Origin of the sequence: Catellatospora sp. KI3 (assembly GCF_029948125.1) — a bacterium.
GTDB lineage: Bacteria > Actinomycetota > Actinomycetes > Mycobacteriales > Micromonosporaceae > Catellatospora.
In genome coordinates this window covers 452,260-509,185 of sequence record NZ_JASAMB010000002.1, presented here as the reverse complement: position 1 = coordinate 509,185, position 56,926 = coordinate 452,260, and the positions used below count along the sequence as shown (strand labels likewise).

Annotated in this window: 50 protein-coding genes and 1 other RNA gene (2 of these 51 running past the window's edge); 19 read left to right on the top strand and 32 right to left on the bottom strand. The window is 72.2% G+C overall.

Features of this window, described 5'->3' with window-relative positions; genetic code table 11:
• On the top strand, positions 1-358 hold the 3' portion of the coding sequence (locus QEZ54_RS06165) for a nucleosidase (RefSeq protein WP_281303468.1). 227 nt of this gene lie to the left of the window's left edge; 358 of the gene's 585 nt are visible here — the last part of the coding sequence; its start codon lies beyond the left edge, outside the window; the stop codon is at positions 356-358.
• Here QEZ54_RS06165 and QEZ54_RS06160 read toward each other — a convergent pair.
• From QEZ54_RS06160 to QEZ54_RS06150, 3 genes are all read right to left on the bottom strand, one after another.
• A complete protein-coding gene (locus QEZ54_RS06160) occupies positions 355-621 on the bottom strand; it encodes a hypothetical protein (RefSeq protein WP_281303467.1) in 267 nt (88 codons plus the stop codon). The two genes, QEZ54_RS06165 and QEZ54_RS06160, sit on opposite strands and share 4 nt — an antisense overlap.
• A 176-nt stretch (positions 622-797) precedes the next feature.
• Positions 798-1,526, bottom strand: a complete 729-nt coding sequence (locus QEZ54_RS06155) for an ABC transporter permease (RefSeq protein ID WP_281303466.1) — start codon at positions 1,524-1,526, stop codon at positions 798-800.
• Positions 1,523-2,428 carry an ABC transporter ATP-binding protein gene (locus QEZ54_RS06150; RefSeq protein ID WP_281303465.1) on the bottom strand — a complete coding sequence of 302 codons (906 nt, stop codon included), beginning with the start codon at positions 2,426-2,428 and terminating at the stop codon, positions 1,523-1,525. Before QEZ54_RS06150 ends, QEZ54_RS06155 begins: the two co-directional genes overlap by 4 nt.
• Before the next feature lie 136 nt (positions 2,429-2,564).
• Between QEZ54_RS06150 and QEZ54_RS06145 the strand changes: the two genes are divergently transcribed.
• Both QEZ54_RS06145 and QEZ54_RS06140 read left to right on the top strand, forming a co-directional pair.
• Positions 2,565-4,538 carry a sensor histidine kinase gene (locus QEZ54_RS06145; protein ID WP_281303561.1) on the top strand — a complete coding sequence of 658 codons (1,974 nt, stop codon included), beginning with the start codon at positions 2,565-2,567 and terminating at the stop codon, positions 4,536-4,538.
• Positions 4,490-5,146 carry a response regulator transcription factor gene (locus tag QEZ54_RS06140; protein WP_281303464.1) on the top strand — a complete coding sequence of 219 codons (657 nt, stop codon included), beginning with the start codon at positions 4,490-4,492 and terminating at the stop codon, positions 5,144-5,146. Before QEZ54_RS06145 ends, QEZ54_RS06140 begins: the two co-directional genes overlap by 49 nt.
• 57 nt (positions 5,147-5,203) lie before the next feature.
• Here the strand turns inward: QEZ54_RS06140 and ssrA are convergent.
• From ssrA to prfB, 8 genes are all read right to left on the bottom strand, one after another.
• Positions 5,204-5,576, bottom strand: a transfer-messenger RNA (tmRNA) gene (gene ssrA / locus QEZ54_RS06135).
• A gap of 83 nt (positions 5,577-5,659) precedes the next feature.
• Positions 5,660-6,829 carry an SRPBCC domain-containing protein gene (locus QEZ54_RS06130; protein ID WP_281303463.1) on the bottom strand — a complete coding sequence of 390 codons (1,170 nt, stop codon included), beginning with the start codon at positions 6,827-6,829 and terminating at the stop codon, positions 5,660-5,662.
• 135 nt (positions 6,830-6,964) lie between these two features.
• A complete protein-coding gene (locus tag QEZ54_RS06125; RefSeq protein ID WP_281303462.1) occupies positions 6,965-7,750 on the bottom strand; it encodes a cellulose binding domain-containing protein in 786 nt (261 codons plus the stop codon).
• A gap of 96 nt (positions 7,751-7,846) precedes the next feature.
• Complete coding sequence (gene smpB, locus QEZ54_RS06120) at positions 7,847-8,323, bottom strand: SsrA-binding protein SmpB (RefSeq protein ID WP_281303461.1); 477 nt, start codon at positions 8,321-8,323, stop codon at positions 7,847-7,849.
• A gap of 195 nt (positions 8,324-8,518) precedes the next feature.
• Entirely contained in the window at positions 8,519-9,763 is a 1,245-nt protein-coding gene (locus QEZ54_RS06115; RefSeq protein WP_281303460.1) for a M23 family metallopeptidase, read from the bottom strand.
• A 152-nt stretch (positions 9,764-9,915) separates the two neighbouring features.
• Positions 9,916-10,797, bottom strand: a complete 882-nt coding sequence (gene ftsX, locus QEZ54_RS06110; protein WP_281303459.1) for a permease-like cell division protein FtsX — start codon at positions 10,795-10,797, stop codon at positions 9,916-9,918.
• Between the two features lie 77 nt (positions 10,798-10,874).
• Positions 10,875-11,555, bottom strand: coding sequence for a cell division ATP-binding protein FtsE (gene ftsE / locus QEZ54_RS06105; protein WP_203689272.1), 681 nt, complete (start codon positions 11,553-11,555; stop codon positions 10,875-10,877).
• Positions 11,556-11,839: 284 nt separating this feature from the next.
• Entirely contained in the window at positions 11,840-12,952 is a 1,113-nt protein-coding gene (gene prfB, locus QEZ54_RS06100; protein WP_281303458.1) for a peptide chain release factor 2, read from the bottom strand.
• A gap of 189 nt (positions 12,953-13,141) precedes the next feature.
• Between prfB and QEZ54_RS06095 the strand changes: the two genes are divergently transcribed.
• The 3 genes from QEZ54_RS06095 to QEZ54_RS06085 are packed head-to-tail and all read left to right on the top strand — an operon-like array spanning position 13,142 to position 16,578.
• Positions 13,142-14,296, top strand: a complete 1,155-nt coding sequence (locus tag QEZ54_RS06095) for an ROK family transcriptional regulator (protein ID WP_281303457.1) — start codon at positions 13,142-13,144, stop codon at positions 14,294-14,296.
• A 27-nt stretch (positions 14,297-14,323) separates the two neighbouring features.
• Positions 14,324-15,583, top strand: a complete 1,260-nt coding sequence (locus QEZ54_RS06090; RefSeq protein ID WP_281303456.1) for a 6-phospho-beta-glucosidase — start codon at positions 14,324-14,326, stop codon at positions 15,581-15,583.
• Positions 15,580-16,578 carry a BadF/BadG/BcrA/BcrD ATPase family protein gene (locus QEZ54_RS06085; protein ID WP_281303455.1) on the top strand — a complete coding sequence of 333 codons (999 nt, stop codon included), beginning with the start codon at positions 15,580-15,582 and terminating at the stop codon, positions 16,576-16,578. The genes QEZ54_RS06090 and QEZ54_RS06085 overlap by 4 nt, the downstream gene beginning before the upstream one ends.
• Here the strand turns inward: QEZ54_RS06085 and QEZ54_RS06080 are convergent.
• From QEZ54_RS06080 to pruA, 3 genes are all read right to left on the bottom strand, one after another.
• Entirely contained in the window at positions 16,571-17,086 is a 516-nt protein-coding gene (locus tag QEZ54_RS06080; RefSeq protein WP_217394897.1) for a PadR family transcriptional regulator, read from the bottom strand. The genes QEZ54_RS06085 and QEZ54_RS06080 overlap by 8 nt on opposite strands.
• 301 nt (positions 17,087-17,387) lie before the next feature.
• A complete protein-coding gene (locus tag QEZ54_RS06075; protein ID WP_281303454.1) occupies positions 17,388-18,179 on the bottom strand; it encodes a tryptophan 2,3-dioxygenase family protein in 792 nt (263 codons plus the stop codon).
• Between the two features lie 85 nt (positions 18,180-18,264).
• On the bottom strand, positions 18,265-19,911 hold the full coding sequence (pruA, locus tag QEZ54_RS06070; protein WP_281303453.1) for an L-glutamate gamma-semialdehyde dehydrogenase: 1,647 nt from the start codon (positions 19,909-19,911) through the stop codon (positions 18,265-18,267).
• Positions 19,912-20,189: 278 nt separating this feature from the next.
• On the opposite strand from pruA, the gene QEZ54_RS06065 reads away from it, so the two are divergent.
• A complete protein-coding gene (locus QEZ54_RS06065; RefSeq protein ID WP_281303452.1) occupies positions 20,190-21,158 on the top strand; it encodes a hypothetical protein in 969 nt (322 codons plus the stop codon).
• A 188-nt stretch (positions 21,159-21,346) separates the two neighbouring features.
• Here QEZ54_RS06065 and QEZ54_RS06060 read toward each other — a convergent pair whose 3' ends face one another.
• Positions 21,347-21,859, bottom strand: a complete 513-nt coding sequence (locus QEZ54_RS06060; RefSeq protein WP_281303451.1) for a hypothetical protein — start codon at positions 21,857-21,859, stop codon at positions 21,347-21,349.
• Positions 21,860-22,002: 143 nt separating this feature from the next.
• Here QEZ54_RS06060 and QEZ54_RS06055 point away from each other — a divergent pair, with 143 nt between their 5' ends.
• Positions 22,003-22,236 carry a helix-turn-helix domain-containing protein gene (locus tag QEZ54_RS06055; protein WP_281303450.1) on the top strand — a complete coding sequence of 78 codons (234 nt, stop codon included), beginning with the start codon at positions 22,003-22,005 and terminating at the stop codon, positions 22,234-22,236.
• Positions 22,237-22,331: 95 nt separating this feature from the next.
• Positions 22,332-22,850 carry an Rv3235 family protein gene (locus QEZ54_RS06050; RefSeq protein WP_281303449.1) on the top strand — a complete coding sequence of 173 codons (519 nt, stop codon included), beginning with the start codon at positions 22,332-22,334 and terminating at the stop codon, positions 22,848-22,850.
• Positions 22,851-23,047: 197 nt separating this feature from the next.
• Here the strand turns inward: QEZ54_RS06050 and secA are convergent, their stop codons facing one another.
• Entirely contained in the window at positions 23,048-25,888 is a 2,841-nt protein-coding gene (gene secA / locus QEZ54_RS06045) for a preprotein translocase subunit SecA (protein WP_281303448.1), read from the bottom strand.
• 188 nt (positions 25,889-26,076) lie between these two features.
• Here secA and QEZ54_RS06040 point away from each other — a divergent pair, with 188 nt between their 5' ends.
• Together QEZ54_RS06040 and QEZ54_RS06035 are read left to right on the top strand one after the other, a co-directional pair.
• Positions 26,077-26,646, top strand: coding sequence for a GNAT family protein (locus QEZ54_RS06040; protein WP_281303447.1), 570 nt, complete (start codon positions 26,077-26,079; stop codon positions 26,644-26,646).
• The gene (locus QEZ54_RS06035) at positions 26,643-27,752 is read left to right on the top strand and encodes a GNAT family N-acetyltransferase (RefSeq protein WP_281303446.1); all 1,110 of its coding nucleotides are present in this window, start codon (positions 26,643-26,645) and stop codon (positions 27,750-27,752) included. Before QEZ54_RS06040 ends, QEZ54_RS06035 begins: the two co-directional genes overlap by 4 nt.
• Positions 27,753-27,856: 104 nt before the next feature.
• On the opposite strand, the gene raiA is transcribed toward QEZ54_RS06035, so the two are convergent.
• From raiA to mtrA, 5 genes are all read right to left on the bottom strand, one after another.
• The gene (gene raiA / locus QEZ54_RS06030; protein ID WP_281303445.1) at positions 27,857-28,471 is read right to left on the bottom strand and encodes a ribosome-associated translation inhibitor RaiA; all 615 of its coding nucleotides are present in this window, start codon (positions 28,469-28,471) and stop codon (positions 27,857-27,859) included.
• A 271-nt stretch (positions 28,472-28,742) separates the two neighbouring features.
• Positions 28,743-29,483: a phosphoribosyltransferase family protein gene (locus tag QEZ54_RS06025; protein ID WP_281303444.1), complete on the bottom strand. Its 741-nt coding sequence runs from the start codon at positions 29,481-29,483 to the stop codon at positions 28,743-28,745.
• A gap of 3 nt (positions 29,484-29,486) precedes the next feature.
• Positions 29,487-31,310 carry an LpqB family beta-propeller domain-containing protein gene (locus tag QEZ54_RS06020; RefSeq protein ID WP_281303443.1) on the bottom strand — a complete coding sequence of 608 codons (1,824 nt, stop codon included), beginning with the start codon at positions 31,308-31,310 and terminating at the stop codon, positions 29,487-29,489.
• Entirely contained in the window at positions 31,307-33,100 is a 1,794-nt protein-coding gene (gene mtrB / locus QEZ54_RS06015) for an MtrAB system histidine kinase MtrB (RefSeq protein WP_281303442.1), read from the bottom strand. Before mtrB ends, QEZ54_RS06020 begins: the two co-directional genes overlap by 4 nt.
• Before the next feature lie 13 nt (positions 33,101-33,113).
• The gene (mtrA, locus tag QEZ54_RS06010) at positions 33,114-33,803 is read right to left on the bottom strand and encodes an MtrAB system response regulator MtrA (protein WP_217394908.1); all 690 of its coding nucleotides are present in this window, start codon (positions 33,801-33,803) and stop codon (positions 33,114-33,116) included.
• Positions 33,804-34,067: 264 nt separating this feature from the next.
• Here mtrA and QEZ54_RS06005 point away from each other — a divergent pair, with 264 nt between their 5' ends.
• From QEZ54_RS06005 to QEZ54_RS05985, 5 genes are read left to right on the top strand one after another with little or no spacing between them, the layout of a single operon-like run.
• Complete coding sequence (locus QEZ54_RS06005; RefSeq protein WP_281303441.1) at positions 34,068-34,871, top strand: hypothetical protein; 804 nt, start codon at positions 34,068-34,070, stop codon at positions 34,869-34,871.
• Positions 34,868-35,443, top strand: coding sequence for a DUF4129 domain-containing protein (locus QEZ54_RS06000; protein ID WP_281303440.1), 576 nt, complete (start codon positions 34,868-34,870; stop codon positions 35,441-35,443). The genes QEZ54_RS06005 and QEZ54_RS06000 overlap by 4 nt, the downstream gene beginning before the upstream one ends.
• Entirely contained in the window at positions 35,440-36,741 is a 1,302-nt protein-coding gene (locus QEZ54_RS05995; RefSeq protein WP_281303439.1) for a DUF4350 domain-containing protein, read from the top strand. Before QEZ54_RS06000 ends, QEZ54_RS05995 begins: the two co-directional genes overlap by 4 nt.
• The gene (locus tag QEZ54_RS05990) at positions 36,738-37,715 is read left to right on the top strand and encodes a MoxR family ATPase (protein WP_281303438.1); all 978 of its coding nucleotides are present in this window, start codon (positions 36,738-36,740) and stop codon (positions 37,713-37,715) included. Before QEZ54_RS05995 ends, QEZ54_RS05990 begins: the two co-directional genes overlap by 4 nt.
• Entirely contained in the window at positions 37,715-39,022 is a 1,308-nt protein-coding gene (locus QEZ54_RS05985; protein ID WP_281303437.1) for a DUF58 domain-containing protein, read from the top strand. The genes QEZ54_RS05990 and QEZ54_RS05985 overlap by 1 nt, the downstream gene beginning before the upstream one ends.
• Here QEZ54_RS05985 and QEZ54_RS05980 read toward each other — a convergent pair.
• A complete protein-coding gene (locus tag QEZ54_RS05980; RefSeq protein WP_281303436.1) occupies positions 39,008-39,988 on the bottom strand; it encodes a stage II sporulation protein M in 981 nt (326 codons plus the stop codon). The genes QEZ54_RS05985 and QEZ54_RS05980 overlap by 15 nt on opposite strands.
• 92 nt (positions 39,989-40,080) lie before the next feature.
• Between QEZ54_RS05980 and QEZ54_RS05975 the strand changes: the two genes are divergently transcribed.
• Complete coding sequence (locus QEZ54_RS05975; RefSeq protein WP_281303435.1) at positions 40,081-41,007, top strand: RDD family protein; 927 nt, start codon at positions 40,081-40,083, stop codon at positions 41,005-41,007.
• An 80-nt stretch (positions 41,008-41,087) separates the two neighbouring features.
• On the opposite strand, the gene efeB is transcribed toward QEZ54_RS05975, so the two are convergent.
• From efeB to QEZ54_RS05930, 9 genes are all read right to left on the bottom strand, one after another.
• Complete coding sequence (gene efeB / locus QEZ54_RS05970) at positions 41,088-42,347, bottom strand: iron uptake transporter deferrochelatase/peroxidase subunit (RefSeq protein ID WP_281303434.1); 1,260 nt, start codon at positions 42,345-42,347, stop codon at positions 41,088-41,090.
• Between the two features lie 64 nt (positions 42,348-42,411).
• On the bottom strand, positions 42,412-43,539 hold the full coding sequence (gene efeO, locus QEZ54_RS05965; protein ID WP_281303433.1) for an iron uptake system protein EfeO: 1,128 nt from the start codon (positions 43,537-43,539) through the stop codon (positions 42,412-42,414).
• Between the two features lie 87 nt (positions 43,540-43,626).
• Positions 43,627-44,508 carry an iron uptake transporter permease EfeU gene (gene efeU, locus QEZ54_RS05960; protein WP_281303432.1) on the bottom strand — a complete coding sequence of 294 codons (882 nt, stop codon included), beginning with the start codon at positions 44,506-44,508 and terminating at the stop codon, positions 43,627-43,629.
• A gap of 149 nt (positions 44,509-44,657) precedes the next feature.
• Positions 44,658-46,109: an adenosylhomocysteinase gene (ahcY, locus tag QEZ54_RS05955; RefSeq protein ID WP_281303431.1), complete on the bottom strand. Its 1,452-nt coding sequence runs from the start codon at positions 46,107-46,109 to the stop codon at positions 44,658-44,660.
• A 423-nt stretch (positions 46,110-46,532) separates the two neighbouring features.
• Entirely contained in the window at positions 46,533-47,708 is a 1,176-nt protein-coding gene (gene manA / locus QEZ54_RS05950) for a mannose-6-phosphate isomerase, class I (protein WP_281303430.1), read from the bottom strand.
• A 5-nt stretch (positions 47,709-47,713) separates the two neighbouring features.
• Entirely contained in the window at positions 47,714-48,634 is a 921-nt protein-coding gene (locus QEZ54_RS05945) for a cation diffusion facilitator family transporter (RefSeq protein WP_281303429.1), read from the bottom strand.
• Between the two features lie 40 nt (positions 48,635-48,674).
• Complete coding sequence (locus QEZ54_RS05940) at positions 48,675-49,880, bottom strand: SIS domain-containing protein (RefSeq protein ID WP_281303428.1); 1,206 nt, start codon at positions 49,878-49,880, stop codon at positions 48,675-48,677.
• Positions 49,880-50,062 carry a Trm112 family protein gene (locus QEZ54_RS05935; protein WP_212827172.1) on the bottom strand — a complete coding sequence of 61 codons (183 nt, stop codon included), beginning with the start codon at positions 50,060-50,062 and terminating at the stop codon, positions 49,880-49,882. Before QEZ54_RS05935 ends, QEZ54_RS05940 begins: the two co-directional genes overlap by 1 nt.
• A 55-nt stretch (positions 50,063-50,117) precedes the next feature.
• Positions 50,118-51,497 carry a phosphomannomutase/phosphoglucomutase gene (locus QEZ54_RS05930; protein ID WP_281303427.1) on the bottom strand — a complete coding sequence of 460 codons (1,380 nt, stop codon included), beginning with the start codon at positions 51,495-51,497 and terminating at the stop codon, positions 50,118-50,120.
• 373 nt (positions 51,498-51,870) lie between these two features.
• Here QEZ54_RS05930 and QEZ54_RS05925 point away from each other — a divergent pair, with 373 nt between their 5' ends.
• Positions 51,871-54,048, top strand: a complete 2,178-nt coding sequence (locus QEZ54_RS05925) for a bifunctional glycosyltransferase family 2 protein/CDP-glycerol:glycerophosphate glycerophosphotransferase (protein ID WP_281303426.1) — start codon at positions 51,871-51,873, stop codon at positions 54,046-54,048.
• A 47-nt stretch (positions 54,049-54,095) separates the two neighbouring features.
• Here QEZ54_RS05925 and QEZ54_RS05920 read toward each other — a convergent pair whose 3' ends face one another.
• The gene (locus QEZ54_RS05920) at positions 54,096-55,529 is read right to left on the bottom strand and encodes an aldehyde dehydrogenase family protein (RefSeq protein WP_281303425.1); all 1,434 of its coding nucleotides are present in this window, start codon (positions 55,527-55,529) and stop codon (positions 54,096-54,098) included.
• Between the two features lie 74 nt (positions 55,530-55,603).
• Between QEZ54_RS05920 and QEZ54_RS05915 the strand changes: the two genes are divergently transcribed.
• A protein-coding gene (locus QEZ54_RS05915) for a gamma-aminobutyraldehyde dehydrogenase (protein WP_281303424.1) crosses the window boundary here: on the top strand, positions 55,604-56,926 show its 5' portion. It continues 117 nt past the right edge of the window; the window shows 1,323 of its 1,440 coding nt (coding positions 1-1,323); it begins with the start codon at positions 55,604-55,606; its stop codon lies beyond the right edge, outside the window.

Genomic DNA, 56,926 nt, shown 5'->3' with positions numbered 1-56,926 from the left:
GATCAGCCGAGTCGTGCAGCACGACTTCGACTCCGCCACCATCGCGGCGCTGACCGGCCAGACCTTCGGCGCCCCCATCGACCTGTCCGACCAGGGCCCCGTGCTGGCCACCGGCGACGTGTTCGTGGCCGACCCGGGCCTGCGCGCGCAGCTGTCCCGCACCGCAGCGCTGGTGGACATGGAGGGCTACGCGGTGGTGTCGGCCGCGGCCGCGTTCGGGGTGCCGGTCCGCATCGTCAAGCACGTCAGCGACGACGCCGACGGCCAGGCCGAGCTGAGCTGGACCTCGGCCGTGTCCGAGTGCTCCAAGGCCCTGGGCGCCTGGCTGGCCCAGCACGGCACCGCCCAGGCCCGCTAGGTCTCCCCGCCCAGATCTATCCCGTAGGCCTGGTACAGCACGTCGGCGCTGTGCTGCCGGTACGCGGTGAGCCGCTGGGCGAGCTGCTCCTCGCTGCGGTGGTCCAGCGGACGGGCGGACACCGCGTCGAGCAGGTCGCGCCGGTCGTCCTCCAGCGCCCGCACCCGGTGGACCAGGCGCGGGGCGTCCTTGACGACCTCGCCGAGGCCCTGTGCCGGCCCCAGCACAGCGGCTCTCATCTCGTCCAGTGGATCGGTGGCCATGGCTCACCCCCGCCGAGGCGCGAAACGTCCTTACGTTCGATGGTCACGCCGCTCAGCGCCCCTGTCCACCCTTTCCCCGTCTTGGGTTTCGTGTAGTTTCGGGGAAACTGCACGAAAAGGCGCCAAGATTCGTGCACTTTCCCCGAAACAGCACCAACCCCCGGCCCGCGACGGGGCTACCAGCGGAAGAGGCGGACCGCCAGCACCCAGGTGAGCAGCACGTACGCGGCGAGCACGGCCAGGTGCAGTGGCTGCGGCCAGTGGCCGGCGGCGGCGTCGGACATCGCCTGCACCCCGGCGCCCAGCGGGGTCGCGTCGCTGACGTGGCGCAGGCCGGACGGCATCACCTCGCGCGGCACCCACAGGCCGCCGAAGAACAGGATCGGGAAGAACAGCACCGACCCGATCCCCTGGGCCGTCTTCACGCCCGGTACGGCGGCGGCGACCAGCAGCCCGATGCCGAACAGCGCGGCGGCCGACAGCACCAGCGCCACCGTGAACGCGACCAGGTCGGCCGGCAGCGCCACCCCGAACGCCAGGCGCCCGAGCGCCAGCAGCACGACCGTGCCCAGCGCCATCAGCACCAGGTGCACCAGCAGCTGGGCGGCGAGCAGGTCGCGCGGTCGGGCCGGGGTGACCGACAGCCGCCGCAGGACCCCGCGCTCGCGGTAGGTGACCAGCTGCGCGGGCAGCATGTTCAGGGCGATCATGCCCAGCGCCATGGCGATGAGGATCGGCACGTACAGGTCGATGACGCGGTTGCCGCCCAGGGCCGGGTCGGCCTGCCGGAAGCCGGGGATGCTGCCCAGGATGACCAGGATCAGCGGGGTCAGCAGGATGCCGAAGATCACCGCGGCGGGGTCGCGCAGGAACAGGCGCGCCTCCATCCGTACCAGCTTGTTCATGCCGTCGCTCCCGTCAGTGCGATGAACGCGTCTTCCAGCCCGGCCTGCTCGACCCGCAGCTCGGTGGGGGTGATGCCCTGGCGGGCCAGTTCGGTCACGACGGCCAGCAGCACGTCGCGCCCGGCGACGGCCAGCTCGCCGCCCTCGTGGGCGACCGCGTCGACCCCGGGCAGGGCGGCCAGCGCCGCCTCGTCCACGGCCGCCGGGGTGCGGAAGTAGACCCGCTGGCCGGCCGCGACCCGCGCGACCAGGCCGTCGGGGGTGTCCACGGCGGCCACCCGGCCGTCGTGGATGACGGCGATGCGGTCGCACAGCCGCCGGGCCTCGTCCATGAAGTGGGTGACCAGCACGATGGTCACGCCCCGGGCGCGTACCTGCTCGATCAGCGCCCAGGTGTCGCGCCGGGCCTGCGGGTCCAGGCCGGTGGTGAGCTCGTCCAGGATCGCGATGCGGGGCGAGCCGACCAGGGCCAGCGCGATCGACAGCCGCTGCTTCTGGCCGCCGGACAGCTTGCCGTACGCGGTGTCGCGCACCTCCGCCAGGCCGAGGTCGGCCAGCAGTGCCCGGGGGTCGGCCGGGTTCGGGTAGAACGAGGCGAACAGGTCCAGCGCCTCGGCGACGCGCAGCCGCTCGGGCAGCGCCGCCTCCTGTAGCTGCACACCGAGCACCCGGCGCAGGCCGTCGCGGTCGGCGTCGCGGTGCGGGTCGAGGCCGAGCACGCGCACCGTGCCGCCGTCGGGGCGGCGCAGGCCGCTGACGCACTCCACGGTGGTGGTCTTGCCGGCGCCGTTGCGGCCGAGGATGCCGAAGATCTCGCCCTCGGCGACGGTGAAGCTCACCCCGTCCACGACGGTACGGTCGCCGTACCGCTTGGTCAGGTCGGTTACTTCGATGACGGTCATGGCGACGACGGTAGGTCCGCGCGCAAGCGCCGGTAATGCGTCCGGCACCACGATGGGGGTGGGGCCAGCACCACCCCTGAGACGGGTCGCACGGGCACTGTGCGCGGGGCGCGGCGGCGGCCAGACTGGCCGGGTGATGAGACAGCGTGCGGCCGTACACGGGATGGCGGTGCTGCGCGGCCTGCAGCTGGCGGGCCTGGCCGCGGCCGGGCTGGTCGTGCTGATCGGACAGCTGGCCGCGTTCGTGCCCGGGTTCGGACTGGGCATGATCTTCCTGCTGCCCGGCCCGATCCTGCTGGCACGCCGCTTCACCGGGTACGCCCGCACCCGCCTGGACCGCTGGACCGGCGTGGCCGCCCCCGCCGACTACGTACCCGAGCCGCCGCCCCCGCAGCGGCAGCCCGACGGCTACTACCGGCACGACCGGCAGCTCTTCCGGGGGCCGCGACTGCCCCGGTTCCTGGGGCGGCTGGAGTGGGTCCTGGGCGACATGGCCACCTTCCGCGACCTGCGCTGGCAGCTGCTGAACCCGGTCACCGGCGGGCTGCTCGCGCTGCTGCCGGCGGGGCTGGTCGCGGCGGGCCCGGTGCTGCTGTGGCGCGGGCTGCCCAGCTGGGCCGCGGTGCCGGGCGTGGAGCGCGGCGTCGCCGCGGGCATGCTCGGCTGCCTGGCGCTGCTCCTCGGCCCGGTGCTCGCCCCGACCGCGGTGCGCGCCTCCGGGTACGTCAGCCGTGCGCTGCTCACCCGGGGCGGGCGGGTGCGGCAGCTGCTGGGCGATCGGGCCAAGGGCTGGTTCCAGCGGCAGGGGCTGTCCGGGACGCGGGTGCTGGCGCTACTCGGGTTGAGCCTGCTCGGGCTGCCGATGCTGGCGCTGACCGCGCTCGGCCTGCTGCTCGGCTACGGGCTGGGCCTGATCTTCTTGATCTCCCCCGCGCTGAGTTGCATGCGCTGGCTGGCGAACTGGCGGCGGCACCTGGCCGGGGCCTGGTCGGACGTGCCCGTCCCGGTGCCCTACCTGCCCCGCCCGCAGCTGGCACGGCAGGCCGACGGCATGTACCAGGTCGGCAAGCACCTGTACCGGACCGAGCAGGTGGCCTGGTTCCACCAGCGGCTGCTGTGGCTCACCCACGACCGCGCCACCTGGCGTGACATCCTCTGGCTGCAGACCGACCCGCTCGTCGCGCTGCTGCTGCTCGTCCCGCCGACGCTGATGGTGGTGTACGGCATCTGGGGCCTGGCCATGCCGCGCCTGTGGATGACACTGCTGCCCATCCCCGAGTACGGGAACGCCTGGTACGGCAGCCTCGGCGGCTCAGCCGCCGCGGCGATCCCGGTGGGCCTGCTGCTGGCGTGGCTCGGCGGGCGGCTGTCCCCGCTGGTGCTGCGCCTGCACGGCCGCTGGACCGCGCTGCTGCTCGCCCCGACCAGGGGCGCCGTACTGGCCCAGCGGGTGGCCCGGCTCACCGAGAGCCGCGCCGACGCGGTCGACGCGCAGGCGGCCGAGCTGCGCCGGATCGAGCGCGACCTGCACGACGGGGCCCAGGCCCGCCTGGTCGCCCTGGGCATGACGCTCGGCGCGGTCGAGCAGCTCGTCGACACCGATCCGGCCGCCGCCAAGGCGCTGCTCGCCCGGGGCCGCGAGTCGGCCCAGACGGCCCTGCGCGAGCTGCGCGAACTCGTCCGCGGCATCTACCCGCCGGTGCTCGCCGAGCGCGGCCTGGCCGACGCGGTACGCGCGCTGGCGCTAGACACCCCGCTGCCGGTGACCGTCACCGCCGACCTGCCGGGGCGGCTCAGCGCACCGCTGGAGTCCGCCGCGTACTTCGCCGTCGCCGAGGCGCTGACCAACGCGGTCCGCCACGCCGGGGCGAGCACGGTCGCCGTCGACCTGGCCGCCGGCACCGTGCTGCGGATCACGGTCGCCGACGACGGCGCGGGCGGTGCCGAGCCCGGCCTCGGCAGCGGGCTGCGCGGCATCGAACGCCGCCTCGGTATGTTCGACGGCGTCCTCACCGTCGACAGCCCGCCCGGCGGCCCCACCCGGCTCACCATGGAGATCCCATGCGCGTCGTCCTCGCCGAGGACCTCTACCTCCTCCGAGAGGGTCTGATCCAGCTGCTGCAGGCGCACGGGGCGACCGTGGTCGCCGCCGTCGAGACCGGCCCCGAGCTGCTGGCCGCGCTGACCACGCACCGGCCTGACGTGGCCGTGGTCGACGTCCGGCTGCCGCCCACGCACACCGACGAGGGGCTGCGCGCCGCGCTGGCGGCCCGCCGCGAGATCCCCGGGCTGCCGGTGCTGGTGCTGTCGCAGCACGTCGAGCAGCTGTACGCGCGGGAGCTGCTGGCCGACGGCTCCGGCGGCATCGGGTACCTGCTCAAGGACCGGGTGCTCAACGCCGAGCAGTTCCTGGACGCGGTACGCCGGGTCGCCGCCGGCGGCACCGCGATGGACCCGGACGTGATCGCGCGGCTGATGTCGGGCGGCCGCGCGAAGGCGCCGGTGGCGGCGCTGACCGCCCGCGAGCGCGAGGTGCTCGGGCTGATGGCCGAGGGCCGCTCCAACACCGCCATCGCCCGGGCCCTGTTCGTCTCCGAGGGGGCGGTCGGCAAGCACATCGCGAGCATCTTCACCAAGCTCGACCTGGCCCAGTCCGACGACGACAACCGCCGTGTCCTGGCGGTCCTGGCCTACCTCGACGACGCCCGGCCGCAGTGACGCGGCGGACGGGCAACGGCAGAGGCCGGTGCCACCTTGCGGTGGCACCGGCCTCTTCGGTGGAGGTGCCGGGAATCGAACCCGGGTCCATCGCCGCATTGCCAGGGCTTCTCCGAGCGCAGCTCACTATGTCTCTACTCGGCCCCACCGATCACATGAGCAAGACGGTGTGACGGGCCCAGTCGCGATTGATCTCGCCTTGGCAGCCCCGCGACGGGGCCATCTCGGCCAGCCCATTAGCTGATGCCGGTGACCAGGCCATGGGCACTCCTGGACCGACAGACTAGCTACTTATCTCAGGCGACAAGTGCGTAGTCAGCGCGCTTAGCGTTGGCGCTTATACGTTTCCGACGACGATTTTCGAGACGACGTCGGCTTCCTCGGCTCGCTTCTCCTGCCTCAACGTACGATGTCGAAACCTGTCACCCCCGCGTGGTGGTGCGCACGGCGACGTCCGCCGCGTGCCCCAAGCCTAACGCGCACCGCAGGCCCTGTCATTCCGGTATCCCCGTGTCAGTACCTGGTGCACGCGAATCCGTTGATCGTGCAGCCCTTCGCCGCCTGACCGACCGCCAGCAGCGCCGGGAACCGGATCGAGAAGGTGAGGTCGGCCCCGGGGGCGAGGCTGCGCACGGCGGCCACCGGCACGATCGTCACCTGCGTGCCCGACTGCGTCGACTGCACCTTTCCCGTGCTGCGGTTCTCGACCGCGCGGTCGGCGGGCATGGTGAGCACCACGGTCCACCCGTCCGCCGCCAGCGTGCCGGGGTTGTGCACGGTCACCTCGGTGTCGAAGCCGCCCAGCCCGAGCAGCGCGACCGTCTTGTACGCGGCCGTCACCTGCGCGTTCGGACCGGCGGTGACGGTCGCCTCGGGCACGGGGGTGCCGCTGGCCGGGAGCGCGGACGGTGAGGCGGAGGCGCCGGCCGCGGGGCTGCCCGGGGCCGGGGCGGCGGTGGGGCCGGCGGTGGCCGCGGGGGTCGAGCCCGGCTGGACGCCGACGCCCAGGCCGTACCGCTCGTCGCCGACCGCGACCGGCTCGCCGCCACCGCCGCTGTTGCCGATCAGCACGGCCACCGCCGTGCTGGCCAGCACCACCAGGACCGCGGCGCCGACCAGCGAGAGCAGGCGCAGGCGCCGGTTGGACGCGGGCGGCTCGACCGGCAGGCCCGCCGGGCTGACCGGCGGGCGCGCCGGGGCGACCGGGTCGCGGCGGCGCGGGATGGCGGTGTGCAGATCGGCTACGACGCCGCCGAGGTCGACCTCGCCGGAGGCCAGCCGGTCCAGCGCGGCGGGCAGCCGCTCGCCGAACAGCAGCTGGTATGTCCGGCGCAGCTCGCGGCGGCGCCGCGTCCCGTCGACCCCGAAGAAGCCGGTCTGCACCACGGTCAGCCGGCAGCCGCCGTCGGTGTCGGCCAGCGTCCAGATCATCTCGGTATGGGTGTGGTCGTCGCGCCAGTGCATCGCCAGCCGTTCGGCCTCCACCGCCGCCTCCACGTCGGCGTCGAAGGCCGACGCCAGCCCGAGCAGCCCCGGCGGCGGGAACGCGCGGTAGGTGTGGCCCGGCACGGCGGCCAGGTCGGTGGGCATGAACCACTCGCTGAGCAGGCGCGCGTCGGTGAGCGCCCGCCACACCCGAGACCGCGGGTGGGCCAGGTCCACATCGATGCTCAGCTCAGTCACGCTCCGACTATAGGGTCGTCACGATGGTCGCCACAGCCCCCGATCGGCGGCCCTCGGACACCTGTAGGCCATCCGCACGGCACCCCCGCACGCTGCGGGAATCGGGGCGGCCGAGACAGCCCTCGTCAGCTCTCGTCAGGGCGCGCTCACGCAGGTGCCGCCCTCGACCGCGCACGAGACCAGCGCGAAGTCGTCGCCGGTGCCGCTGCGCAGCCCGGTCATGCCGAACGTGGTGTACCCGCCGGGGGCGAGCTTGCCGTACGACGCCAGCGGCGCGAAGACCCATACGTTCTCCGGCGCCGTGCTCGCCGCCGTCGACCACACCGCCCAGTTCTGGTTGTCGGTGCCGGCCGGGAACTGCACCCGGACCCGCCAGTCGACCGGCGCGCTGCCGTTGTTCCGGACCGTCACCTCGAGCTTGAACCCCTTCCACCACGGGTCCAGCCGGTACGTCACCGCCAGGGCCGCGGTCTGGCCGGGCCCGCCGGGACTGCCCGCGCCCGGGGCCTCCACCGGCGCCGCACCGGACGGCGACACGCTGACCACCGGCGCCGCCGAGGCGCTGGCGCCGACCGACGGACCGGCCCCGCTCGACGGTGAAGCGGACGGCGCACCCGGCGCCTGGGTCCGGAGTGTGGGCAGCGGGCTGGGTGTGACCACCCCGAACCCGTCGACGAAGCCGGCGCCGCCCGAGGCGGACGGACCGGTCATCGGGAACTCCGCCACGGGGTCGCCGGACGGCCGGACCAGCGCCCAGGCGGCCGCGCCGGAGACCAGCAGCGCCGCGGTTGCCAGGCCGATGATGACCGGTTGGCGGCCGGACCGGGGGCGGGCGCCGCGCCGCTGGCCGCGGCCCGACTCCTCGACGGTCGGCGGCAGCAGCGTGGTGTCGTCGTCCTCGCGAAGCCGATGCTTGCTCACGTCCGGCGACGCTACCGCCCCACCGCCAGTGCCACGATCAGCTATCCGACCCAATCCGATCGGTCACCACGCCACCGGCCGGTGACCGGGCGACAGTCAGGCGCGGCCCTTGATCCGGCGGCCGAGTTCCCGGCTGATCTCGCGGTTGGCATCGCGCTTGGCGATGTCCTGGCGCTTGTCGTACTCCTTCTTGCCCTTGGCCAGGCCCAGCTCGACCTTGGCCCAGCCGTCCTTGAAGTACATGGACAGGGGCACCAGGGTCAGGCCGCCCACGCGCGTCTTGGTGATCAGACGCACGATCTCCTTGTGGTTGAGCAGGAGCTTGCGGGTGCGCCGGGGGGCGTGGTTGGTCCAGGTGCCCATCACGTACTCGGGGATGTGCAGCTGGTGCAGGTAAAGCTCGCCGTCGCGCTCCTGGCCGAACGCGTCGACCAGCGAGGCGCGGCCCAGCCGCAGCGACTTCACCTCGGTGCCCATCAGCTGGAGGCCGGCCTCGACGGTCTCGAGGATGGTGTAGTCGTGGTACGCCTTGCGGTTGGACGCGATGACCTTGCGTCCCTGCTCCCGCGGCATGACGACCCCTCTCCTCGATCACCAGTGGCCCGACAAGGATACCGAGCGCCCTCGCGGACAGCGATCGAGATACCGGCTTCCGTCCGCCGACGGTTGCCGTGAAGGAGCGTGACATCGCGCGGCGATGTAGCGACGCGCGGCTGCCACCGGCTTTCGGGACGGAAGCCCGCGCCCGCGGAGGCGGGCGCCGACAGCTCAGCACAGGCAGCCTGGGAGCCAGTTCAAGGGTTGGATCGGCTCGCCGTCGCGGCGTACCTCGAAGTGCAGGTGGTTGCCGGTGGAGGCGCCGGTGGTGCCGACGCGGCCGATGAGCTGGCCGCCGCGCACCTTCTGCCCCACCGAGACCAGGATCTTGGACTGGTGCCCGTAGCAGGTGGAGATCACCTGCCCGTCCCTGCGGCCGTGGGTGATGCAGGTGTAGTTGCCGTAGCCGCCGTTCCAGCCCGCCGCCGCCACCGTGCCGCCCGCCGCCGCGTAGATCGCCTGGCCGCCGTCGGCGGCGATGTCGACCCCGGCGTGCAGCTGCCAGGTGTGGTAGTACGGGTCGAAGCGCATGCCGTAGTCGCTGGACTTCCAGCCCCGGGTGGGCATGAGCAGCCTGGCGCCGGCCCGCAGCACCGGCACGAACTGGCCGTACTGCTCCTGCCAGGCCCGCAGCTGCGCGGCGATCTCCTCGCTCTGCTGCTTGACCTCCTCGTACCGGCGCTGCACGTCCGCCTTCTCCGCCTCGGCCGCCGCGAGCGCCTTCTCCCGGCGCCCGGACAGGTCGCGCAGGTCGCGCTCGGCCCGCTCGGCCTCGGCGCGGGCGTCCTGCGCCTCCTGCAGCGTCGCCTGCGCGACCCGGTTGGCCTCCTCGGCGGTACGGCGCCGCAGCTCCGCCTCGTTGGTGACCTGCTTGGCGTCGCGGCGGGCCAGCATGTAGCCGTCGATCGCGTCCTTGCGCATCTCGCCGAGCTGGCGGATCAGGCCGCCCCGGATCAGGAACTCCTGCGGCCGGGTGGCGGCCAGCAGCAGGTTGAACTCGGCCAGGTTGGCGCCGTGCATGGTGGCGACGGCGAACCGCGCCATCCGGTCACGACCGTCGCGCACCTGCCGCACGGACTCCTGGTACCGCTGGTCGGTGAGCTGCCAGGCGGCGGTGGCCGCGTCGGCCCGGCGCTGGGCGGTGGCGGCCTTCGTCTCGGCGACGACCACCGCCGTCCTCGCCTTGGCGATGCGCTCCTGGGCGGCGGGCAGCGCCGCGTTGGTCTCGGCGAGCTGCCGGGCCGCGGTGCGTGCCTGCTCGGACACCGACTCCAGCAGCGCGCCGGTCCTGGCCAGCTCCTTGTCGACGCGCTTCATGTCGTCGCTGGGATCCTCGGGCGCGGCGAAGGCGGGCAGCCCGGTCAGCACCAGTGCCACGGCGCACAGCAGCACCGGTACGAGTCGACGCCAACCCACGGCACCCCCTGCGTCTCGACTGAAAAACACCCTACTGCGCAGGTAAAGGGCGTATAGCCATAAAAACGCATGATTAGTACGCGGAGTGATAAAAAACCGGCCCGCCCGGGAGCTGACTCCCGTGGCGGGCCGGTTCTCGGCGCGGTCCGCGACTAGACGCGGATGTAGAAGCGCAGGGTGACCCAGGCGGTGACGGCGCTGACGATCGAGCCGATGCCGGCCAGGATCGGCAGCATCAGGTTGACGTTGCCCCAGCTCACCGGGAGCAGCAGGTCGGTCAGGGCGGCCAGCTTGTTGTCGATCAGCACGATCTTGCCGATCACCAGCATGCCGTAGGCCAGGATCGAGCCGAGCACGGCGGCGAAGACCGCCTCCAGCACGAACGGCGCCTGGATGAACCAGTTCGACGCGCCGACCAGCTTCATCACGGCGACCTCGCGGCGCTTGCTGTACGCGGCGACCTGGATGGTGTTGGCGACGAGCAGCAGCGCGGCGATGCCCATGGCACCCGCGACGACCAGCGACATGGTCTGGATCGAGCCCAGGATGTCGAAGATCTTCTGCAGCAGCTTCTGCTGGTCCACCACGTTGTCGACACCGTCGAGGCCGGCGTACTTCGTGTTGATCTGCTCGAACTGCTGCGGGTCGTTCAGGCTGACCCGGAACGAGGCGGGCAGCTCGGTCGGGCCGATCGCGGCGACCAGGTCGGGGGTGTCGCGGAACTGCTCCTTGAAGTTCTCGTACGCCTTCGCCTGGTCCTCGTAGATGACGCCGTCGCGCTTGACCAGCGGGTCACTGTCGAGCTGGGCCTTGATCGCCGCGATCTTGTCCTCGGTGATGTCCTTGTCGAGGTAGATGGAGACCTCGACCTGCTCGTAGTAGTGCGCCTTCATCTCGTCGACCTGCAGGTACATCAGCAGGCTGGCGCCGAGCATGGTCAGCGACACGATCATGGTGATGATCATGGCGACCGTCATCGTGACGTTGCGCCACAGCCCGACCAGCACCTCGGCCAGCACATACTTCGCACGCATCGGGGGGATTCCTCCGGTAAATACGGTCAGATCGTCAGGACAGGCAGCGGGCGGGCCGGGGGACGGCCCGCGGCCGATCAGCCGTAGACGCCTCGGGCCTGGTCACGAACGATCCGGCCGCCCTCGATCTCGATGACGCGGCGGCGCATCTGGTTCACGATGTTGGAGTCATGGGTGACCATGACGACGGTGGTGCCGGTCCGGTTGATCCGGTCGAGCAACCGCATGATCTCGATGGAGGTGTCCGGGTCGAGGTTACCGGTGGGCTCGTCCGCGAGCAGGATCAGCGGACGGTTCACGAACGCCCGCGCGACCGCGACACGCTGCTGCTCGCCACCGGAGAGCTCGTGCGGGTAGCGGTGCTCCTTGCCGCCCAGGCCGACCAGCTCCAGCACCTCGGGCACGACCCGGCGCGCGACCGCCTTGGACTTGCCGATGACCTCGAGGGCGAACGCCACGTTCTCGTACGCCGTCTTGTTCGGCAGGAGGCGGAAGTCCTGGAACACGCAGCCGATGGAGCGACGGAAGCTGGGGATCTTCCAGGAGCGCATCGAGCTGATCTCTTTGCCGTTCACGAAGACCTTGCCCTTGTTGGGCTTGATCTCGTGCAGCATCAGCTTCACGATGCTTGATTTGCCGGAGCCGGACGGACCGATGAAGAAGACGAAGTCGCCCTTCTCGATCGAGACCGACACGTCGTCCAGTGAGGGCCGGGACGCCTTCGGGTAGGTCTTGGTCACGTGCTCAAGTCGAATCACGGGCGAGAGTCTACGCGGTGTTGCGGCTTCGCCAAGTCCGGCGTGGCTCGCTTGACGGTATTGCCGTGAATGTTCCTGGAAAATTCCGTGATCGGCTCGTGATCAACGCTTACGGTGAGTAGTCGATTGACCCGTCTGGACGATGGTGCGCACTCGTGCGGGGTGGTCCCCCGGACGCGCCGGTCCGCACCTGGCATCGACGCTGGCCTATCCAGAGGACGGGATTCCGAAATCCGTCTTCTTGATAGGCCAGCGTCGATTTAAAGCCGGTGGTGCGGGGGCGGTCAGGCCGCCTCGAGCTGGCGCTGCTTGCGCCAGCGGATGCCCGCCTCCACGAAGCTGTCGATCTCCCCGTCGAACACCGCCGTCGGGTTCCCCGTCTCGAACTCGGTCCGCAGGTCCTTGACCATCTGGTACGGGTGCAGCACGTACGACCGCATCTGGTCGCCCCACGACCCCGCCGCGTCGGTCTTCAGCCCGTCCATCTTCGCCTTCTCCTCCGAGCGCTTGCGCTCGAGCAGCCGCGCCTGGAGCACCCGCATCGCGGAGGCCTTGTTCTGCAGCTGGGACTTCTCGTTCTGGCAGGACACCACGATCCCGGTCGGGATGTGCGTGATCCGCACCGCCGAGTCGGTCGTGTTGACGCTCTGCCCGCCCGGACCGCTGGAGCGGAAGACGTCCACCCGCATCTCGTTCTCGGGGATGTCGATGTGGTCGGTCTGCTCCACCACCGGCAGCACCTCGACCCCGGCGAAGCTGGTCTGGCGCCGCCCCTGGTTGTCGAACGGGCTGATGCGGACCAGCCGGTGCGTGCCCGACTCCACGCTGAGCGTGCCGTACGCGTAGGGCACCTTGACGGCGAAGGTCGCCGACTTCAGGCCCGCCTCCTCCGCGTACGAGGTGTCGTAGACCTCGGTCGGGTAGCCGTGCCGCTCGGCCCAGCGCAGGTACATGCGCAGCAGCATCTCGGCGAAGTCGGCCGCGTCCACGCCGCCGGCGCCGGCCCGGATGGCGACCAGCGCCTCGCGGGAGTCGTACTCGCCGGAGAGCAGGGTGCGCACCTCCAGCTCCTCGACCGCCTTCGCGAGTGCGACCAGCTCGGTGCCGACCTCGGCCAGCGAGCCCGCGTCGCCCTCGGCCTGCGCCAGCTCCAGCAGCACCTCGGCGTCGTCGATCCGGCCGCGCAGCCGCTCCAGCCGCCCGATCTCGCCGTTGACGTAGGACAGCCGCGACGTGACGTCCTGCGCCTTGGCCTGGTCGTCCCACAGGTCGGGCGCCGAAGCCTCCTGCTCGAGCTGCTCCTTGTCCCGGCGCAGCCGGTTGATGTCGAGCACGGACTCGATGTTGCGCATGGTCGCGTCGAGGGACTTGAGCTGATCGGCGTAGTCGGCAGTCACACGACAAGACTAGTAGGGACCGCCACCGATAACCGCCCGAGGCCCGCCGCTCGGGACCGCGCTTGACAACGGGCCAGGCAACCAAGATAGTAAAGTTGGTTGCCAATTATGAACGTTGTTTCACCGATCAGTGAACCCAGGGGGCGGGTCGTGTCACGGCTGGCTGGATCGTCGAAACTGCTACGCGCCATGAACGAGAGTGCCACGCTGGCACTGCTGCTCGATCGGGGCACCCTCACCCGCGGCGAACTGCGGGAACTGACCGGCCTGTCCAAGCCCACCACCTCGGACGTGCTGCGCACGCTCACCGAGGCGGGGCTGGCCGTGGTCGTCGGGCACACCAGCGGCGGGCCCGGCCCCAACGCCGAGGTGTACGCGGTCAACCCGAGCGCCGCCGTGGTCGCGGCCATCTCGGTGCGCGACACCACCGAGACCGCGCACGCGCCCTACGACGCGGCGCTGTGCGACCTCACCGGAGCGGTGCTGGCCCAGGCCGAGTTCACCCAGGAGCAGCTCGCCCCGGCCGCCGACGACCCGGTCGACACGGTGCGGCTGATCCTGGCCGACCTGTGCGCCACCGCCGGACTCACCCTGGACCGGCTCACCCACCTGCAGCTGGGCGTGCCGGGGTCGTACCACCCGGGCACCGACACGATCCGGCACATCGACCTCACCGGCTGGCAGCGGCCGGGCCTGGTCGGCGACCTCGCCACCCGGCTCGATCTGACCGTGACCGCCGAGAACGACGTCAACCTGGCCGCCATCGCCGAGCGCCACCGCGGCGCGGGCAAGGGCACCGACAGCTTCGTGCTGCTGTGGTTCGGCGCGGGCCTGGGCTGCGCCATCGACCTCGGCCCATCGCTGCTGCGCGGCGCGACCGGCGGCGCCGGCGAGATCGGGTACGTCCCGGTCGGCCTCGGCGGCCAGCCCCGCGACATGCAGGAGCTGGTCGGCGGCCCGGCCGTGCTCGCGCTCGCGGCGACGTACGGCATCACGGGGCCGACGGCCGAGGACGCGGTCGCCGCCGCCGTGGCCGACCCCGGTGCCGACGCGGCGGGCTTCCTGCGGGCGCTGGCGGACCGGATCGCGGTGGCGCTGGCGGCGGTGGCCGCGCTGCTGGACCCGCCGCTGGTGGTGCTCGCCGGGGAGGTGGCCCAGGCCGGCGGGGACACGCTGCGCGACCTGGTCGTCGAGGCGTTCCACCGGGACACCCCGCTGCGCACTCCGGTGGCGGTGACCGCGCTGGCCGACGACGCGGTGCTGCTGGGCGCCGCGGACGCCGGGCTGCGCGCGGTGCGCGAAGCCCTCATCGACTCGCTGCGCTACGCGCTGACCCCGGCCTGACCCGCACCACACCCCACGGAGAACCACATGAAGATCGCAGTCGTGGGTGGAGGCTCCACCTACACCCCCGAGCTGGTCGACGGGTTCGCCCGCCTCGCCGGCAGCCTCGACGTCACCGAGCTGGCGCTGGTCGACCCGGCCGCCGACCGGCTCGACGTGATCGGGCCGTACGCGCGGCGGCTGATGGCCCACCACGGCCACCCGGGCAAGCTGACCTGGACCGCCGACCTGGACGCGGGGCTGAGCGGCGCCGACGTGGTGGTGCTCCAGCTGCGCGTCGGCGGGCAGGCCGCCCGGATCAGCGACGAGACGTTCCCGCTGGACTGCGGGTGCGTCGGGCAGGAGACCACCGGCGCGGGCGGCCTGGCCAAGGCGCTGCGTACGGTGCCGGTCGTGCTCGACATCGCCGAGCGCGCCGCCCGGCTGGCCAACCCGGGCGCCTGGATCGTCGACTTCACCAACCCGGTCGGCATCGTCACCCGGGCGCTGCTGGACGCCGGCCACAGGGCGGTCGGCCTGTGCAACGTGGCGATCGGCTTCCAGCGGCGCTTCGCCGCGCTGCTGGGCGTGGACCCGGCGCAGGTCACCCTGGACCACGTCGGTCTGAACCACCTGACCTGGGAGCGCGCCGCGTTCGTCGACGGCGTCGACCGGCTGCCCGAGCTGCTGCGCGACCACCTGCCCGCGCTGGCCGACCAGGTGCAGCTGCCCGCCGACCTGCTCGCCCGCCTGGGCAGCGTCCCGTCGTACTACCTGCGCTACTTCTACGCCCACGACCTGGTCGTACGCGAGGAGCGCGGCGCGCCGACCCGGGGCGAGAAGGTGGCCGCCATGGAGTCCCAGCTGCTCACCATGTACGCCGACCCGGCCCTTTCCACCAAGCCCGAGCTGCTGTCGCAGCGCGGCGGCGCGTTCTACTCCGAAGCCGCGGTCGGCCTGATCACCTCGCTGGTCACCGGCGACGGCGCGACCCACGCGGTGGACCTGCGCAACAACGGCAACCTGCCGTTCCTGCCCGACGAGGCGGTGATCGAGGTGAGCGCCCGGGTGGACCGCGACGGCGCGGTGCCGCTGGCGGCGCCCCCGGTGTCCCCGCTGATCTCGGGGCTGATCTCCGGCGTAGCGGCGTACGAGGAGCTGGCCGTCCGGGCGGCCGTGCACGGCGGCCGGGACCGGGTCTACGACGCGCTGCTGGCCCACCCGCTGGTCGGGCAGTACGAGCAGGCCGAGGCGCTGACCGACAAGCTGCTGGCCGCCAACTCCGCGCACCTGGCGTGGGCCCGATGAACTCCACCGAGCTGTTCCTGGCCGTCGACGGCGGCAACTCCAAGACCGACGTGGTGCTGGCCGACACCGACGGCCGCGTGCACGGCTTCGTGCGCGGCCCCGGCTCGTCCCCGCAGACCCTCGGCGTCGACGCGGCGGTGAAGCTCGTCGACGGGCTGGTGTCGGCGGCGCTGCGGGCGGCCGAGATGCCGCCGACGGTGCCGGTCGCCCGCGCCGAGGTGTACCTGTCCGGGGTCGACCTGCCGATCGAGGTCGACGTGGCGGCGGCGGCGATCGCGGCGACCGGCTGGGCCGAGTCGTACCGGGTGGACAACGACACGTTCGCGCTGATGCGCGCGGGCACCGACAGCCCCGACGCGGTGGCGGTGGTGTGCGGCGCGGGCATCAACTGCGTGGGCCGGGCCGCCGACGGGCGTACCGCGCGCTTCCCCGCGCTCGGCATGATCGCCGGGGACTGGGGCGGCGGCCAGCACCTGGCGTCGCTGGCGATGTGGCACGCCGCGCGGGGCGAGGACGGACGGGGCCCGGCGACGGCGCTGGCCGGGGCGGTGGCCGCGCACTTCGGGCGGGGCACCGTGCTGGAGGTGATCGCCGGGGTGCACCTGGGCGAGCTGCCCTCGGCGCGGCTGGACAGCCTGAGCGAGGTGCTGTTCGCGGTGGCGGCCGCCGGTGACGGGGTGGCCCGGCGGGTGGTGGCCCGGCAGGCGTCGGAGATCACGGCCATGGTGACCGTGGCCGCGGACCGGCTCGGCCTGCGCGACCTGCCGTATGAGGTGGTCCTCGGCGGCGGGGTGCTGCGGGCCGGTCACGCGCTGCTCAACGACGCGGTCTACGAAGGGGTGAAGGCCCACTCGTCGGCTGTTCGGCTCGCCGTGGTGGCTGCGCCGCCGGTGGTGGGAGCGGGCCTCTTCGCCCTGGATGCGCTGGGTGCGACGTCTGCTGCCGCGGCCGGGCTGCGCGCGGCGCTGGCGACGGCGCGACCTCAGCTCACTTAGCGATCGCGCTCTTCAGCCAGTTCAGTGCCGCCTTGTGGTAGGCGACGGCGAACTCCAGCCCGGCCGCGGTGAACTCGTCGCCTTCCTTCTTCGCCTCCTTGGCCTGCTCGCGGGCTTCCGCCAGGGCCTCGGTGTGGTGGGTGTTGGCGCTGTTGAGCAGCGAGTCGAACTGGTTGGTCGCGTGCGTGGATCCGAACGCGACACGCAGCGCGTACGGGTTGCGCACCAGCTCGCGGCCGGGCTCCTCGTTCAGCCAGCGGGCGAAGGCCCGCTTGCCCGACGCGGTGATCGCGTAGGGCTGGCTGGCCCGCGGGCCGGGCTTGCCGAGCTTGACGTAGCCGAGCTCGGCGAGGACCGGCAGCTCGCGGTAGACCTGGGACCGGGTCATGGACCAGTACGGGCTGAGTCTGCGCTCGGCCGCGGCCATGAGTTGGCCACCGGTCATCGGGCCATCGTGCAGCAGACCGAGCACGGCCGCCGCAGTAGCGTTGATTCCTACCTCTGCCATGTCTCAACGCTGCCACTTCAGCGGCCTTCTGTCCAGGATATCGCTCATACACAGTGGACTGTTCCCGCCGGACAGTCCAGCTTCGACTGTCTGATCAGACAGTAATATGTCCGTTTCCTGCCTCAGACTGCCTGCCTGGCGGGATCGCGCAAAAGCCGCATATTTCTTCGGCGTGTCGATCTTGTCGGACTGCCGACGCCTTGTGCGTGATCTTCCCTGATTTCGCGCCGCGAGATCCGACTAATCGGACATATTCTCGCACGTAGCGTATCGGGGTCACTTCGCAGGGTGGCCCGCCCCGTCAGAGGGTGGCGCGCAGCGCCCACAGGTCCGGATAGAACCTGAAATCAATTCGTGACCTGAGGTACGGCGCCCCCGCCGAGCCGCCCGTGCCCGGTTTAGTGCCTATCTGCCGTTCTGCCATCAACACGTGCCGTGCGCGCCACAGCGCCCACGCCTGATCGTGCGCGAGCAGCGCCTCGGCCACGTCCCACAGCGCCCCGTAGCGCTCCCGGTCGTGCGCGACGGCCGACAGCGAGGCGAGCCGCTCGTCCGGTGTGTCCACCGCGAAGCCGTGCGCGGTCAGCAGGGCGAGGAAGCCGTCCCACAGGCTCGGCTCGGCCAGCCGGGCCCGCAGCCGCCGCTCCTCGGCGGGCTCCAGGTTGCGCAGCCGACGCACGAAACCGGGGTGCTTGAGCCCGGAGAGGAACTCGATCTCCCGGAACTGGACCGATTGGAAGCCTGAGGCGGATGCGAGGTTTGTCCGGAATGCCAGGAAGTCCTGCGGAGTCATCGTGTCGATCACGTCGACCTGCTGCATCAGCAGCCGCTCGATCACCTGGCAGCGCTCCAGCCGCACCCGGGGCAGGTAGGCCTCCCCGGCCAGCAGGTGGTCGCGCGCGTCGGCCAGCTCGTGCAGCAGCAGCTGGAACCACAGCTCGTACACCTGGTGGATGGTTATGAAGAGCAGCTCGTCGTGGGCCGGCGGGTCCGATTCGGGCCGCTGCTGGTCGAGCAGCTCCGCGATGCGCAGGTACCGCCCGTAGGTGAGCCGCCCGCCCTGCTCGCCGAAGCTGCGCGCCTCCCCGGTCACCCGCCAACGGTAGCCTTCATCCGATTTGTCCGGCCAACACCACGCCGCACCCGCCCAGCGGGCGGGTGCGGCGCGTCGGCGCCGGTCAGGCGCGCGGGTTGTCGGTGTCCATGTGCGGGTACCGGTGGTCCTTCGGCGGCACGAAGGTCTCCTTGATGGTCCGCGGCGACATCCAGCGGACCAGGTTGTGCCAGGAGCCCGCCTTGTCGTTGGTGCCCGAGGCGCGGCCGCCGCCGAAGGGCTGCTGGCCCACCACGGCACCGGTCGGCTTGTCGTTGAGGTAGAAGTTGCCCGCCGCGAAGCGCAGCTCCTTGGCCATCCACTCCAGCGCCCGGCGGTCCTGGGCGAAGACCGCACCCGTCAGCGCGTACGGCGCGACGCTCTCGGCCTGGCGGACCACGGCCTCGAAGTCGGCGTCGTCGAAGACGTGCACGGCCAGGATCGGCCCGAAGTACTCGGTGGTGAAGATCTCGTTGGTCGGGTCGTCGCAGACGATGACCGTCGGCGAGACGAAGAAGCCCTCGCTGTCGTCCACGGTGCCGCCCGCGATGATCTCGCAGGACTCCGACGCCCTGGCCTTCTCGATCGCCGCCGCGTGCCGCGCGAACGCCCGCCCGTCGATCACGGCCCCGCCGAAGTTGCCGAAGTCGTTGACGTCGCCGTAGGTCAGCGACCGCGTGTCGGCCACGAGCTGGTCGCGCACGCCCGCCTCCCACAGCGAGCGCGGCACGTACGCCCGCGAGGCGGCCGAGCACTTCTGCCCCTGGTACTCGAACGCGCCCCGCACCAGCGCGGTCACCAGCGCGTCCGGGTCGGCCGACATGTGCGCGACCACGAAGTCCTTGCCGCCGGTCTCGCCGACGATGCGCGGGTACGACCGGTACCCGGCGATGTTGTCGCCGACCTGCTTCCACAGGTGCTGGAACACCTTGGTCGAGCCGGTGAAGTGGATGCCGGCCAGGTCCGGGTCGGCCAGGGCGACGTCGGAGACGGCCAGACCGTCGCCGGTGACCATGTTGATCACGCCCGGGGGCAGGCCCGCCTCCTCGAACAGCCGCATCACGTAGTGCGCCGCGAACTGCTGGGTGTGCGCAGGCTTCCACACGACGGTGTTGCCCATCAGCGCCGGGGTCGCCGGCAGGTTGCCCGCGATCGCGGTGAAGTTGAACGGGGTGATCGCGTAGACGAAGCCCTCCAGCGGGCGGTGGTCGAACCGGTTCCACACCCCGGGCGAGGAGACCGGCTGCTCGGCCAGCAGCTTGCGCCCGAACAGCACGTTGAAGCGCAGGAAGTCGATCAGCTCGCAGGCCGAGTCGATCTCGGCCTGCTGGACGGTCTTGGACTGGCCCAGCATGGTGGCGCCGTTGAGGGTGTCGCGCCACGGCCCGGCGAGCAGATCGGCGGCCTTGAGGAAGACCGCCGCGCGGTCGTCGAACGACATATCACGCCAAAGAGGGGCGGCTTTCTTGGCGGCCGTCACCGCCGCCACCGCATCGGCGTTGGTGGCATTGTGGGTGACTCCCAGCACATGCGAGTGCTTGTGCGGCTGGACGACGTCGATCGCCTGGCCGCCACCCATACGCTGCTGCCCGTCGATGGTCATCGTCAGGTCGACCCGGTCGGCGGCCAGCTCCTTCAGCCGCTTGGTCAGGCTGGCCCGCTCCTTGGAGCCGGGGGCGTACGTCTTCACCGGCTCGTTGTGCGGGTCGGGCACCAGGGATACGGCGTCCATCGATGGCTCCTTCGATCGGAAGGTATGTCAGCAACGTTTGCATACTCGCATGCAAAGCATGTCCGTGACATCGGGCGAGCGTTGCCATGTGATCCGTTCCACGTGGCCGGGCCAGCCCTCCCGGTCCACGATACCCACCCTTCCGGCATGGCTAGGCTAGGTCGCCAGAGCACCCCGACCCCCCTCGCCTGCCGTCCCAGGCCCTCGCGACCAGGACCCGCCGCGGCGGCGTGCACCACGGCCGCGACCGGCCCTCCGCCGCCCGTCAGGAGACCACGATGACCGAGCCAGCGATCGCCACGTCAGACCCCGTCGACACCCCCGCCCCGGCCCAGCGGCGGGGCACTCCGGCCGCGCCCGCCCCGGCCGCCCCGGTGGCGCCCGCGCCGACCTGGCTCGCCTTCTCCGCGCTGGCCTGGCTGCTGCTCTCGCTGCTGGTCAACCGGACCGCGTTCACGCCCGGCAGCATGGACTTCAACCTCGCGCTGGCCGCCGTCGCGCTGCCCGGCCTGGTCCAGGCCAGCCTGGTCGCCGGCGTGGCCGTCTCCCTGTTCACCACCGGCTGGCTGGACGCCCACGGCAAGGCCCCGTCCACCGGCGTACGGTTCGCCGCCGGCATCGGCGCGGGCCTGTTCGCCGGCGCCGTGGCCACCTCCGCCGCGCTGCTGGTCTTCGGCGTCCCCGCCGGAGCGGGCGGGGTGCTGGCGCTCACCGTCGGCCTCGCGGGCGCCCTCGGCGGCGCGCTCGGCGCCTGGAGCAGCCGCCCGCTGCTGCGCGCCGGGGTCATCGCCGCCCTGTCCGTCATGGTCCTGGCGTTCGTCGCGCACCGCTTCGCCGACCCGCTGCTGCGCTTCTTCGGCGACGACGGCACCCCCGCCGGGCGGTACGCCGCCAACGGCTGGGTCGCGTTCACCCTGTCCCTGGTCTCCGGCATCACCGCCGGGCTGCTCGCCTTCTGGCGCCTGCGGGCGCTGTCGCGCCAGGCCGGACAAGCGCCCCGCTGGCCGGTCTACCTGCTCGCGGGCGGCGCGGCCGGGCTCATGCTGGCCGTCGCCGAGCTGTTCACCCGCCTCGGCGCGCCGTGGCTGCTCAGCATGGCGAGTACAGACATGACCGGGGACCAGCTGTTCGAGCACATGGCGGCGGATTCGCGGCTGAACACCTGCCTGGTGGTGTTCTTCGTGGGCGCCATCACGGCGATGGTCGCGTACGGCCGCACCCTCCCGAAGGTCACCCCCGACGCCTGACCCGCCCACCCGGCGCGCCCCAGCGGCGGCCCGAGCCCCGACCGCCCCGACCGCCCCGACCGCCCCGACTTGGCATTGACGCTGGCCTATCTAGAGCACGGATCATGGAAAATGGTCCACTAGATAGGCCAGCGTCAATTTAAGGGCGGGGCGGGCGGGGGCAGGTGACGCGGGTCCGGGCGGTGTGGTCAGGAGGCGAGGAGGTCGGTGAGTTCCTCGGGGGCGTACCAGAGGAGGTCCAGGTCCTCGGCGGAGTCGACGGTGAACTGGGCGTCGGGGTCGCCGCCCGCGGCCCGCTCGACCACCTCCGCGGCCGCCGCCACGACCGGCTCCGCCTCCCGCTCGTCCACGTGGAACGCGGCGATCGCCGACCGGCGGACCGCGTCGCGCAGCCGCACCGCGCTGGTGCCGAGTTCGCGGCTGTCGGCGCTCACCTGGTCGGCGGGCACGTCGACGGAGACCACCACCCGGCGTCGCGGGGCGCCCGGATCGTCGCGCAGCAGACGCAGGGCGTCCTGGGCGGCGCGCAGGAAGGCCACGTACTCCAGCTCCTCCTCGTCGCCCTCGGCGTACCACTCGCGCAGGGCGGGGGTCACCGCGTGGGCGGCGACGGGCGGGCGGCCGAACTCCCCCGACTCCGCCAGGGCCGCCACCAGCGGCACGGTCGCGGGCAGATAGACCCGTACGAGTTCTGCCGCCACGGCGGTCACCTCCGGCTCGTCCGACCTGTCGGGGACAGTCTCGCATGTCCGGCACCGGGCACACCGTCAGCCGCCATCCGATGGCAAACTGAAGCAAGCTGAAGCATCAGACCCCTGACGCAGACCCTCGGGAGAACTCCGCCATGAACCAGCCGCAGCCGCGCTTCCTCACCCTGGAGCAGGTCGCCGAGGAGCTGAGCACGTCGGCGGCGCAGATCTACGCGCTCGTGCGCCGCGGCGAACTGCCCGCGATCAGGCTCGGCGGCCGTGGTCAGTGGCGGGTGGAGCGCGCCCGGCTGGAGGAGTTCATCGGCAAGCTCTACGACGAGGCGCAGCAGTACGTCAAGGACAACCCCCTGTCCGGCGGCGAGGACTGAGAGTTATCCACAGGCATTGACCGCGCCCCATTCGTAGCCAGAGAATTTCAAACGGAGGCAAACTCAAGCAAACTCAAGATTCAGGTGGTGAACCCATGACGGTGCTAGCGTCGCCGCCCGCCGTTGCGCCGGGCGCGGTCCGCATCCACCGCGCGCCGCTGCTCGACCCGCCGTTCGACGACGAACTGCGCCCCACCACCTACCGGCCGGTCCGGTCCGAACCGCGCGAGGTGATCCCGCCCGAGGCGATCGCCGGGGCCTCGCCCGAGTGCCACACCACCGCGCTGCGCTTCCTCAACCTGTGCCTGGAGCTGTTCAACGGGTTCCGCTCCCCCAGCCAGCTGCGCCCGCTGCTGCGCGTCACCGAGGCCAACGAGGTGCTCGACGAGCTGACCCGGGCGCTGCGCCGCCTGACCAAGATGCGGCTGGCCCGGCGCAACGCCACCGCGCGCACCCCCGTGCGCCGTCGTCAGCTGCGCACCTGCGAGCCCCGGCCCGGCGTCGCCGAGGTCGCCGCCGTGCTCAGCGACGGCCACAGCACCTGGTCCATCGCGTACCGGCTGGAGCGCGACGGCACCACCTGGCGCTGCACCGCCCTCACCGTCCTGCTCTGACCCGCCGCCCTCCGGCACACTGCCCCGACCCGGCTCCCGGGGCGGACGCCTGCCCGCACGGCACCAGGCGGCGGCCGTTCCGGGTCGCACCACCACTGGAGGGGAGAGTGCGGCGCGCACGGCAGGGGTAGCCGGGCGCCGCACAGAAAGACGGGAGGACCGCCACCCAGGCGGTCCTCCCGTTCTTCGTGCGGTGCTTACTCGGCAGAGCCGTGGCAGCGCTTGTACTTCTTGCCCGAGCCGCAGGGGCAGGGCGAGTTGCGGGACGCCGGGGCGGCCACCGCGCCGCGGCCGCCGCGCGGGGACGGGCGGCGGTCGCCGTTGTTGTTGTTGCCGATGCCCAGGGCGGGAGCCTGCTGCACCTGCGGCGCGCCGGCGCCCGCGGCACCGTCGATCGTCGGCGAGGTGTACTGCAGGCCGCGGCTCTGCTGCTGGCGCTGCAGACCACGGGCCTTGATCTCGACGTGGGAGTCGGAGTCGGGCAGCGGCACGCCCTCCTGCTGGGCCGGGGCGTGCTCGTGCTCGACCTGGACCTCCAGGTTGAACAGGAAGCCGACCGCCTCCTCCTTGATGCCCTCCATCATCTGGGCGAACATGTCGAAGCCCTCGCGCTGGTACTCCACCAGCGGGTCGCGCTGGGCGTACGCGCGCAGGCCGACACCCTCCTGGAGGTAGTCCATCTCGTACAGGTGCTCACGCCACTTGCGGTCGATGACCGCCAGCAGCACCTGGCGCTCCAGCTCGCGCGTCGCCTCCGGGCCGAGCTGCTGCTCGCGGCGCTCGTACGCCTCGTGCGCGTCCTGCTTGAGCCGCTCGCGCAGGAAGTCGGCGTCGAAGGTGTTGCGCGTGCCGCCGGCCTCCTCCTCGAGCTCGTCGATCGTGATGCCGACCGGGTAGAGCTGCCTGAGGTTGGTCCACAGCTGGTCGAGGTCCCAGTCGTCGGCGTACTCCTTGCCGGTGCCGACGGTGCCGCCGTCCACGTACGCCCCGACCACGTCGTCGATCATGCTCTGGACCTGGTCGTTCAGGTCCTCGCCGTCGAGCACGCGCTTGCGCTCGGCGTAGATCACCTGGCGCTGCTTGTTCATGACCTCGTCGTACTTGAGCACGTTCTTGCGGATCTCGGCGTTCTGCGCCTCGATCTGCGTCTGCGCGCTGCGGATCTGCCGGGTCACCATCTTGGACTCGATCGGCACGTCCTCCGGGATGTTGAAGCGGTCCATGACCGCCTCCACCGCGCCGGAGCGGAAGCGCCGCATCAGGTCGTCCTGCAGCGACAGGTAGAACCGCGACTCGCCCGGGTCGCCCTGGCGGCCGGAGCGGCCGCGCAGCTGGTTGTCGATCCGGCGGGACTCGTGGCGCTCGGTGCCGAGCACGTACAGGCCGCCCGCGGCCTGGACCTCGACGGCCTCTTCCTTGCAGGCCTCCTCCCAGCGCGGAAGGATCTCCTCGTACGCCTTGTGGTAGTCGTCGCCGTGCTCCTCCTCGGTGAGCCCGCGCTGGCGCAGCTCCGCCGCGGCCAGGAACTCCGGGTTACCGCCGAGCAGGATGTCGGTACCGCGGCCGGCCATGTTCGTGGCGACCGTGACGCCGCCCTTGCGGCCGGCCTGCGCGACGATCTCCGCCTCGCGGGCGTGGTACTTGGCGTTGAGGACCGAGTGCGGGATGCCCTTGCGGCGCAGCAGCTGCGACAGGATCTCGGAGTTCTCCACCGACACCGTGCCGACCAGCACCGGCTGGCCGGTGGCGTGGCGCTCGGCGATGTCCTCGACCACGGCCTGGAACTTGGCCTTCTCGGTCTTGTAGATGACGTCCGACTTGTCCTGGCGGACCATCGCGCGGTGCGTCGGCATGGTCACCACGCCGACGTTGTAGACCTTGTTGAACTCGCCCGCCTCGGTCTGCGCGGTACCGGTCATGCCCGAGAGCTTCTCGTACATGCGGAAGTAGTTCTGCAGGGTGACCGTCGCCAGGGTCTGGTTCTCCTGCTTGATCTCGACGCCTTCCTTGGCCTCGATCGCCTGGTGCATGCCCTCGTTGTAGCGGCGGCCGTGCAGGATGCGACCGGTGAACTCGTCGACGATCAGGACCTCGCCCTCGGCGACGATGTAGTCCTTGTCGCGCTTGTAGAGCTCCTTGGCCTTGATGGCGTTGTTCAGGTAACCGACGAGCGGGGTGTTGACCGACTCGTACAGGTTGTCGATGCCCAGGCGGTCCTCGACGCGGGAGACGCCGCGCTCGGTGACGGCGATGGTGCGCTTGGACTCGTCGACCTCGTAGTCGCCGGAGCCGTCCTTGCCGCGCTCCAGCCGGGCGACGACCTGCGCGAACTCGCCGTACCACCGCTGCGACTGCTCGGCCGGGCCGGAGATGATCAGCGGCGTGCGCGCCTCGTCGATGAGGATCGAGTCCACCTCGTCGACGATGGCGAAGTTGTGGCCGCGCTGGACCATGTCCGCGCCGGACCACGCCATGTTGTCGCGCAGGTAGTCGAAGCCGAACTCGTTGTTCGTGCCGTAGGTGATGTCGCACTCGTACGCCGCGCGGTGCTCGGCGGCGGGGCGGTTGGGCAGCACCACGCCGACGGTCAGGCCGAGGAACCGGTGCACCCGGCCCATCCACTCGGCGTCGCGCTGGGCCAGGTAGTCGTTCACGGTGATGACGTGGACGCCGTTGCCCGACAGCGCGTTGAGGTACGCCGGAAGGGTCGACACCAGGGTCTTGCCCTCACCGGTCTTCATCTCGGCGATGTTGCCGAAGTGCAGCGCGGCGCCGCCCATGATCTGGACGTCGTAGTGCCGCTTGTGCAGCACCCGCTTGGCCGCCTCTCGCACCGTGGCGAAAGCCTCCGGGAGCAGGTCGTCCAGGGTCTCCCCGTCGGCCAGACGCTCACGGTACTGGTCGGTCAGCGCCCGCAGTTCGGCGTCGGTGAGGTCGGTGTAGTTCTCCTCGATGGAGTTGACCGCCACAGCGATGGCCTTCAACCGACGAAGCATGCGCCCTTCGCCGGCACGCAGGATCTTCTCGAAAATCGACACGGGTGTTCAACGCTCCCTAGACAGTCTGCCGACCCATCGTAGGCGCATCGGACACGGAATCGTCACCCCTGGGGGAAGGAGCAACCGAGATCGGACAAGAAGTCCCAAAGTTCCCGCAGGTCACCGCCGTACAAACCGCTGTATAACCAGCGTGCGCCCGCCGCCCCCGGTATGTCAGGGTTGCCGGCATGTCTTCCCCTTACGACGCGCCCCAGCCCGTGCTGCGCGCGGAGACCGAGGCGGGCGAGAAGATCACACTCCGCCCCGCCGAGCTCAGGGACGCCGACAGCGTCCTGCTCACCTGCACCGACCCGGAGTCTTTGCGCTGGACCACCATCCCGCTCGGCTACGACCGGGCGATGGCCGAAGGATTCACCACCGACTACGCGCCGGGCTGGTGGCAGCGGCGCGAAGGCGCCTGCTGGGTCGTCGCCGGCGCCGACGGGTCCTACGTCGGGCAGTTGGATCTGCGGATCGGCAAGGATCCCGAGGTGGCCGATGTGGGATTCGTCACGGCACCGTACGCTCGCGGCCGCGGCTACATGTCCGCCGCGCTACGCGCCGCCGCCGAGTACGGTCTGCGGGAACTGGGCCTGGCCCGGGTCGAGTGGAAGGCGCACGTCGGCAACGACGGCTCACGGCGGGTGGCCGAGAAGGCGGGCTTCCGCCTCGAAGGGGTGCAGCGCGGCGGGTGCGCGCACCGGGGCGAGCGGCGCGACGCGTGGATCGCGGCGCTGGTGAGAGAGGATCTGGCATGAGTGAGCAGGTGCTCGACGGCGGGGCGGTGCGGCTGCGCCCGTGGGCCGAGGCCGACCTGGCGGACCGGGTGCGGGCCTGCGAAGATCCGGACATCGCGCGGTACCTGCCGGAGCTGCCGTCGCCGCACACGGCCGACGACGCCCGCCGGTGGATCGCCGAGGGCGCCCCCGCGGCCTGGCAGGCGGGCGGGGCGGCCTGGGCGGTGGTGGATCCGGCCACCGACCGGCTGCTCGGCGCGGCCAGCATGCTGCCGGTCGGCGTCTCGCGCAACCACGCGGCGGTCGGCTACTGGGTCGCGCCGTGGGCCCGCCGCCGGGGCGTGGCCACCGCGGCCGCCCGCACGGTGTCGGAATGGGCGCTGCGCGAGCGCGGCTTCGATCGGCTGGAGCTGCTCACCGCGCCGACGAACGCGGCCAGCCAGCGGGTGGCGCTGGCGGCGGGCTTCACCCGCGAGGGGGTACGCCGCGGCGCGCTGACCGACCGGTCGGGCGCGCTGACCGACCTGACCGCGTACGTCCGGCTCGCCACCGACTCGGGTGACCGGGTCGCGCCCGGCCTGCCGGACCTGCCCGGCGGGCAGCTGACCGACGGCCACGTGGTGCTGCGGCGGGTGACCCCGGCCGACGCCGACGACATCTTCGCCCTGCAGAGCCTGCCCGAGGTCGCCAAGACCAACCTGGGCGGCCCGATCACGCCCGAGTTCATGCGCTTCCGGTGCGAGCGGGCCGAGTCGGAGTGGCTGGCGGGCGCGCGTGCCGACTGCGTCATCCTCGACGCGGCGACCGGCGCGTTCGCCGGTGACATCGGCCTGTTCTACCAGGAGCCGTTCACCCGGCAGGCGCTGATCGGCTACGGCCTGCGGCCGGAGTTCCGGGGCCGGGGCATGGCCACCAGCGCGGCGCGCCTGATCAGCGACTGGGCCATGGAGCACGCCGGGATCATCCGGGTGTGCGCGGGGACGTTCCCGTACAACGAGGCGTCGCGCAACGTGCTGCGGCGGGCCGGGTTCGAGCAGGAGGCCTACCTGAAGGCGAAGCTGCCGGGCCGCGACGGCGGGCGGATCGACGACATCCAGTTCGTCCGGATCGCCGAGCAGTACCGCTGAGCGGCAGCGCCGCTGAACAGAAAGGACGGTGACCCGGCCTCCGGTGGTACGAGCCGACCGGAGGCCAGGTCACCGTTCCCAGAGGAGGGTGACCACGAGCAACGTCACCAGGCGAGGGTGAGCAGGCCGTAGTCGTAGGCCCGACGACGGTAGACCACGCAGGGCCGGCCGCTGTCCTTGTCATGGAACAGGTAGAAGTCGTGCCCGACGAGCTCCATCTGGTAGAGCGCGTCGTCGATCGTCATCGGCTCGCCGGAGAACTCCTTCTCACGCACGATGTGCCAGGGCTGCTCCTCGTCGTCCATCGTCGCGACGGAGCCGCGCGACAGCGAGGTGCTGGTGAGGTCACCGGGGGGTTCGAAGAGAGGCAGTCCCGCCGTCGCGGCGGCGACGGAGACCGGGGCGCGGCGGCCGCGGTGCACCCGGCGGCGGTCGGCCGCCTTGCGCATCTGGCGGTCGAGGCGCTCGATGGCCATGTCCAGTGCGCTGTAGAAGTCACCGGCGGCGCCGACGGCGCGGATCACGGGTCCGCGGGTGACACAGGTGATCTCAACGTGCTGGCAGGAATCAGCTTGGCGCGGGTTGCGCTCGTGGATTAGTTCGACGTCGATTTCAATGATCTTCTGGTCGTAACGCTCGATCTTCTGCAGCTTGTCGGCCACGTGCACCTTGTAGTGCTCGGGCACTTCGACGTTGCGACCCTTGACCTCGATGTCCACGCCTGACCTCCCACGGTCTGTCCGAAAAACTGGACACCCCAGCGATTCGCTCCGGGGCGCACTTACGTAAGCCCCTTCCGACGCTCGTGCCACTTTTCACAGTGGCCTCCATCAGGTGGTTGGCTTCTGACGCTAGCCGCTGGACAGCCTCTCGTCATCCCTTGTACCAAGACTGTTTTGACGAGATTCGCCCTTTCGGTACCACGCGTCACCGTGCCGTCACCGGCTGCCGATCAGGTAATTATGCGGAAGTTTCCGGCATATTTCTCGGTCAGGCACGGGTCCGGCGTGTCGCGGCGAGAGTGACGCATGCATCAACCCGTACCCCCGCTCGGGTCAAACATGCCGCCGCGGCCGAAAGAGTCGCACCCGTCGTGATGATGTCGTCGAGCAGCACCACCACGGACCCGGCGGCGGCCCGCCGCGCCTGCGCCAGCCGGCCCGGCGCCGTGGTGAACCCGCCCAGCGCGGCCAGCGCCCGCTGTGCCGAGGTCAGGTGGGCCGAGTCCGCCTTGGGCAGGGCGCGCAGCGGCTGCGCCAGCTCGACCCGGCGGCCCGCCTCCCGCAGCCGGGCGGCCGTCCCGCGCGACAGCAGCAGCATGTGGTCGCCGTGGCGGGCCCGCGCCGCCGCGGCCGTGTCCGGCACGTGCAGCAGCAGCACCGGGGAGCCGGGCACCACGGCCGCGACCGCCTCGGCCAGCAGCGCGCCCAGCGGCCGCGCGAGCCGGTGCCGACCCCGCTCCTTGTACGCCAGCAGCAGCTCCCGCAGCCGCCCGTCGTAGTCGCCGAGGGTGACGCACGGGGGCAGCCCGTCCGGCGCGGGCTGCGGCCGGGTGGGCCGGGCCCGCAGGGTCTCCAGCTCGCGGGCGCAGCCCTCGCACACCTCGAACCGCAGCGACTGACCCTGCGTGCCGCACCCCGCGCAGGCGGCGGGCAGCACCAGGTCGCTCAGGGCGCCCCAGAGGGCGGTGGCGGCGGCGCCCGCCCGAGCGCGGCGGACCCCCGGCGGCACGGCTCAGCCCTCGAAGAAGGCGGCGGAGACCGCCGGGGTGGCCGGGGTGCTCGGCGAGGCCGACGGATCCGCCGACGGCGTCGCCGAGGGCAGCGGCTCCGGCGGCAGGAACTGGCTCAGCGGCTCCGGGTCGTGCTGACCGAACGCCTGGTAGGCGGTGCCGTTCATGTCCAGCAGGATGTTCAGCCCGCTGCCGGTGATGGGGTTGTCGACGTACGCCACCAGGTTGGTGATCTCGGTCTGCACCCGCGACGGCGCCAGCGACTTCGACTGGAGCACCCCGTCGGTGGTGATCTCGTAGAGCAGCGCCTCCTGCGCGGCGTTCAGCCCCGCGATGACGAGATGGTCCTCCTTGGTGAAGGCGACCCCGCGCAGATCCGTGAGGCTGGTCGGCACCGACCTCGGCTGGCCGACCGAGAACGACGTGACCTGGTTGCCCTTGCGGACCAGCGCCGCCGTGTACAGGCTGCCCTTCACCACCAGCGCGATCCGGCGGCCGTCGGGCGCCACCGACATCGCGGTCACCTTGCCGGGCAGCCGGTCGGTGTGCACCTGCGCGTGCGCCCCGCCGTTGCTGACCGCGTAGATCTCACCGTCCTTGAGCACCAGCAGCACCTGGTTGGAGCGGTCCAGCCAGGTGGGCGCGGACAGGACGTCCCCTTCCAGCCCGCTGTATCTGATCTTGTCGGTCTCGCCGATCCAGAGCTGCTGCCTGCCGTAGCGCTTGCGGACCAGGGCCACCGACTGCTGGCGGCGGGAGACCGCGGCGGCGGCGATGTCCTGGTTGACGTTGCCCAGCGCGAGCGAGGCCGACGCCTGGCCGGTGCGCAGCTGGCGCAGCCTGCCGTCGACCACCGCGTAGCGGCGCGGCTCGTAGGACTGGGTGCCGACCGCCGAGTTCTTGGCCAGGTAGGTGGTGCTGGTGGTGACCGGCACGCCGTCGGTGAGCAGCTGCAGGCTGCGGTCGGCGCGGTCGGGCCGCAGCGTCCACCACAGCTGGGCGGCGAGGTTGTCCAGCGCACTGGCGTCGGAGACGGCGGCGGTCAGGTTCACCGTCAGCCGGTCCGGGCTCAGCGTGATGCTGCCGCGCCGCGAGGCGCCCTCGGGCAGCAGCTCCACGGCGCGGTCCAGCCACTGCGACGGCCCCCCGACCAGCCACTCCAGCAGGCGGTTGCCCTGCTGCTCCGGCGGGACGGCGCGCGGAAGGTAGCGCAGATCCGGCACCAGCGACGACTTGTCGGCGTTGAGGAAGTAGATGGGCCTCACGTCGTAGTAGGTGAGCACGGCGGTGTCGACCAGCAGCAGGTCGTCCGGCGGGTCGGTGATGACCAGGCCCTGGCCGTTGGGCGCCGGGCCCACGGTGAACGTGTACGTCTTGTGGCCCAGCCGCGGCGGCTCGATCCGCCCGTCGGGCGTGAGGATGCCCAGATGCTGCACCGGCACGTCCACGCCGCCGGTGGAGCCGTTGCGGGTCACCGAGCGGGTCAGCCGGACCAGGTTCACCTCGGTGCCCGGGTTCCACTCCTCGATCGCCTTCGGGCTGAGATAGCTCTTCAGCACCTCGAGCACGTTCGTGTGCGACGCCTGCGTGCCGTGGTCCCCGGCGGCCGCCTCGAGGAAGTCCTCCACCAGCTTCTTCGGATCGTTGATGATGCCGCGCACGGGCGGCGTGGCCCGCGCGTACGGCGCCCCGCCCGGACCCGCCGAGGGCCCCGGCCCGTCGCGGACGACCTGGTCGCGGGCGCCGATGCCGCAGGCGCCCAGCGTCAGCGCGGCGCCCGCCCCGGTGAGCATGCCCAGCAGGCGACGTCGGTTCAACGTGGTCATACCGTCGCCCCCCGCGGCGTCTCCAGGTGTCCGTCCGCGCTCGTCCGCGGGGCCGGCGGCTCGGCCGGGACCAGCGGCAGCGGCGAGCCGACGAGGCGGCCGCCGGCGCGGACCGGCAGGGTCAGGCGGAACTGGGCGCCGCGGCCGGGCGCGCCCCAGGCCTCCAGCCAGCCGCCGTGCAGGCGCGCGTCCTCGAGGCTGATGGACAGGCCGAGGCCGGTGCCGCCGGTCTGCCTGGCCCGGGACGGGTCGGCCCGCCAGAACCGGTTGAACACGAGCTTCTCCTCCCCCGGCTTCAGCCCGACGCCGTGGTCGCGCACCGTGATCGCGATCGCCCGGTTGTCCATGCCCAGCGTGACCACGACCGGCCTGCCCTCGGCATGGTCGACCGCGTTGCCGACCAGGTTGCGCAGGATGCGCTCGACCCGGCGCGGATCGATCTCGGCGATGACCGGCGGGTCCGGCGCCACCAGCTCCAGCGACACGTTGAGCCGCTCGGCGACCGGGTCCAGCCGCTCGGTCACCCGGCGCACCACCGTGACCAGGTCGGTCGGCTCGGCGTCGAGCATGGCGAAGCCCGCGTCGAAGCGGCTGATCTCCAGCAGGTCGGTGAGCAGCTCCTCGAACCGGTCCAGCTCGCCCAGCATCAGCTCGGCGCTGCGGGCCACGGCCGGGTCGAACCCGTCGCGCTCGGAGTGGATCAGCTCGGCGGCCATGCGCACCGTGGTCAGCGGCGTACGCAGTTCGTGCGAGACGTCGGAGGTGAACCGGCGCTGCAGCCGCGACATCTCCTCCAGCCGGACGATCTGCCGCTGCAGGTTGGCCGCCATCTGGTTGAACGCGTCGGCGAGCAGGGCCAGCTCGTCCTCGCCCTTGACCGCCATCCGCTGGTCGAGCAGGCCCGCCGACAGGCGCTGCGCGGTGCGCGCGGCGACCCGGACCGGGCTCACCGTGGCCCGGGTGACCAGCGCGGTCACCACACCCAGCAGCAGCACCAGCGCCGCGCCGACGTAGTTGATCGTCGACCGGATGTCCTCGGCGATGCCGACCTGGCTGTCGACCGGGAAGATGTAGTACAGCTCGACGGAGCCCTGGCCCCACCTGGTCGGCACGGGCGAGCCGTAGACGAGGTAGGTGCTCTGGCGGCCCTCGTCGCCGAGGTCGGCGGTGACGTACTGGTGGCTGCTCCAGCCGCCCAGCACATCGGCCTCCAGCCTGCTGGTGATGGCCTGCCCCGCGTCGCGGTTCTGCGGCCAGGCCAGCCCCTCGGTGGGCAGGGTCCGCGCCGTCTCCTTCTTGAACCGCATGGCCACCACCAGGCCGGTGGACTCCGAGCGCTGCCCGGCCAGGCTGCTGAGCAGGGTGGTGAGATCCTGATTGATCTTGGGATCCTCAGGGTTGAGCATGAGGTTCAGCTGATCGGTCGCGTCGATCACGCCGTTGTCGAAGCGCTGCTCGGCCTCGTGCTCGGCACCGGCCAGCAGCGCGTTGGTGCTGCGCTCGGCGACCAGGTAGCCGAAGCCGCCGACCAGGACGCTGGACGACAGCAGGGTGATGGTCACCATCCGCAGCTGCAGCGAGCGCCGCCAGGTGCGGCGCCCCTGCCGCAGCACGGGCGCGAGCCTGCGCGCCGTCGGCCGCAGCGCGGGCACCCGGGCGGCCTGGCGGGCCAGCCGCTTGAGCGAGGCCGCCAGCCGCGCGGCACGGGTGCCCGGCATGGCGGACCGGCCGTCCCCGCCGCCCTCGGCGGCGCTGGACAGCAGGTCGGGGCGGGGGTCGGGGGTGGTCACAGCGCGGACAAGATTAGCTGGTCCCGGCCTTGTAACCCACCCCGCGCACGGTCAGGATGATCTCCGGGCGCTCCGGGTCCGGCTCGATCTTGGCGCGCAGCCGCTGCACGTGCACGTTCACCAGCCGGGTGTCGGCCGAGTGCCGGTACCCCCACACCTGCTCCAGCAGCACCTCGCGGGTGAACACCTGGCGCGGCTTGCGGGCCAGCGCCACCAGCAGGTCGAACTCCAGCGGGGTCAGCTTCACCTCGTCGCCGTTGCGGGTCACCGTGTGCGCGGGCACGTCGATCACGATCTGGTTGTTCGGCGGCCCGATGGTCAGCAGCTCGGGGGTGACGTCCTCACCCCGGCGCAGCCGCGCCCGCACCCGGGCGACCAGCTCCTTGGGCTTGAACGGCTTGACCACGTAGTCGTCGGCGCCGGACTCCAGCCCGAGCACCACGTCGACGGTGTCGCTCTTGGCGGTCAGCATGACGATCGGCACCCCGGACTCGGCGCGGATCGCGCGGCACACGTCCAGGCCGCTCATCCCCGGCAGCATCAGGTCCAGCAGCACCACGTCGGGGCGCGCCTCGCGGAACGCCGCCAGCGCTCGCTCGCCGTCGGCGACGAACGCCGGGACGAACCCCTCGCTGCGCAGCACGATGCCGAGCATCTCCGCCAGGGCGGGATCGTCGTCCACAACCAGGACTCGGGCCCTCATCCATTTGCTCCAGGCAGCATCGGCTCGTTCATGCCGTCCAATATTCCATCCCATCCCGCAAGACACGAACCGCCTTCGCGGATCTCGTCCGATCGGCCAGGGTGGGGACCCGCGACCGGCCACGCCCCGCGAGGGCGGGACCACGCGACTGGCCCCGCCGTGCCAGGATGGCGGGCGCTGCCCCACCCCCCACCCCGACACCCCTCGGAGCACTCCTTGGACCGCGCCGCGCCGGCCGCGCCCCAGCCGCCGTACGAGCGAGCCGTGCCGCTTCGCCCGCTCACCCTCGGGGAGCTGCTGGACGCGGCGATGCAGCTGGTGCACCGCAACGGGCGGACCCTGCTCACGGTCGCCGCCGTGCTGGCCGCACTCGAGCAGCTGGCGCTGTACCCGATCCGGCTCGCCGCGGACTACCAGCCGGCCTCGGGCCTGCCCGGCCTGTTCTCCGGGTACTGGCCGGTCTTCGCCCTCGGCATGGGCCTGGAAGCGATGATCATCACCGGCCTGGGCCTGGTGACCGGGCGGGCCGTGGTGGCCGACGTCGCCGGCGTGCCCGCGCGGGCACTCGGCGGGTTCCGGCCGGGCACGGTCGCCAAGACGGTGCTGCTCGCGCTCGTCGCGGGCCTGCCCGCCCTGCTCGGGGCGTTCCTGGGGCCGGTGTGGCTGGCGGGATACCCGCTGTTCGGCCTCGCCGCGGTCGTGCTGTACGTCGAGCGCCAGGGCCTGCTCCGGAGCCTGGGCCGGGCGAGCGCGGTCGCCTTCCGGGGAGGCATGCGCGTGCTGGGCGTACGGGTGCTGGGCTACCTGGCCTGGGCGCTGCTGCGCTTCGGCTTCTACCTCGGCGTGCTGGCCGGGCAGGACTTCCTGTCGCTGGGCGACGCCGACTACGGCTGGGTGCTGATCCCGTCCTTCGTGCTGGCCAACACCGTCGCGTACGCCTGCCTGGCGGGCCTGGACGCCGCGCTGCTGATCGAGTCGCGCACCCGGGTCGAGGGCCTGGACATCTGGCTCAACCGCGCCGCGCTGCGCCGCCCGCTCTCGGCCGACCTGCTGGCGGCCACGCGATGAGGTGGTGGAACGAGGCGGTCGCCGCCTGGAGCGACCGCATGTCGCTGGGCCTGACCCTGCTGTGCCTGCTCGTGCTCGCCGGGCTGTGCGGGCTGCTCTGGTACACCTACCCCGCCTGGCTGCCGAACCGGTGGAACCTGCGCGCGGGCTGGCGCCGCGCAGACAAGGCCGCCAAGCGCGCGGAGCAGCCCGTGGTGGTGACCGAGGAGCAGCTCGACGCGGTCGAGGCGGCCGTGGAGGAGCTGCCGGAGGTGGCCCCGGTGGTGTTCGCGACCCTGGCCGACCGGCTCGCCGCCCAGGGGCGCTACGCCGAGGCCGTCCGCGAGCGGCTGCGCGCCATGGTCCGCGAGCTGGTCGACCGGAACGTGGTCGGCAACCAGCCGGGCCTGACGGTGGCCGAGCTGGCCCGCGCCGCCGGCGCCGCCCGGCCCGAGCTCGCCCCCGCGGTGACCACCGCGACCGAGACCTTCTCCACCATCTGGTACGGCAGGCGCCCCGCCACCGCCGACCACGACGCCGCGGTCAAGGACTGCCTCGACCGCGTGCACGAGCAGCTGCGAGGCCGGGCATGACGCCTGCGAAGAAGCGCCGCCGCCTGCGGCTGGTCCTGCCGTTCGTGCCCGTGGTGGCGGTCGTCGCGGTCGCGCTGACCGCGCACGCGTTCGAGCAGACTGACCCGGCCGAGGCCGGCTACCTCGCCCCGACCTCGCCCGCCGCCCAGGGCGGCCGCGACCTGGCCGAGCTGCTGCGCGGCCGGGGCGTCACCATCCTCACCGACACCCGGACCGGCGACGCGCTCGCGCGCATGGACCGGCTGGGCAGCGACGTCACCCTGTTCGTGCCCGCACCGCGCTTCGTGCACCCCGATTACCGCGAGGTCGTGGACCTGGCGCCCAAGGGCGCGACCGTGGTGCTGGTGGAGCCCGGCTCGGAGCTGCGCGACTTCGTGCCGCCGCTGGGCGTGGCCGACCGCCGCTGGGCGACCGCGGTGACCGGGCCCGGACCCGGCTGCCCGCTCACCTCCGCCACGCCGGCCGCCGTGGCGCGCACCCGGTACCTGAAGCTCAAGGACAGCCTGAACGAGCCGGTGTTCTGCTACGAGCAGGGCCTGGCCCGGCTGGAGTACAACGGCGTCGAGTTCATCGCGGTCGGCAGCGACGACCCGTTCCGGGCCGACCGGCTCGCCGAGCACGACAACAGCCGGTTCGCCGCCGACCTGCTGAGCCGGCACCGGACGCTGATCTGGCTGGACCTGCACGCGCTGGAGAACCCGCCGCCGCCCGGCCCGAGCGTGGCCCTGCCTCCGCCGTCGCCCGGCGCGTCCCCGCGGCCCGGCGGCGTCTACGAGCGGCCCAACACCGAACCGGGCGCCGGGTCCGACGACGACAGCGACGACAGCCCGCCGCAGTCGTCCGACCGCTTCACCCCGCCCAGCCCGTTCCCGGACTGGCTGTTCTGGACCGTGGTGCTGCTGCTGGTCGCGGGCGTGCTGCTGGCCCTGGCGCGGGGGCGCCGCCTCGGCGCCCCGGTCGTCGAGCCGCTGCCGGTCGAGGTGCGCGGCGCGGAGACCGCGCTCGGCCGCGCCCGCCTCTACCTGCGCGCCCGCGCCCGCGGTCCGGCGCTGGAGGTGCTGCGGGCCAACGCCCGTACCCGCCTGGCCGGCGCGCTGGGGCTGCCCGCCGCCGCCGACCGCCAGCAGCTGGGCGCCGCCCTGGAGGCGCGCCTGCCCGGCCGCCGCGCCGAACTCGACGACCTGCTGTACGGCCCCGAGCCCAGCTCCGAAGGCGAGCTGCACGCTCGCGCCACCGAACTGAAGACGCTGGTCGAGACCGTGACCGGCGCCCGCATCAACGAAGGAGTACACCGGTGACCGAGCCGCTGACGTTCGAACCCGCCGACCCGGCCCGCGAGGCGCTCGGCCGGCTGCGTACCGAGGTCGCCAAGGCCGTGGTGGGGCAGGACGGCGTGGTCGCCGGGCTGGTCATCGCCCTGCTGTGCCGGGGGCACGTGCTGCTGGAGGGGCCGCCCGGAGTGGCCAAGACCCTGCTCGTACGCAGCCTCTCGGCCGCGCTGGAGCTGGACATGAAGCGGGTGCAGTTCACCCCCGACCTGATGCCCGGCGACGTGACCGGCTCGGTCATCTACGACCCGCGCACCACCGAGTTCCAGTTCCGCCCCGGGCCGGTCTTCACGAACCTGCTGCTGGCCGACGAGATCAACCGGACCCCGCCCAAGACCCAGTCGTCGCTGCTGGAGGTCATGGAGGAGCGGCAGGTCTCCGCCGACGGGGTGAGCCGCCCGCTGCCCGACCCGTTCCTGGTCGCCGCGACCCAGAACCCGATCGAGCACGAGGGCACCTACCCGCTGCCCGAGGCCCAGGTCGACCGGTTCCTGCTCAAGCTGACCGTGCCGCTGCCCACCCGGGACGAGGAGCTGGGCGTGCTGCGCGCCCACCACGCCGGGTTCGACCCGCGCGACCTGCGCGCGGTGGGCATCCAGCGCGTCGCCGGAGCCGCCGACCTGGCGGCCGCGCGCGAGGCGGTCGGCAAGGTCACCGTCGCCGACGTGGTGATGGCGTACATCGTGGACGTCTGCCGGGCGACCCGGGCCATGCCCTCGGTGGAGCTGGGCGCCTCGCCCCGCGGCGCCACCTCGCTGCTGGCCACGTCGAAGGCGTGGGCCTGGCTGGCCGGGCGCGACCACGTCACGCCCGACGACGTGAAGGTGATGGCCCGGCCGACGCTGCGGCACCGGCTGCGGCTGACCCCGGAGGCGGAGCTGGAGGGCGTCACCGCGGACGCGGTGCTCGACTCCGTGCTGGCCACCGTCCCGACGCCCCGCTGATGCCCACCGCACGCACCGCCGCGCTGGCGGCCGCCGGCACCGTCGGGGTGATCGGCGGGTCGATCCTCGGCTTCTACCCGTCGGCCGTCTTCGCCGTGCTGCTGGTCCTGCTCGCGCTGCTGGTGCTGGTGGACCGGGCGCGGGCGGCCGACCCGCGGCGGTTCGCCCTGTCCCGCTCCGGCGCCACCACGGTCCGGCTCGGCGAGAGCACCCAGGTCGTCCTGACGGTGCGCAACCCGACCCGGACCGCGGGCGAGCTGCTGGTCCGCGACGCCTGGGTGCCGTCGGCGGGCGCGTCGGACGAGCCGTACCAGCTGCGGCTGCCCGCGGGGGCGACGGTGCAGCTGCCGACCGCGCTCACCCCGACCCGGCGCGGCGACCGCCCGGCCGCGCGGGTGACCGTGCGCAGCCGGGGGCCGCTGGGCCTGGCCGTCCGGCAGGCCGACCACGAGGTGCCGTGGACGCTGCGGGTGCTGCCGCGCTTCGCCTCCCGCAGGCACCTGCCGGAGAAGCTGTCGCGGCTGCGCACCGTCGAGGGCGCCACCGCGATCCGGGGCCGCGGCCAGGGCAGCGAGTTCGACGTGCTGCGCGAGTACGTGCCCGGCGACGACGTGCGCTCCATCGACTGGCGGGCCACCGCCCGGCGCGGTGACGTCATGCTGCGCACCTGGCGGCCGGAGCGGTCGCGGCGGGTCGTCTGCGTGCTCGACACCGGCCGTACCAGCGCGGTCCGGGTCGGCGACGAGCCGCGCCTGGACGCGGCGATGGAGGCGGCGCTGCTGCTGGCCGCGGTCGCCCGCGAGGCCGGTGACCAGGTCGATCTGATCGCCGCCGACCACCGGGTCCGCGCCGTGGTCACCGCGGTGCAGGGCCGGTCGCTGCTGCCGCGCCTGGTCGACGCGGTCGCCCCGCTGCAGCCCGCGATGGTCGAGACGGACTTCGAGCTGATCACCAGCGAGGTGCTGCGCCGCGAGCGCAAGCGCTGCCTGGTGGTGGTGTTCACGGCCCTGGAGCCGGGGGCGCTGGGCGAGGGCCTGCTGCCGGTGCTGCCGAAACTGGCCGCGCGGCACCGGGTGCTGATCGCGGCCGTGCACGACCACGCGCTGACCGACCTGGCGGCCACCCCGCTGGACCACCCGGGCGACGTCTACGCGGCGGCGGCCGGGACGCGGGCACTGGCCGACCGCGAGCGCATCGCGGGCGCGCTCAGCCGCAACGGGGTGACCGTGCTCGACTTTCCGGCCGACGTGTTCGCCAGCCGGGTCACCGACGCCTACCTGGACCTGAAGGCCTCAGGCAAGCTCTGACGGCTCGGGCGCGGCGGCCTGCTGCCGCTGCGCCCGAGCGCCGAGCACGAAGACGTACGCCAGGAACGCCAGCCAGACCAGCAGGCCGATCGCGTCGCGGACCAGCAGCGGCAGCGGCGACGGGGTCACGAAGCCCTCCAGGAACCCGGCGATGGCGAAGACCAGCACCAGCCCGCGCGCGGCGACCATGCTCTGCCGGGCCGTGGCGGCCAGCGACTGCCCCCGGCCCAGGCCCGGCGCCGGCACGATCCAGGACCAGCCCAGGCGCAGCCCGACCCCGGCCGAGACGAAGATGCCGGTCAGCTCCAGCAGCCCGTGCGGGGCGATGAGCCCGAAGAACTGCCCCGCCTCGCCGTGGCCGATCATGACGCCGCCGACGATGCCCAGGTTGAGCGCGTTCTGCCACAGCAGCCAGAACACCGGCAGGATGGCCACGCCCGAGGCCAGGCACTGCAGCGCGATCCAGGCGTTGTTGGTCCACACCAGGGTGCCGAAGACGTGGTGGTCGTACTCGCTGTAGTAGTCGGCGAAGTCGTGCTCGACCAGCTGCCGGATGTCTCCCGGGCTCAGCCCGAACTGCCCGGCCACGCTCGCGTCCTCGACGACCCAGACCGCCAGCACGGCCGAGACCGCGAGGAAGGCCAGGGCCGACGCGATCCACCAGCGGCGGGCGACGTACAGGCTCAGCGGCAGGCTGTGCGTGAAGAAGCGCGGGATGGCCCGCCAGTCGAACGCGGTCGGCCCGGTGATCGCCCCGCGCGCCGCCAGCACCAGCCGCGACAGCTCCGCCACCAGCGCCGGGTCCGGCGTGCGGCTGCGGACCACGGAGAGGTGCGTGGCCACCCGCTGGTACAGCAGCACCAGTTCGTCGGCCTCCGCCGCGCTCAGGCGGCGCCGTCGGCGGCTCAGCGTGTCCAGCCGGCGCCACTCGCCCCGGTGCTCGGCGACGTACGCGTCCAGATCCACTGCTCGTCCTCCCCTGGCGCGGGAGGGGTCCGCGCCGACCGGCAGCTTAGCGGGGACAGCCCACTCGGGTGTGCCTGTGATTCACTGTGCCGGTGCGACAGGGCGACACCACAGCGGCGGGTCTGGTCAGCGGCGAGGCAGTGCACCTGGAGGTGCGCCTGGCGCGGGCCGGCTCCCGCGTGCTCGCCCTGATGCTCGACGCGTTCGTGCAGGTCTTCCTGCTGATCGTGCTGGCGTCGCTGCTGACCCTCGCCCTGGTGCTGCTCGGCTTCAGCGACGCGGCGCCCGCGATCGCCTACGTGCTCACCTCGGCGCTGGTGCTGGTGGCCTACCCGGCGGTGCTGATGGTGCTCACGCGCGGGCGGTCGGTGGGCAAGCTGGCCATGGGCCTGCGGGTGGTGCGCGACGACGGCGGCCCGGTCACCCTGCGCCACGCCTTCACCCGCGCCCTGGTCGGCACGGTGCTGGAGTGGCCCGGCGTGCTGCTGCCGGTGAGCTGGGCGGCGAGCCTCGGCGTGCTGATCGGCTCCGGCCGGGCCAAGCGCCTGGCGGACCTGGCCGCGGGCACCATCGTCATCCACGACCGCACCCCGCAGAGCTGGGGCTGGGTGCCCAGCACCCCGCAGTTCCTGCAGGAGTGGGCGGCGACCCTGGACCTGACCGACCTCGACGACGAGCTGGCACTGGCGGCGCGGCACTTCCTGGCCCGCAGCCGCGGCCTGCGCGAGCCGTACCGCACCCGGCTGGGCCAGGCCCTGGCCACCGAGATCCTGGCCGTCACCACCCCGCCGCCGCCCCCGAACACCCCGGGCTGGGTCTACCTGGCCGCGATCGTCGGCGAGCGGCACCGCCGCTCGGCGCTGCGGCTGGCCCGCAACCGCGCCAGCCACGCCGCGCTGTGGCCGCAGCTGTTCCCGGCGCTGCCGAGCCAGCCGGCGCCGGTCCAGTACGCCCCCGCGCAGCCGGTCCCGGCCGCCGCGGCCGCCGAGGCGCTGCGCACCGCCGCGCCGACCGCCTGACCCCCGGCGTACGAACGCCGCCTCGGTCCCGACCGGGGCGGGTCGGGTCCGAGGCGGCGCTGCCCGAGCGGGTCGACCGCTCAGCTGAAGAGGCTGCTCCCCCAGAAGTCGCCCTCCCCGGCGACCCCGGGCGGGCAGGCCCACAGGGCGCTGGAGGTGTGCCGGATGTACTCGTTGAGCACGTCGTGGCGGGCCAGGTTGCGCTGCACCGGCACGAACTGCTTGCGCGGGTCCCGCTGGTACGCGATGAAGAACAGCCCGGCGTCCAGCCGTCCCAGCCCGTCGGAGCCGTCCACGAAGTTGTAGCCGCGCCGCAGCAGGTGGGCGTCGCCGTTCTGGGCCGGGTGCGCCAGCCGTACGTGGGCGTCCATGCCGATCACCGGGTTGCCGGTGCCGTCCTTGGCCGCGAAGTCGGGCTCGTCGAACTCCTGCTTGCCGCCCAGCGGCGCGCCCTCGCCCTTGTCCCGGCCGAAGATCTGCTCCTGCTCGGTCAGCGAGGTCCGGTCCCACGTCTCGATCAGCATCCGGATGCGGCGGGTGACCAGGTAGCTGCCCCCGGCCATCCAGGCGGCGCCGTCGTCGGCGTGCGCCCAGAGCTGCTCGTCGAGCAGCTTGCCGTCCTCGAGCTTGAGGTTGCGGGTGCCGTCCTTGAAGCCCATCAGGTTGCGCGGGGTGGCCTGCGCCCGCGAGGTGCTGGAGGTGCGGCCGAAGCCCAGCTGCGAGTAGCGCACGCTGACCACGCCGAAGCCGATGCGGGCCAGGTTGCGCACCGCGTGCACGGCCACCTGCGGGTCGTTGGCGCAGGCCTGGACGCAGATGTCGCCGCCGCTGATCTCCGGCTTGAGCGCGTCGCCCGGGAAGTGCGGCAGGTCCTCCAGCGCGGCGGGCCGCTTGTCGGCGATGCCGAACCGGTCGACGCCGTCCGCGTCGCGGAACAGCGTGGGGCCGAAGCCGACGGTCAGGGTGAGGCCGGAGGCGGGCAGGCCCAGCGCCTCGCCGGTGTCGTCCGGCGGCGCCTCGGGCTGGCCGCCGACGGCGCCGAGCAGCCCCGCGTCGCGGCCCGCGGTCATCCGCGCCCCCGCGGCGGTCCACTCGCGCAGCATCTCGACCAGCCGGGCGCGGTCCTTGGTGATCACGTCGAAGGCGACGAAGTGCAGCCGGTCCTGCGCCGGGGTGACGATCCCGGCCTGGTGCGGCCCGTAGAAGGGCACCGGGGCGCCCGGCGAGGCGGCGGCCGGGTCCGGGTTGTCGTTCATCATCGCCGAGCCCACGGCCACGGCACCGGCCGCACCGGCGATGCCGACGCCGGCGGCGGTCAGGGCGGTTCGTCGCGATACCACGGGGTCACGTCCCTTCGGGGTGGGAGAGTCCCGTGGCGCCGGTCGGCACCACGGGGCTCGGGCGTCACTTGGAGATGACGGCGGCGATCTTGCTGATCGGCTCGGCCAACGCGTTGATCACGTCGGTGAGCTCCTTGAGGTCGGCCTGGGTCAGCGCGGTGTGCAGCTTCCAGCCGTCGCCCTCGCGGTGCTTGCCCAGGGTGTCGTCGACCGTCTTGAACGCGGCGTCGAGGCTGGCCACCAGCTCGGGGGCGCGCTCCTCCAGGGTCGGGCGCAGCGCCTGCACGGCGGCCTTGGAGCCCTCGACGTTGGCGGCGAAGTCCCACAGGTCGGTGTGCGAGTAGCGGTCCTCCTCGCCGGTGATCTTGCCGGAGGCGACCTCGTCCAGCAGCTCCTTGGCCCCGTTGGCCAGCTGCAGCGGCGACAGCTTCTCGGCGTTGGCCTTGGCCACGATCTCCTTCACGTCGACCAGCAGCTGGTCGGCGATCGGGCCGGACTTGGAGATGTCCTTCTTCTCCCACAGGTCCTGCTCGAGGCGGTGGAAGCCGGTGAAGGCCATGCCCTCCTCGATCACCTCGGCCCGGCCGTCGATCTTCGGGTCCAGGTCGCCGAAGATCTCGGCCACCGGCTCGATGCGCTCCCAGTAGGTGCGCGCGATCGGGAACAGCGCCTTGGCCTTCTCGGCGTCCCCGGCCTTGACCGCGGCCACGAACTCCTCGGTCTTGGGCAGCAGCGCCGCGGTCTGGCTCTGGATGTAGCGCTGGTAGTTGGCGCTCGCCTCGGCCAGCTTCGCGTCGGCGGTCAGCGGCGTGGCCGAACCGGTCGCCTTGAACGCGCCCCGGATGCCCTTGCCGATCATGCCCGGCTTGCAGGCGGTCTCGTACGTCCCGGCGGGCAGCTCCACCCGCAGCTCCCGGGTCAGGCCCGGGGCGATGTTCTCCACCTCGCCCATGACCCGGTCGCCCGCGGCGTACACGTAGAACTCGGTGACCTTGGCGCCCGAGTTGGTGATGCTGAAGGTCACCGTGCCGGCGGCGTTCTCGCCCCGGGCGACCTCGCAGGCGGTGTCGGTCGCCTTGACCGCGATCGGGCCGGTGGTGTCACCGGGCTTCGCCGGCTCCGGGTCGGTGGTGCACGCGGCCAGGCCCAGGCCGAGCACGGCCACGGCGGTCAGGGCGGGAAGCTTGCGCATCGGTCGGGCTCCTGTGTTTCCGAGGTGGGGTTCAGATGGTTCCGAGGATCGGGGCGGACCGCGTCCAGGCGTCCACGCCGTCACAGCTCAGGCGGGCTGGTGCGACGAGTCGGGGGCGGGGGTCGGCGGCACGGCCGGGGTAGGCCTGGCGGCGGGCGTCGACGGCCGCCGGAGCAGGAACAGCACGAGCACCGGCACCGCGTACCCGACCCAGGCGACCGTCTCCAGCTTGGTGGGGACCGGGGTGATGTTGAACATGCCCCGCAGCAGCTCGGCGTACCAGGTGGTGGGGTCGAGCGTGCCGCTGATGTCGAACGCGTGGTCGTTCAGGCCCGGCAGGACCCCGGCCTCGAGCAGGTCGTGCACGCCGTACTTGAGGATGCCCGCGGCGACCAGCACCAGCAGCACCCCGGTCCAGGTGAAGAACCTGGTCAGGTTGATCTTCAGGGCGCTGCGGTACATCAGGAAGCCCAGCAGCACCGAGGTGGCGATGCCGCTCACGATGGCGACGACCGACCAGGTGGAGGCGGCGCCCTGGACCGTCGCGAAGAAGATCAGCGCGGTCTCCAGGCCCTCGCGCGCCACGGCCAGGAACGCCGTCAGCACGACGGCCAGCGGGCCGAGCTGGATCGCGGCGTTGAGCTTGGTCCGCAGGTCGCCCGCGATCGAACGCGCGGCGCGGCGCATCCAGAAGATCATCCAGGTGACGAAGACGACGGCGACGATCGAGGTGACCGCCTCGAACAGCTCCTGGCGCTTGAACTCCAGGTTGGCGCTGGTGAACTGCAGCAGCGCGGCGAAGCCGACCGAGAGCGCGGCGGCGACGCCCACGCCCGACCAGACATAGGGCAGGCGGCCGCGGAGATCCGATTTGACCAGGAAGGCGACGAGGATGGTCACCACCAGGGTCGCTTCGAGTCCCTCGCGCAGACCGATCAGGTACGTGGCGAGAAAGACGTTGCCGTTCACGTGCGCTCCCGAGGGTAAGAGCTTGTTGCTTGGTGAGCCTTGCCTTAATAAGGCGAGGCACACCTTAGCGTAGGGCCCATACCCGCCAGAAGTCGACGGGGGTCACTTCACTGGAACGGCTCCAGAAAGCGGTGACCTGCGGCGGCGGATCAGTACCGGTAGTGGTCCGGCTTGTACGGTCCCTCCACCGGTACCCCCAGGTAGTCGGCCTGCGCCTTGGTCAGCTCGGTCAGCCGTACCCCCAGCGCGTCCAGGTGGAGCCGGGCCACCTTCTCGTCCAGCTTCTTGGCCAGCGTGTACACGCCCACCGGGTACTCGTCGCGCCCGGTGAACAGTTCGACCTGCGCCAGCACCTGGTTGGTGAAGCTGTTGCTCATCACGAACGAAGGGTGGCCGGTGGCGTTGCCCAGGTTGAGCAGGCGGCCCTCGGACAACACGATGATCGAGTGGCCGTCGGCGAAGCGCCACTCGTCCACCTGCGGCTTGATGTTGATTCGCGTCACACCCGGCGTACGCGTGAGCCCCGCCATATCGATCTCGTTGTCGAAATGCCCGATATTGCCCACGATCGCCTGGTGCTTCATCCGCGCCATGTGCTCGGCGGTGATCACGTCCTTGCATCCGGTCGCGGTGACGAAGAGGTCGCCGGCCGGGGCCAGCTCGTCCACCGTCGCGACCTGGTAGCCGTCCATCGCCGCCTGCAGCGCGCAGATCGGGTCCACCTCGGCGACCACCACCCGGGCGCCCTGCCCGCGCAGCGAGTCGGCGCAGCCCTTGCCCACGTCGCCGTAGCCGGCCACCACGCACACCTTGCCGCCGATCAGCACGTCGGTGGCCCGGTTGATGCCGTCGACCAGCGAGTGGCGGCAGCCGTACCGGTTGTCGAACTTGCTCTTGGTCACCGCGTCGTTGACGTTGATCGCCGGGAAGAGCAGCCGACCCGCCGCCATCATCTCGTACAGCCGGTGCACGCCCGTCGTCGTCTCCTCGGTCACCCCCCGCACCCCCGCCGCGATCGCGCCCCAGCGCCGGGGATCCTCGGTCAGCGACTTCCGCAGCAGGGCGAGGATGACCCCGTACTCCTCGGAGTCCTCGCCGCTCGCGGACGGGACGGCCCCGGCCTGCTCGAACTCGGCGCCCTTGTGCACCAGCAGGGTGGCGTCGCCGCCGTCGTCGAGGATCATGTTCGGACCGCCGCCGTCCGGCCAGCGCAGGATCTGCTCCGTGCACCACCAGTACTCCGGCAGCGTCTCGCCCTTCCAGGCGAACACCGGGACCCCGTCCGGGGCGTCCGGCGTACCACCCGGACCGACCGCGATCGCCGCCGCGGCGTGGTCCTGGGTGGAGAAGATGTTGCAGCTGGCCCAGCGCACCTTGGCGCCCAGCGCCGTCAGGGTCTCGATCAGCACCGCCGTCTGCACGGTCATGTGCAGCGAGCCGGCGATGCGGGCCCCGGCCAGCGGCTGCGCGTCGGCGTACTCGGCGCGTACCGCCATCAGACCCGGCATCTCGTGCTCGGCGAGCTGGATCTCCTTGCGCCCGAACGCGGCTTGCGAGAGGTCGGCGACCTTGAAGTCGCCGGAGGCGAGCGTGCCGGTCATCGGAGTGCTCCTGTTCGGTCGACCGGGCCGGACATACGTGTGGCCCGGTCCCTGGGCGGACCCTCCGCACCAGGAACCGGGCCACACTCCCCCCGGTTTGGTTCCCCCGCGCGTGGCTCGGAGTTGAGATCCCGATAACGCTGCGTGGTTAAAGAGTCACACTCCGTCGAGTCAGTGTCAAGCAGTTCAGGCCAACTTTCGCCACGCGCCGTGTCCGTCATATCACCACACCGTAATCACGACACCGTACTGCCGCTCCGCGCCGCCTCTCCACCCCGCCTTGAATCGACAGTGGCCTATCCAGAAGACGAATCACGAGAATTCGTGCTCTAGATAGGCCACTGTCGATGCTAAGTCGGGCCGGAGGCCCGTGGATCGCGATCATGATCGGGATCGTGGATCCAGCTCTGCCCCGAGGCGGGGTCAGAGGGAGCCGGTGTACGCCTCGCCCGTGCCGCCGCTGAACGTCAGGGGGCCGCCCGCGGGCAGGCCGTACGCGGCTTCGCCGCTGCGCAGCACCACCGACCCGCCGCTCTCGTCGCCCACGGTCAGGCTCCCGGCCACGCAGAACACCGTCCGCGGCCCGTCCAGGGCCAGCCGGGCCTCGCCGACCTCCCCGTCCAGCCGCACCCGGTGCAGCCGGAAGTCGCGCACCGGCACACTCCAGGTGACCACGCCGGGCGCGACCGGCTCGGGGTCGCGCACCGGCTCGTGCAGCGGCTCGAAGCGCAGCACGCGCAGCAGTTCGGGCACGTTGACGTGCTTGGGGGTCAGGCCGCCGCGCAGCACGTTGTCGCTGGCCGCCATGATCTCGATCCCGGCGCCGCGCAGGTATCCGTGCAGGTTCCCGGCGGGCATCCAGATGCCCTGCCCAGGCTCCAGCATCAGGTGGTTGAGCAGCAGCGCCACCGCCACGCCGACGTCGCCCGGGTACTCCGCCGACAGCCGCCGGACCAGGCCGCGCGGTCCGCCGCCGACGGCCCCGGCGGGTAGCTTGTCGGCGTTGGCGGCGATCTGCTCCAGCAGCTCGGGCCGCTCCGCGGCGGGCCAGCTGAGCAGCGCGTGCACCGCCTCGCGCAGGTCGCCGACGGCGAGTGCGCCGACCACGCGCTTGAGCGCGGGCAGCGCGAGCGCGTCGACGAGTTCGGCGGAGGCGGCCGGGTCGCGGAAGCCGCACAGCGCCTCGAACGGCGTGTACGCCACGAGCAGCTCGGGCTTGTGGTTGCCGTCGACGTAGCTGCGGTGGGCGGCGGTGCGCGGCACGCCCGCTCGCTCCTCGGCGGCGAAGCCGTCGGCGGCCTGCCGCGCGTCGGGGTGTGCCTGCAGCGACAGCGAGCGCTCCGCCGCCAGCAGTTTCATCAGGTACGGCAGGCGCGCGCCGTACGCGGCGTGCGCGTCGGCGCCGAGCAGTTCACCCGGCGCCGACGCGATGGCCTCGGCCAGTGACCGGCCGTCGATCGTGGAGGGGCTGTCGGGGTGCGCGCCGATCCACAGTTCCGCCTCTGGCCCGTCGCTGGGCACGGGCCGCCCCTGGACCTGCGCGATGATGTCGCGCGAGCCCCAGGCGTACGGCCTGATCGGGTTCTGCAGTCGGCGCACGGGGGTCAGCCCTTCGCGTAGTCGATGTCCGGTTCGAGGTAGATTACCCGGGCAATCGGCACTGCGGCACGGATGCGCGCCTCGGCGGCGTCGATGCCGCGCGCGATCTCGTCCGCCTTCTCGTCGTTGCGTACCGCGATCTTGGCGGCGACGAGCAGCTCCTCCGGGCCCAGGTGCATGGTGCGCATGTGGATCACACGCTCCACCTCGGGACCGTCGGTGATGGCGGCCGCGATGGCCAGGACGTGCTCCTCCGTGGCCGACTCGCCCAGCAGCAGGCTCTTCGTCTCGATCGCCAGCACCACGGCGATGGCCACCAGCAGCAGACCGATCATCGCGGTGCCGGCCGCGTCCCACCGGCCATCGCCCGTGATCAGCGTCATACCGACGCCGAACAGGGCGAAGACCAGGCCCACCAGCGCACCGAAGTCCTCCAGCAGGATCACCGGAAGCTCCGGCGCCTTGGCCCGCCGGATGAAGTTCTTCCACGAGACACCGTTGCGGATCCGGTTCGACTCCTGGATCGCGGTCCGGAACGACAGCGACTCCAGGATGATCGCGACCACCAGCACCGTCACCGGCACCCACTGCCACTCGGTGATCCCGTGCGGGTCGTGCCACTTGTGGTACGCCTCGTACAGCGCGAACAGGCCACCCACGCTGAACAGCACGATCGACACGATGAACGCGTAGATGTAGCGCTCCCGGCCGTACCCGAAGGGGTGCAGCGGGGTCGCCTCGCGCTTGGACCGCCGTCCACCGAGCAGCAGCAGCAGCTGGTTACCCGAGTCCGCCACCGAGTGGATCCCCTCGGCCAGCATCGACGACGATCCCGTCAGCCCCCAGGCCACGAACTTCGTCACCGCGATGCCGAGGTTGGCGGCCAGCGCCGCCACGATCGCCTTGGTGCCGCCCTCGGCACTCATGCCGCTACCCCGACCGTCGTCATCTCGCAGAACCCATACTTCACTTGCGCAACTGCTCCTTCAGCTCCGTGACGGCCGGCACCGCCATCGGGTCCAGGCCATGCCCGAGCCCGAGGTACACCGAAGCGAAGTCGGTCGCCGCCACGAGTGAGGCGAAGCGCTCCAGCGCCGAGCCACCCTCGGCGGTGAGCACGTCAACCTCGATGCCCCGCCTCGCGGCGATGTCCTGCACGACCTCGGCCCGCCGGTCCGTCGTCTGCGCCGCACTGTTCTCGTCGGCGAGACCACCGTCGCACAGCAGCACCACCTTCAGACGCGGAGGGTCGGCCGAAGGCGTATCGAACTCAGGATCAGCGAAGATGTCCTTCTCCAACGCGGCCAGCGCGCCGAAGACGCCGTCGAGCAGGCCCACCCGGCCGCGTCCGGCCTCGCCGAGCGCGTCGGTGACGACCGGGTAGCGGGCGTTGGCCGACAGCATGTCGCCGTAGCGGACCGCCGCGACCGCCGCCAGCGGCGAGTCACCCCAGATGATCGGCACCGACCCGGCCAGGTTCAGGGCGATGGTCTTGGCCCGGTTGACGAACGTCTCGGCGGTCGGGCGGCAGCGGTCGGCCTCCAGGTCCAGCCGGGTGGCGGTCTCGGCCAGGTCGGCCTCGTTGACCTTGACCAGGCCGAGCGCCCGCGCGGTGAGCAGCACCGGCACGGTCAGGCCCCACAGGTTCGCCCGCGCCGCGCCGCGCCGGGGCACCGGGATGAACGGTGCCCGGTTGCGCTCGGCCACCGACTGCAGCGGCGAGCCCGGCGCACCGATCGCCACCAGGCGCGCCCCGCGCCGTCCGGCCGCCTCCGCGACCGCCAGCGCCTCCGGCGAGCGGCCCGACGCCGACACCGCGATCACCACGTCGGCGGCGCCGATCCAGGCGGGCACCTCCAGGCTGCGGTGGGTCAGCACCGGGACCAGGCAGCGGGGCCCGGCGATGGTGGTGAGGATGTCGCCGGTACGGGCCGCCGTACCGGCGCCGACCACCACGACCGCCCGGGGGCGGCCCTCGTCGGCCAGGTGGCTCAGGTCCACCTCGGCCGTCAGCGACGTCGCCTCGCGCACCTGCGCGCCCGCCGAGGCGATGGCGCGCAGCATCCCGCCCGGATCCCGGGCGGCCAGGCCCGGGGCGTCGTCGAGCAGCGCCTCGTCGAACCACCGGTTGCCGCGTACGCCCGCGGCGCCGTCCAGCGGCGGGATGGCCATCAGGCACCCGCCTTGCCGGTCAGCACCTCGTCGAGCAGCAGCACCGGCAGCCCGTCGCGCACCGGGTACACCCGGCCGCACGAGGTGCAGGTCAGCGTCTGCGCCTCGGGGTCGTGGCGCAGCGGGGCGTGATCCTCCGCCGGGCAGGCGAGAATCTCGAGCAGTTGCGGGTCGAGCGACACGTCGGCTCCTTCACATCGCAGGCTGGGCTACAGCGAGGCTGAGCTGAAGTGCAGCCTACCCACGGACGAGCTTGAGCACCTCGTCGCGCAGCTGCGACATCCGCTCCACGCCCGGGGCCTCGACGTTGAGGCGCAGGAGCGGCTCGGTGTTCGAGGCGCGCAGGTTGATCCACGCCCCGTCGTCGAAGCTGACGGTGAGTCCGTCCAGCTCGTCCTGCGGCTGCCCGGCGAAGTGCGCGCGCACCTTGGCCAGGCTCGCGGGCTGGTCGGAGACCACGGAGTTGATCTCGCCGGAGGCGGCGTACCGCTCGAACCGGCGGCCCAGCTCCGACAGCGGCCCCGGCTGCTCGCCCAGCGCGGCCAGCACGTGCATCGCGGCCAGCATGCCGGTGTCGGCGCCCCAGAAGTCGCGGAAGTAGTAGTGCGCCGAGTGCTCGCCGCCGAAGACCGCGCCGGTCGCGGCCATCTCCGCCTTGATGAACGAGTGCCCGACCCGGGTGCGCACCGGCGTGCCGCCGTGCTCGCGCACGATCTCCGGCACCGCCGCCGACGTGATCAGGTTGTGGATGATCGTCGAGCCGGGGTGCTTGGCCAGCTCCCGGGTGGCCACCAGCGCGGTCACCGCCGACGGCGAGACCGGGTTGCCGTCGGCGTCGACCACGAAGCAGCGGTCGGCGTCGCCGTCGAAGGCCAGGCCGAGGTCGGCGCCCTCCTTGACCACGGCCTGCTGCAGGTCGACCAGGTTCGCCGGCTCCAGCGGGTTGGCCTCGTGGTTGGGGAACGAGCCGTCGAGCTCGAAGTAGAGCGGGACGATGTCCAGCGGCAGGGCCGGCAGCACCGCGTCACCGAGCACGGCGGGCACGGTGTAGCCGCCCATGCCGTTGCCCGCGTCGACCACGACCTTCAGCGGGCGTACGCCGCTGAGGTCCACCAGCGTGCGCAGGTGCGCCGCGTAGTCAGCCAGCAGCTCGCGCTGCTCGATGGTGCCGCTCGGCGCGGGGACGGGCGTGCCCGCGTCCAGCAGCGCCTGGGCGGTCTCCCGGATGGTGGACAGGCCGGTGGCCTGGCCGACCGGCTTGGCGCCCGAGTAGCAGAGCTTGATGCCGTTGTACTGCGCCGGGTTGTGGCTCGCGGTGAACATCGCCCCGGGCACGTCGAGCACGCCGGAGGCGTAGTAGAGCAGGTCGGTGGAGCCGAGACCGGCGTTGACCACGTTGACGCCCTCGGCGCGTACGCCGTCGGTGAAGGCCGCGACCAGGGCCGGGCCGGATTCGCGCATGTCGTGGGCGACCACGATGGTGCCCCGGTCCTCGCCGCGTTCGCGCAGCGTCTGTGCGAACGCCCGGCCCAGGGCCCCGGCGACCTGCTCGTTCAGCTGGTCGGGCACGGTGCCGCGAACGTCGTAAGCCTTCACGATGGTGGACAAGTCAATCATTTCGCTCACTCCTCGCAGCTGGGACCGGAACAGCCTAGCCATCGCAGGTTTCCCCATCGCGACAACATGCGGGCGCGGCGTCGGCGCGGCCGCGAACGACGGGCGCGCGTCACCGCGATAGGAAGATCATCCAGAAGGTGCTGTCCAATCAGGCGATGCCGCATTCGGCCTTCGAGACCCTTATTCGGCACCCATCACGAAAGACCCGCCATTCTGTGAGTGATTAGCTTCACAGCCAATTAACCGACTGTTCAGACGCTGTTACTTTCGAGGCCGTCTTCGCCTTCAGGCACTTCCCGCTGAGTCATGTCGGTTCCGACCCTCCGCGTGCCAGGGGGTGGCGTCCGATCAGCGGCTCAACGGGGAATTGAACATGGCGAAAATCAGCATTGTGGTGCCCATCTACAATGTGCAGCCGTATCTGCGCGAATGTCTGGATTCAATCTTGAATCAGACATTCCGCGATATCGAGGTCATCGCGGTGAACGACCGCTCCCCCGACGGATGCGGCGCGATCATCGACGAGTATGCCGCGCGCGACTTCCGCGTGCGGCCGCTGCACCTGCCGGAGAACGTCGGCCTGGGCGGGGCGCGCAACGCCGGTCTCGCCGTCGCCACGGGCGAGTACGTCTGGTTCGTCGACAGCGACGACTCGCTGACCGACGGCAGCCTGGCCGCGGTCGCCGAGCGGCTGGCGGCCACCACCCCCGACGTGCTGATCGTCGACTACGCCCGGACGTACTGGTGGGGCGCGCAGAAGCGCAACATGCTGCACGGGCTGCTCAGCGACCCCGCGCAGCCGGACGTCTTCCGGATCGCCGAGCGGCCGGAGCTGCTGCGCCTGTTCCCCTGCGCCTGGAACAAGGTCGTCCGGCGCGAGTTCCTCCTCGCCGCCGACCTGCCCTTCCCCACCGGCTGGTACGAAGACCTGCCGTTCACGTACCCGCTGCTGGCCCACGCGGAGCGGATCAGCGTGCTGCCCCGGATCTGCGTGCTCTACCGCCAGCGCCGCTCCGGTTCGATCCTGGGCACGACCAGCGACCGCCACTTCGAGGTCTTCGCCCAGTACGACCTGGTCTTCGCCCGGCTCGCCCGAGCCGCCGACGGCGCCCGGATCCGGCCGTGGGTGCTCGGCCACGCCCTGAACCACTGCCTGGTCGTGCTCGGCAACGACCGCCGTCTGAACCCCGGCTCGCGCAGCCGGTTCTTCCGGGAGTCGGTGGCCCTGCGCAAGCGCCACCTGACCGCGGACGGGTTCGTCCTACCGGCCGACGCCAGCCCGGCCCGCCACCGCATCCTCGCGCTCGGCAGCTGGCTCGGGTACCGCTCGCTGCGCTACGCGCACGGCCGCCTCGACCAGGTCCGCCGCAAGCTGCGCGGGGCCAAGCGCAAGCTGCGCAAACGCCTCTCCGGCACCCGGCGCAAGCTGCAGTACGCGTACTACAGCGTGCAGCGCCGCCGCCCGATCGACCAGAAGCTCGCCGTGTACTCGGCATACTGGGGGCGCGGGGTCCGCTGCAACCCGGGCGCGATCTACCAGCGGGCCCGGGAGCTCACCCCGGACGTGCGCGGTGTGTGGATCGTCAAGGCCGACCGGGTCGGCGACGTGCCGGCGGGCGTGGACTACGTCGTCGAGAACTCGTGGCGCTACTTCAAGGTGCTGGCCCGGGGCCGCTGGTTCATCAACAACGTGAACTTCCCGGACTTCGTGGTCAAGCGCAAGGGCAGCGTGCACCTGCAGACCCACCACGGCACCGCGCTGAAGTCGATGGGCATCGACGAGATGCGCTACGCCCTGACGGCGCGCAAGATGAACTTCGGCAAGCTGCTCAAGCGCGTGGACCGCTGGGACTACAGCCTCGCCGCCAACACCTACTCCACCGAGGTCTGGGGCCGGGTCTACCCGAGCAACTACCAGTCCCTGGAGTACGGCTACCCGCGCAACGACGTCCTGTCCACGGCCACCGCCGAGGACGCGGCCAAGGTGCGCGCGGAGCTGGGCATCCGGCCCGACCAGAAGGTCGTCCTCTACGCGCCGACGCACCGCGACTACGCCACGGGGTTCGACCTCCAGTTGGACCCGGTGGCGCTGGCCAAGGCACTGGGGCCCGACGGCGTGGTGCTGACGCGCGCGCACTACTTCTACGACCGCGACACCTCTGGGGTGGCCGCCCACCCGCAGGTCCGCGACGTGTCCGACCACCCCAGCATCGAGGACCTGTACCTGGCCACCGACGTCCTCATCACCGACTACTCGTCGGTCATGTTCGACTTCGGCGTGCTCAACCGGCCCATCGTGATCTACGCGCCCGACTGGGACGTCTACCGGGCCACCCGGGGCACCTACTTCGACCTGGCCACCGAGGGTCCGGGGCCGTTCTGCCGCACCCAGGACGACCTGGTCTGGCTGTTCGAGCACGACCAGGTACGCAGCCCTGAGATGGAGCTGGCGCGGGCCAAGTTCCGGCGCCGCTTCTGCCACCTCGACGACGGCCGGGCCGCCGAGCGGGTGGTCCGCCACCTGTTCCTGGACCAGCCCGCGGCCGTCTGACGTCCGGCGGTCCGCCCGGGAGCCCGCGCTCCCGGGCGGATCGCGGGCTACAGCGCCAGGCCCGTGAGCACGAGGACGCGCGGGTCGGTGTAGTCGTCCATGGCGCTGCGCAGGCCCTCGCGGCCGACGCCGGAGCCCTTGACGCCGCCGTACGGCATCTGGTCGGCGCGGAACGACGGCACGTCGCCGACGATCACGCCCCCGACCTGCAGCACCGTGTGCGCGGTGAACGCCGTCTGCAGGTCTCGGGTGAACACGCCCGCCTGGAGCCCGAAGGCCGAGTCGTTGACCGCCGCGAACGCGTCGTCGTCGGAGTCGGCCGCCGACACCACCAGCACCGGTCCGAACACCTCGTCGCAGGCCACCTTCGCCCCGGCCGGGACGTCGACCAGCACGGTGGGCGCGTAGTTCGCGCCGTCGCGTACGCCCCCGGTCAGGACGCGGGCGCCGGCGGCGACCGCCTCGGCCACCCAGGCCTCGACCCGCTCCGCCGCCGCCTCGGTGATCAGCGGCCCCACCTGCGTATCGGCCGCCGCCGGGTCACCGACCTTGAGCGCCTGGACCGCCGCGACCAGCTTGGGCACGAACGCCTCCAGCCGGTCCCGGTGCACGATCACCCGCTGCACCGCGATGCAGCTCTGCCCCGCCTGGTAGTTGCTGAACAGGGCGATGCGCTGCGCCGCCCAGTCCAGGTCGGCGTAGTCGCCGCAGACCACCGCGGCGGCGTTGCCGCCCAGCTCCAGCGTGACGTGCTTGTGCGGCACGGCCTGCTGGATGCTCGCGCCGACCGGCCCCGAGCCGGTGAACGACACCACCGGCAGGCGCGGGTCGGCGACCAGCGCGGCGGCGCGGTCGTTCGGCACCGGTACGACCGAGAAGATGCCCGCAGGCAGCTCCGTCTCGGCCAGCAGCTCGCCCAGCAGCAGCGCCGACAGCGGGGTGGCCGGGGCGGGCTTGACCACGATCGGCGCGCCCACCGCGATCGCCGGGGCGACCTTGTGCGCGACCAGGTTCAGCGGGAAGTTGAACGGGCTGATGCCCAGCACCGGCCCCTTGGGGAAGCGGCGGACCACGGCCATCCGCCCGGCCGCGGCCGGGTCGGTGTCCAGCCGCATCAGCTCGCCCGCGAACCGCCGCGCCTCCTCGGCCGCCCACCGGAACGTCGACACGGCGCGGTTCAGCTCGGCCTTCGCCCACATCAGCGGCTTGCCGTTCTCGCCGCTGATCAGCGCGGCGACCTCGTCGCCCCGCTCGGCCAGGCGGCGGCTGACGTGGTCGAGGGCGGCGGCGCGGGCGGCGGCCGGGAGCCGGGCCGCCACGGGTGCCACCCGCGCGGCGGCCGCGACAGCAGCCTCCACCTGTGCTTCGGTGGCGTTGGAGGTCTGCCCGACCACTCGCCCGTCGTAGGGGTTGCGCACAACTACAAGATCATCACTGGACTCGGGCGCGCCCGCGATCCAGAACGGGGTCTGATCGGCCATAAGGCCACCCTACTGCACGGAAACAGTTGCTCAAGACCCTTGCTCGTTGCGGATTTCGTAGCGAAGATTGCCCTATGCCACCGAGGACAGAACAGCTCGCCAATTTCATCAACGGTAAGTACGTGGCGCCGGTCGACGGCGGCTACGCGGACCTGATCGACCCCTGCACCGGCGAGGTTCTCGCCAGCGCCCCGGTCTCGGGCAAGCAGGACATCGAGAACGCCATGGCCGCGGCGGCTGCCGCGTTCGAGGCCTGGCGCGACACCACGCCCAGCGAGCGGCAGAAGGCGCTGCTGCGGATCGCCGACGCGGTGGAGGCGCGCGCCGACGAACTGGTCGCCCTGGAGAGCCGCAACACCGGCAAGCCGCTGGCGCTGACCGCCAGCGAGGAGCTGCCGCCCGCGATCGACCAGATCCGCTTCTTCGCCGGCGCCGCCCGCCTGCTGGAGGGCCGCTCGGCCGGGGAGTACATGGCGAACATGACCAGCTACGTGCGCCGCGAGCCGATCGGCGTCTGCGCGCAGGTCACGCCCTGGAACTACCCGCTGCTGATGGCCGTCTGGAAGTTCGCCCCGGCGATCGCGGCGGGCAACACGGTCGTGCTCAAGCCGTCGGACACCACGCCGATGTCGACGCTGCTGCTGGCCGAGATCGCTGCGGAGTTCCTGCCGCCGGGGGTGTTCAACGTGGTCTGCGGCGACCGCGACACCGGCCGCGCCCTGGTCTCGCACCCGACCCCGGCGATGGTCTCGATCACCGGCTCCACCCGGGCCGGGTCCGAGGTGGCCGCCGCGGCCGCGCCCGCGATCAAGCGCACCCACCTGGAGCTGGGCGGCAAGGCGCCGGTCATGGTCTTCGACGACGCCGACATCGCCGCCGCCGCCGAGGGCATCGCCATCGCCGGGTTCTTCAACGCCGGCCAGGACTGCACCGCCGCCACCCGCGTGCTGGTCACCGAGGGGGCGTACGACGCGTTCGTCGACGCGCTGACCGAGCAGGCCCGCAACCTCAGGACCGGCGCGCCCGACGACTCCGACGTGCTGTTCGGCCCGCTCAACAACGCCAACCAGCTGGCCCGCGTCACCGGCTTCATCGAGCGGCTCCCGGCGCACGCGCGCGTCACCGCGGGCGGCAACCGCGTCGGCGACCGCGGCTACTTCTTCGAGCCGACCGTCGTGGCCGACCTGGTCCAGGGCGACGAGATCGTCACCGACGAGGTGTTCGGGCCGGTCATCACGGTGCAGAAGGTCGCCGACGAGGCGCAGGCGCTGAAGTACGCCAACGACTGCCGGTACGGGCTGGCCTCCAGCGTGTGGACCTCGGACCACGGGCGGGCTATGCGGATCAGCAAGCGGCTGGACTTCGGCTGCGTCTGGGTCAACACCCACATCCCGCTG

Excerpts from the sequence above, each read along its gene's own strand:
- QEZ54_RS05985 (WP_281303437.1), top strand. The coding sequence starts at position 37,715 with ATGCCCACCGCACGCACCGCCGCGCTGGCGGCCGCCGGCACCGTCGGG.
- QEZ54_RS05940 (WP_281303428.1), bottom strand. The coding sequence starts at position 49,880 with ATGGCCATCCCGCCGCTGGACGGCGCCGCGGGCGTACGCGGCAACCGG.
- QEZ54_RS05945 (WP_281303429.1), bottom strand. The coding sequence starts at position 48,634 with ATGAGTGCCGAGGGCGGCACCAAGGCGATCGTGGCGGCGCTGGCCGCC.
- QEZ54_RS06155 (WP_281303466.1), bottom strand. The coding sequence starts at position 1,526 with ATGAACAAGCTGGTACGGATGGAGGCGCGCCTGTTCCTGCGCGACCCC.
- QEZ54_RS06000 (WP_281303440.1), top strand. The coding sequence starts at position 34,868 with ATGAGGTGGTGGAACGAGGCGGTCGCCGCCTGGAGCGACCGCATGTCG.
- QEZ54_RS06145 (WP_281303561.1), top strand. The coding sequence starts at position 2,565 with ATGAGACAGCGTGCGGCCGTACACGGGATGGCGGTGCTGCGCGGCCTG.
- QEZ54_RS05920 (WP_281303425.1), bottom strand. The coding sequence starts at position 55,529 with ATGGCCGATCAGACCCCGTTCTGGATCGCGGGCGCGCCCGAGTCCAGT.
- QEZ54_RS06095 (WP_281303457.1), top strand. The coding sequence starts at position 13,142 with ATGAACGAGAGTGCCACGCTGGCACTGCTGCTCGATCGGGGCACCCTC.
- pruA (WP_281303453.1), bottom strand. The coding sequence starts at position 19,911 with ATGGACGCCGTATCCCTGGTGCCCGACCCGCACAACGAGCCGGTGAAG.
- QEZ54_RS06040 (WP_281303447.1), top strand. The coding sequence starts at position 26,077 with ATGTCTTCCCCTTACGACGCGCCCCAGCCCGTGCTGCGCGCGGAGACC.
- smpB (WP_281303461.1), bottom strand. The coding sequence starts at position 8,323 with ATGCCGCGGGAGCAGGGACGCAAGGTCATCGCGTCCAACCGCAAGGCG.
- QEZ54_RS06140 (WP_281303464.1), top strand. The coding sequence starts at position 4,490 with ATGCGCGTCGTCCTCGCCGAGGACCTCTACCTCCTCCGAGAGGGTCTG.
- QEZ54_RS06035 (WP_281303446.1), top strand. The coding sequence starts at position 26,643 with ATGAGTGAGCAGGTGCTCGACGGCGGGGCGGTGCGGCTGCGCCCGTGG.
- QEZ54_RS06050 (WP_281303449.1), top strand. The coding sequence starts at position 22,332 with ATGACGGTGCTAGCGTCGCCGCCCGCCGTTGCGCCGGGCGCGGTCCGC.
- QEZ54_RS06065 (WP_281303452.1), top strand. The coding sequence starts at position 20,190 with ATGACCGAGCCAGCGATCGCCACGTCAGACCCCGTCGACACCCCCGCC.
- QEZ54_RS06055 (WP_281303450.1), top strand. The coding sequence starts at position 22,003 with ATGAACCAGCCGCAGCCGCGCTTCCTCACCCTGGAGCAGGTCGCCGAG.
- efeO (WP_281303433.1), bottom strand. The coding sequence starts at position 43,539 with ATGCGCAAGCTTCCCGCCCTGACCGCCGTGGCCGTGCTCGGCCTGGGC.
- QEZ54_RS06080 (WP_217394897.1), bottom strand. The coding sequence starts at position 17,086 with ATGGCAGAGGTAGGAATCAACGCTACTGCGGCGGCCGTGCTCGGTCTG.
- QEZ54_RS06085 (WP_281303455.1), top strand. The coding sequence starts at position 15,580 with ATGAACTCCACCGAGCTGTTCCTGGCCGTCGACGGCGGCAACTCCAAG.
- QEZ54_RS06160 (WP_281303467.1), bottom strand. The coding sequence starts at position 621 with ATGGCCACCGATCCACTGGACGAGATGAGAGCCGCTGTGCTGGGGCCG.
- QEZ54_RS06150 (WP_281303465.1), bottom strand. The coding sequence starts at position 2,428 with ATGACCGTCATCGAAGTAACCGACCTGACCAAGCGGTACGGCGACCGT.
- QEZ54_RS05925 (WP_281303426.1), top strand. The coding sequence starts at position 51,871 with ATGGCGAAAATCAGCATTGTGGTGCCCATCTACAATGTGCAGCCGTAT.
- QEZ54_RS06020 (WP_281303443.1), bottom strand. The coding sequence starts at position 31,310 with ATGACCACGTTGAACCGACGTCGCCTGCTGGGCATGCTCACCGGGGCG.
- ftsX (WP_281303459.1), bottom strand. The coding sequence starts at position 10,797 with ATGCGTGCGAAGTATGTGCTGGCCGAGGTGCTGGTCGGGCTGTGGCGC.
- QEZ54_RS05930 (WP_281303427.1), bottom strand. The coding sequence starts at position 51,497 with ATGATTGACTTGTCCACCATCGTGAAGGCTTACGACGTTCGCGGCACC.
- mtrA (WP_217394908.1), bottom strand. The coding sequence starts at position 33,803 with ATGAGGGCCCGAGTCCTGGTTGTGGACGACGATCCCGCCCTGGCGGAG.
- ahcY (WP_281303431.1), bottom strand. The coding sequence starts at position 46,109 with ATGACCGGCACGCTCGCCTCCGGCGACTTCAAGGTCGCCGACCTCTCG.
- QEZ54_RS05995 (WP_281303439.1), top strand. The coding sequence starts at position 35,440 with ATGACGCCTGCGAAGAAGCGCCGCCGCCTGCGGCTGGTCCTGCCGTTC.
- QEZ54_RS06090 (WP_281303456.1), top strand. The coding sequence starts at position 14,324 with ATGAAGATCGCAGTCGTGGGTGGAGGCTCCACCTACACCCCCGAGCTG.